Below are 56,784 nucleotides of genomic sequence, written 5' to 3' on the forward strand. Positions count from 1 at the left end.
CGGATGGCTGCAGGCGCCCCGCTTCTCGACCGCCCGCATCCGCGCCTGGACGGCCTCCAGGGCGGCCGAACCGCCGCCCCGTACGGCGCGGTCGAGCTGCTCGGCGAGCGCGGGCAGGCCCAGCACGCAGGGGCCGCACTGGCCGGCCGACTCGGCACCCATCCACTGCGCGACGCGTACCGTCTCGCCCGCGGGGCAGGTGTCGTAGGGCAGCGGCAGCACCGCACCGGCCCCGAGCACCGCCTTGTACTCCGCCAGCGACTCCTTCGAGAGGTTCGCGGTCAGTGCGTCGGTGGGCGACACGAAGGTGCCGTGGTAGCCGCCGATCAGCACGCCCTGCCCCTGGTCCATGCCGCACAGCGCCAGGACGCGGGCCAGCGAGACGCCGTAGGGCACCTCCACCACGCGGCTGCCGGCGACCGTCAGCAGCAGCGTGCCGGGCTCCGTGGGCAGGCCCACCGTGCGGTAGCCGAGCGCGCCGAGCCGGGCGGCCACGGCGAGCTGGGCGTAGGTCTCGGTGTTGGACAGCAGCGTCGGCACACCGTTGAGACCGCGCTCGCTGGAGCGGATCTTGCGGCCCGAGGGGAGGCCGGGGCCGCCGCCCAGCCCGTTCGTCATCGCGGAGCCCTCGCCGGTGACGAACCGTTCGGTGAGCAGGGTGACCCGTAACGTCGGCCGCACCGGTCCGCGCTCGTCGATGGCGCTCTGCACGGACTTCAGCACGTCCATGCGGGTCACCCCGATCGCGACCTCCTGGGCGCCCAGGGCGTCGGCGGCCAGCAGGGCGCCGTCGATCACCAGGTGCGGGGCGTGCAGCAGCATCGCGGTGTCCTTGAGGCAACTGGGCTCGCCCTCGCTGCCGTTGACGACCACCGCGCCCTTGCCGTCCGCCTTGCGCATCCCGTCCATGACGGCGGTGAGCTTGCGGGCGAAGGGGAAGCCCGCACCTCCCCGGCCGCGCAGGTCGATGTCCTCGGCCAGCGCCACCAGCTCCGTGGAGGTGAGCTGGGGCAGGCTGCCGTGCCGGGACAGGTGTGCCACCCGGTCCATGCGCGGCAACTCGTCGAGGCCCGCCAGCAGGCGCGGCGGGCCGAACGATGCCAGCGTCGGTACGGGCTCCGGGTCGGGGACGGCCGGGAGCGGACGGGTGGGAGCGGGGGCGGTCATGGGAGTTCTCCTGTGTTCCTGCGTGAATCGCGCATCCGGAGCGCAAGCCGTACGGCCACCGCGACGAGGCAGACGGCGTAGCCGACGAGGGCATAGCCGGCCGCGGGGCGGCCCGCCCTGAGGCCGTGCACCAGGGCCAGCCCCCAGGCGGCGTAGGCGCTCATGTGCAGGCCCCGCCACCACCGGGAGGCGGTGATGCCGGTGAAGGCGCCGCGCACCGCGCCGGTCACCGCGACGGCGACGAACACGTAGGCGGCGAGGGTGCCGAGGCCGATGAGGCCGGGGCGGGCGCCGTCGGTGAAGGGCACCGCGGCGGCCGTCGCATCGGTGTGGCCCTCGGTCACCTTGACCCAGATGTGCAGGCCCAGGAAGCCGAGGCCGGCGACGCCGGTGCCGCGGTGCACGGCCTGGGCGAGCAGCCGGTGGCCGGACTTCAGCACCATCCGGTCGGTGGCGGCCAGGCCCCACAGCACGGTGACCGACAGGGAGACCAGCGCGAGCACCCCGGCGCCGAAGTCGAGGAAGTTCAGCAGGCCGTCCATCGCGCCGGAGCGCAGCAGGACGGCGAGGAAGAGCAGCAGTGCGGCCGGAAGCGCCGGGCGGAGTACGGCGGTTCCGGCGAAGCCGCCGGCCGGTCGGCGGGCCGGCGGCCCGGGTTCGTTCGGGGGACGCCGGGGGCGGGGCACGAAGGGCGAGGACCGGGCTCGGTGCGTGGCGCGGCGGCTCTGCATACGCGGTGCGGACATCGGACCTCCCGGTGTCGGGGCGCGGGTGCGGGATGCGAATTTCGATGAAATCTCCCGGGGGCGTAATTTGCCCGGGGCTTTTGTTCGGGTGACCCCCGGTAACACTAAACATTCTGTAACCGGTCGGATACGCAGGGCCGTAATCCGGATGTGTAAAAGCATCTCCGAACGCGTTCAAGCTTTCGTAAGGTTTATCGCGCTGTGACAAATTCCTGCACTGGCATCGCGGTCGCGCGGGGTGACTCCGGATGATGCCGACTCAGGCGCCCGGGGGGCGCCAATCCCCAGTAACAGCCGCATCCCCGCCAGGATCGAGGTAGCGATGTGTGATCTCCTGAACCGCATCTGGTCGCGTCCCCGAGGCGAGTGGAACCGGGTAGTCAGAAATGAACTTCCGGATCTCGCCGACAAGTTGGTCGCGGAGTTGCAACGCGGATTTCCCGCATTGTCCGCACTTCTCGGGGATACTCCCGTAGAAGAGGCACAATGGGCGCTTGAACAGGCCTTGCTGACAGTTCTTGGGTACCAAAAAGAGTCGGAGAGTAAACCTAGGGCGGTACCGTCCGTGGTGACTCCGATGCCGGTGGCCCGGGCCCGCCAGGACCTGTTCGACGTGCTCGCCGGGCAGCGGGAGCTGCCGGAGGAGGGACTGAACGAGCTGGCCCGCGCGGCCGGCTGGCCGGTCCCCGAGACCCTCCAGGCCGTGGTCCTCGCCACCCCCGTCGAGGCCGCCCAGCTCGCCGCGGCGCTCGGCCACGCGCTCATCGGCTCCGTCGACGGGTACACCTGCCTGTTCGTCCCCGACCCGGCCACCCAGACCCGGGCCCGCCTGGAGGCGGCGCTCAAGGGCCGGCCGGCCGCGGTGGGACACGTCGTGCCGGCCACCGACACCGCCTCCTCGCTGCGTTGGGCCCGGTACCTGCTGACGCTGGCCCCGGGCCGGGTCGGCCCGGAGTCGCGGCCCGCGTTCGTCGACGACCACCTCTCCGCGCTGCTGCTGCTCCAGGACGAGTCGCTGGCCGACGCGCTGACCTCCCGCTGGCTCGGCCCGCTGGAGGAGCTGACGCCCCGGCAGAGCGAGCGCCTGGAAGTCACCCTGTTGGCGTGGCTGGAGGGCGGCGGTGCCCCCGAGGCGGCGAAACTGCTGCATGTGCACCCCCAGACGGTCCGATACCGCCTGCGTCAGATCGAGAAGCTCTTCGGCCCGGTGCTGCGCGACCCGCGGACCCGCTTCGAGCTGGAGATGGCGCTGCGCAGCCGCCGGCTGATGGCCCATGTGCGCAGCTACCGCGCACGCGCCGGCCGTCGCGCACGGGCCGTCGCCTCGTCCATACGCCCGCTGGGCATGGCCCGCGAGGCCCGCGTCAACGGTCTTTGAGGAACCGACGGTTGACACACCGCGCCCGTTGAGCTGACGGCCGGCCGGTACGGCAAGAGCCCTCCGGTACGGCGCGCGCAGTCCGGCGCAGAGCAGCGGCCCCGACCCCCGGGAATCCGGGTCGGGGCCGCTGCTTTGTCACGTCCCGGGGGCCGTGCGCCCCTTGGGGGAGATCCCCCAAGGGGCTGCGGGCCTCAGGTGCACTTGCGGCCGCTGTTGATGCAGTCGACGGCCTTGCTCATCAGCTGGTCCGGCATCACGTTGATGAAGTCGCCGTGGTCGGTCACCGGCTTGTGCAACTGCTCGGGGAAGCTGTCCACCGCGAAGCTGTCGCCCTGCGGGACGTCGTAGGTGATCCGCTGGGTGAGCTGCGGGATCGCCTTGAAGCCGTTGGGGCAGACGCCGTTCTGGTCCGAGAACGCGACATGGTCGCGGTGGTTGCCGCTGTCGATGTCCCGGCCGTTCCAGCAGTTCTGGAAGGCGAAGGTCCGTACGACCTGCGAGCCCTCCGGGCACAGCGGGTACTTGTCCTTCAGCTGCCGGTCCTCGAACCCGGTGCAGCTCCAGGACGCGTTGGCGTTCTTGGTGCCGTTGGTGAACGCCTTGGCGTCACCGGTGATGATCTTCATGAAGCGGGGCATCGCCTCGACCTGGCCGACCTGGCTGCCGCGGAACGACAGGGTCACCGTGGCGGGGGTCAGCGTCGTGCCGACGTTGGCGTCCTGCGCGGCGCCCGGCTTCTGCTCCGCGTTGCCGTCCAGCTTGCGCAGCACCGGCCAGTAGTGGGTGGACTGGTCGCCGTTGTTGCAGGTGGTGTCGGAGGCGGCGAGCTTGTTGTCGTCGGCGAAGGCGTCGGTGGCCTTGTTGCCGACGTAGTCGTGGGTGTGGTGCGCGCCGTTGCTGACGCCCGGCGTCACGATGACGTTGTCGGAGTTGAAGTGGCCGTCCTCATTGCGGCCGCACTCGGTGGTGAAGGTGCCGGTCGAGGCGTTGCCTCCCTTGGGGGCGGCGAACGGCGGGGCGTCCGCGTTCGGCTGGACGCTGGTGATGTCGACGAAGTCGTCGGGGGAGGGGCCGCCGGCCTGGCCCTGCTGGCCGCCGTTCTGGTTCTGGTCCTGCCCCTGCTGGTTCTGGTCCTGGCCCTGTTGCTGCCCCTGCTGGTCCTGGCCCTGCTGCTGGCCCTGCTGGTCCTGGGTCGGGTTCTGCCCCTGGTACCAGCCGTCCTGCACGGACTTCGTGGAGTCGTTGCCGCCGGCTCCGGCGCCCTCGTTCACGGGCTTGGTGGTACAGCCGCTCATCTTCAGCAGGTAGCCCGGCCGCTTGGTGTTCTTGGCGATCGCGGTGACCATCATCCTGATGGTCTTCTCCCGCTGCGCCTTGAGCGGGGACATGACGGCGGTACCGCTGCCGCCCATCATCTTGTGGTACGCGTCGTGCACCTGCTTGTCCAGGGCGGAGAGCCCCTTGGAGACCGGGAGCTGGGCGCTGCGCGGGACGGTCCGCAGCCGCTCGCCCACATCGGGGCAGGAGATGGTGAAGGCGGACGCGGTGTGCTGATGGCTGCCCATCGTCGTGCCCGGGGTGTTGTTGCCCGCCAGCGCCGTGGTGGCGTAGGCCGCCAGCCCGCCGCCGCCCAGCAGGAGGGCGGTGGCGCCGATGAGCATTCTGTTCGTCAAACGCGAGCGTTTATGGGCCTGTTGCCGTTGCCTCATGAGATCACTTCGCTTCGTCCGATGTGAGGGGTGTCGTCCTGGTCGGTTTCACAGGGGTTGTGGGCGGATCCGCAGAACCGGGAGCTGCGTGCGGTCAGCTGGTGTGCAGGGTGTTGAAGTCGACGTTCCCGGTCTTCTCCAGGACCGTGATGTGGTCCAGCACGACGGCGTTGGCGCGGTCCGCCAGGGCACGCACCATCGTGTTCTTGGTCTGGTCACGGACCAGGGCGATCAGCCCGAAGACCTTGCCGTGGGCCCGGCGCAACAGCTCGGCCATCGTCGCGTCGAACTCCTTTCCCTGGGCGGCCTTGATCTGCCCGAGCCAGCCCTGCTGGGCGGCGTTGGGCTCCGCGGGCAGGTCGATGCCCAGCGCCTGCCCGGCCTCGTTCGACCGCCGGTCCAGCTCGGTGTGCCCGGCCACGAGATGGTTGCCGGCCGTGCGGACCGCGGGGGTCGTCCCGCGCTGCTGGGCCATCCGGCCCGAGGGCAGCTCCCACAGCCCGGCCAGCTTGACCTTGCGCACGAAGTCCCGGTCCATCGCGGTGAGCGGACCGTAGCGGGTCTGGACCGTGCCGCCGCCGTCGTCGTCGTACGAGAGCGTGGTGGTGGCCGCGGCCGCGGACTCGCCGAAGAGCTGGACGGGCAGCAGCAGCGCCGCGAGCGTGGCCACGAGCGCGGCTACCACCAGTCCGGTGGCGATGGTCCGCCCGGATGTTGCGGAATTGCTGAGGATGGACCGCACACGGCCTCCCGGTTCGTCACTACTGGAATCCCACCGGACGCTAAGTGCCGTACCGGCCCTGCGGGCCGGGGTCCTCACCCCTGGACAAATAACGGCCGGGCCCGCCGCGGCACTGCTACGGTGCCGCGTGCGGGCCCGGCCGGGGGAACGGGTGACGTGCGCCGGCTTTCCGTATGCCCGGCCGGGCCCGTCCAGCCCGTGCGCGCCGCGTTCAGCGCGCGTACAGCCCCGCCGCGGCCCATCTGCGACGATCGCGCCGGGTACCGGGCTCCTCGCGCTTGCCCTCCGCGTACAGGGCGTCGATCTCCGCCGCGTACCTCCCCACGATCGCCGCCCGCCGCAGCTTGAGCGACGGCGTCATCAGCCCGGACTCCTGGCTGAACTCCTCGGGCAGCACCCGGAAGGCGCGGATCGACTCGGACCGCGACACCGACGCGTTCGCCCGGGCCACCGCCCGCCGGACCTCCGCCTGCAGCTGCTCCTCCGGCGACGGCGCGGTGCTGTCCGGGCCGGGCTCGTCGCGCAGCCCCCGCCAGTGCGCCAGCGCCTCGGGGTCCAGCGTGATCAGCGCGGTGACGTAGGGCCGGTTGTCGCCGACCACCACGCACTGCGAGATCAGCGGGTGGGCGCACAGCCGCTGCTCCAGGCCCTGCGGGGCCACGCTCTTGCCGTTGCTGGTGATGATGATGTCCTTCTTGCGGCCGGTGATGACGAGATAGCCGTCCTCGTCCAGGTGGCCCAGGTCGCCGGTCGGCAGCCAGCCGTCGTACAGCCCGCTGCCCGGTGCGCCGCCCTCGTCGAGGTATCCGGCGAAGACCACCGGGCCGCGCACCCACACCTCGCCGTCCAGCGCCAGGTGCACCGCGCTGCCCGGCAGCGGGCGGCCCACCGTCCCGAACCGCACCTTGCCGGGCGGCTGGACGGTGATCGCGCCGCTGGTCTCCGTCAGGCCGTAGCCGTCGTAGACGGTGATGCCGATCCCGGCGAAGAGCAGCCCCAGTTCGCGGAAGAGCGGTGAGCCGCCGGAGACCGCGGTCCGCACCCGGCCGCCCAGCGTCTCGCGGATACGGGAGTACACCAGCCGGTCGTAGAGCGCGTGCCGGGCCCGCAGGAACGGGTCGGGGCCGCGCCCGCCCCGCCCCTCCTCGGCGAGCGCCTCCGCATAGCGCACCGCCACCGTCATCGCCGCGTCGAACGTCCGCTGCCGGCCCGCCGCTTCGGCGGCCAGCCGGGCGCGGGTGCAGATCTTCTCGAAGACGTACGGCACCGCGAACAGGAAGGTCGGGCGGAACGACGCGAGGGCCGGCAGCAGCTCCTCCGACGTCACATCGGGCTGATGGGCGAGCTTCACCCCGCCGCGCAGGCAGGCGACTTGCACCATCAGCCCGTAGATGTGCGCGAACGGCAGGAAGGCCAGCAGCGAGGGGCGCTCGCCGGGCGCGGCCAGCAGCCCGCCCCAGCCCGCGTACAGGGTGTCGCACTCGGCGGCGAGATTGGCATGGGTGATCACACAGCCGCGCGGGCGCCCGGTGGTCCCCGAGGTGTACACGATCGCCGCGACGCCGTCCGGGCAGACCGCGTGCCGCAGCCGGTGCACATCGGCCTCCGGCAGCCGGGTGCCCTCCTCCGCCAGCCGCCGGACGCAGTCCAGGTCCAGTTGCCACAGCCGGCGCAGCGCGGCCTCCGCGTTGCAGGCCTCCGCCACGGTCATGGCCTGCGCCTCGTTCTCGACGACGATCGCGGTGACCTTCGCCCCGACCAGGATGCAGCGCAGCTGCTCGGCCGAGGCGGTCGGATAGACCGGCACCAGCTGTCCGCCGATCGCCCACAGCGCATAACTGAACAGCGTCCACTCGTAGCGCGTACGGGACATCAGCGCGACCCGGGTGCCCGGCCGCACCCCGTCCGCCAACAGCCCCCTGGCCAGGGCCATCACTTCGTCCCGGAACTCCGCCGCGGACACCTCCTGCCAGCCGCCGGGTGCTCGGTCGTCGCGGCGTGCGAGCTGAGCGAAATCCGGCTGGTGGGTCGCGGTGTCGAATACGGAGTCGGCGAGACCGCCGGTCCGCAGTGGAGCCGCCACGGCCGGAACGCTGATGTCGCGCACAGCACCTCCTAGGTGTTCCCCCTCGATCCCCCTGGTCCGCCGACGTCCCGACGGCAGGGGGGCAAGTTATCGGCCGGTCTCCCCGCTGCCCAGATCTGTGGCTACTCTTGAGCGGAAGCCGATAAGTCTTGACGACCTGACAACCTGAGGAGGGCGCCGGATGTACCGCATCGTCCACGCATGGCGCCTGTACACCTCGGCGCTCCTGTTCGTCCTGGCCGGGTTCCTGCTCACGCAGACCGGACTCACCACCGCGCTGACCGCCGCCGCGACCACCGGCGCGCTGCTCCTGCTGTGCCGCGCCTTCCTGATCGCGGCCTTCGCGCGGCCCGTACCACCGGGCCGGATCCGTACGGCCCTGCGCGACCGCGAGCGGCGCACGGCCTTCCTGCCGCAACGCGATCCCGACGCCGCCGGCCGCCCGCGCCCCCGAGCACCGGGCCGTCCCCTCCCGACGGCCGCGTAGGCGCACGCTCCGGTCACCGCACCGCATTCCGCGTCCGCGCGGCTCGTCACGCCGAATCCTTCTTCCCGGCACGACGAGACCCGTGGAGGGCTCACCCATGTCCATGTTCGGCTTTCTCGGCGAGGCACTGGCGCACGGCGCCGGGGCGATCGCCCCGCTCTTCGGCACCGCGGCCATGGCCGCCGCCATCGTCCTGTGCACCCTCGGCGTCCGCGCCGCGTTGCACCCGCTCGCCCGCGCCGCGGCCCGCGGCGAGAAGGCCCGCTCGGCGCTCGCACCGCGGATGGCCGAGCTCCAGCGCACGCACAAGGGCAACCCCGAGCGGCTGCAGAAGGCGATGTCCGAGCTGTACGCCGAGACCGGCTCCTCGCCGCTGGCCGGCTGCCTGCCGACCCTGCTGCAACTGCCCGTCTTCTTCGTGATGTACCACCTGTTCTCCACCGGGGGAGGCGGCCTCCAAGGCCACACGCTGCTGGGGGCTCCGCTGGGCGGCCACTGGAGCCAGGCGCTGGCGGACGGCGGGGTGTTCGGGCCGCAGGGGCGGGTCTACCTCGCGCTGTTCGTGCTGATCGCGGCCGTCGCCACCTGGAACGTCCGGCGCGCCAGGGCCGCGGCGGCCGCGGCCCCGCAGCCGGCCGCGGGCGGCGGCGCGGCACTGCCCGGGATGTCCTCGATGGCCAAGCTGATGCCGCTGCTGTCCTTCGGCACGCTGATCACCCTGGCCGTGGTGCCGCTGGCCGCCGGGCTCTACGTGGTCACGACGACGACCTGGACGGCGTGCGAGCGGGCGCTGCTGCAGCGGGACCGGGGGCGCGGCGAGGGGGCGGCGGCCACCGCGAAGGCCCCCGCCGCGGGGAAGCCGTCCCGTGCCGGGGCGCAGGCCGCCGCCCCGTCCGGCGAGCGGACCCCCGCACCGGCTGACGGCGCGTCGGGCGCCCGGGTCCCGCAGCAGCGTCCGGCGCCGCGGCGCGCGGACGGGAAGGGCGGGCCGAAGAGCCGCGCGGCCCGTCAGCGGGCGGCCCGCGCCCGGGCCAACTCCCGGGCGGGCTCCCGCGCCGGGACCCCGTCCGGGACCCGCCCGGCCGACGGGGCGAAGCCGCGGGCGGACGGTGCGGACCACGACCGTACGAACGGTACGGACGGGGCTCCCGCGGCGATCGGCACTACCTCCCGGTAACGGTCCAGTCCGTGAACGGGGTCTTGCGGACTGGACCCCGTTCTCGGAGGATCAACCAAATCGCTCGATGGCCGTCCCCCATCGGCCGGCCCGGGAAATCCCGTTCCGGGGCCGACCCTTCGACCACGGGAGTGGAACCGATGAAGCTGCTGCGTGTCGGCACGGTGGGGGCGGAACGCCCGGCGCTGCTCGACGGAACGGGGGTCCTGCGGGACCTGTCCGGCCTGGTGAGGGACATCGACCCGGCGCTGCTCGCGGACGACGCGGCACTGGCGCGCCTGCGCGCCGCCGCCTCCTCCGGCGAGCTGCCGGAACTCGACGCGGCCGGGCTGCGCACCGGCCCGCCGCTGGCCGGGATCGGCAAGATCGTGTGCATCGGGCTGAACTACCACGACCACGCCAGGGAGACGGGGGCCGCGACCCCCGAGGAGCCGATCCTCTTCATGAAGGCCCCGGACACGGTCGTCGGCCCCGAGGACACCGTGCTGGTCCCGCGGGGCAGTGCGAAGACCGACTGGGAGGTGGAACTGGCGGTCGTCATCGGCCGCCGGGCCCGCTACCTGGAGAGCGACGAGCAGGCGCTGGCGGCGGTGGCCGGCTATGCGGTGGCGCACGACGTCTCCGAGCGCGCCTTCCAGATCGAACGCGGCGGCCAGTGGGACAAGGGCAAGAACTGCGAGACGTTCAACCCCCTGGGCCCGTGGCTGGTGACCGCCGACGAGGTCCCCGACCCGCAGGCCCTCGGCCTGCGGCTGTGGGTCAACGGCGAGCTGAAGCAGGACGGCACCACCGCCGAGCAGATCTTCCCGGTGGCCGAAGTCGTCCGCTACGTCAGCCAGTTCATGACCCTCCACCCCGGCGACCTCATCAACACCGGCACCCCGGCCGGTGTCGCCATGGGCCACCCGGAACCCAAGCCGTACCTGCGCGCCGGCGACGTCGTGGAGCTGGAGATCGACGGCCTGGGCCGGCAGCGCCAGGAACTCAAGGACGCCTGAGGGGGCGGTGGTACGACGCACGGGAGGCGGCCCCGGTCCGCGACCGGGGCCGCCCCCCTCCTTGCGCATCAGGCCCGCCGGGACGCGGGAGTCGTGCTCACCCCGCCGCCATGAACCGCTCCAGCCCCTCCACCACCAGCGCATGGTCGTCGGCCTGGGGCAGGCCCGACACCGCGACGACGCCGACCACGCCGGTGCCGCGCAGCCGGATCGGGAAGGCGCCGCCGTGCGCGGCGTAGCGGTCCGGGTCGAGGCGGGAGGAGTCCTCGAAGGTGCGGCCCTTTGCGCGAAAGCCCGCGCCGACCCGGTACGAGGACGCGCCGTAGCGTTCGACGACGGCGGATTTGCGGGCGATCCAGGCGTCGTTGTCGGCGCAGGTGCCGGGCAGGGCGCAGTGGAACAGCTGCTGGGCGCCGCGCCGGATCCCGACCGTCACCGCGGCGCCGCGCTCCCGCGCCAGTTCCACCAGCAGCGAGCCCAGGCGCCAGGCGTCCTCGTTGCCGAAGGCGTCGAGGACCAACCGGTCCTCCTGTGCCGTCAGTTCGCGGATCTCGTCGTTCGCCGCCCGTGTGCCGGCCGCGCTCACGGACGCGCCCCGCTCCGGGCCCGCCGCGCTCATGCGGGCTCCGCGATCCGGACCGTACGCCCTTCCGCGGCGGAGAGCTTGGCGGCCTCCAGGACGCGCAGGGCGGCCGCGGCCTCGGTGGCGGTCACCGGCGGGCGGCCGCCCTCGCGCAGGGCCCGGGCGATCGCGGCGTAGTAGGCGGGGTAGTCGCCCGGCAGCGTCGGCACCTGCTCGCCGCCGCCGGTCTGCGGGGACGATCCGGCGCCGAGCCGGCCCCAGCGGGACTCCGGTTCCACGCCCCATTCCCCCTGCGCGTCGCCGGGCCGGCGGCCCTCGCGCAGGGCGGCCTCCTGCGGGTCCAGGCCGTGCTTCACATAGCCGGCCCGGTTGCCCAGCACCCGGAAGCGCGGGCCGAGCATGGGGGTGGTGGCGCTCATCCACAGATGGGAGCGGACGCCGCCGGCGTGGGTGAGGGCGAGGAAGGAGTCGTCGTCGGCCTCGGCCCCCGGGCGGCGCACGTCGGACTCGGCGTACACGGAGACGACCGGGCCGAAGAGGACCAGCGCCTGGTCGACGAGGTGGCTGCCGAGGTCGTAGAGCAGGCCGCCGATCTCCGCCGGGTCGCCGGACTCGCGCCAGCCGCCCTTGGGCTGCGGCCGCCAGCGCTCGAAGCGGGACTCGAAGCGGTGGACGTCGCCGAGCGCGCCCTCCTCGATCAGCGTGCGGACGGTGCGGAAGTCGTTGTCCCAGCGGCGGTTCTGGAAGACGGAGAGCAGCAGGCCGCGGTCCTCGGCGAGCGCGGCGAGCTTCTCGGCCTCGGCGGCGGTCGCGGCCAGCGGCTTGTCGACGACCACCGGGAGACCGGCCTCCAGGGCGGCGGTGGCGAGCGGCACATGCGTCTTGTTCGGCGTCGCCAGCACGATCAGGTCGAGGTCCCCGGCGCGGTCGAGCACCGCCTCGGGGGTGTCGACCGTACGGACCCCCGGATGCTCGGCGCGGGCCTGCGCCTGCCGCTCCGGGGCGGCGGTGGAGACGGTGTCGAGCTGCAGGCCCTCGGCGGCCGCGATCAGCGGGGCGTGGAAGACGGAGCCCGCCAGGCCGTAGCCGATGAGGCCGGTGCGGAGCGGGGGGTGGGGGGCGGCGGTGCCGGTGGAGTCGCTCATCTCGCTCATGGCTCCCACTTTGGCAACGGTGTTGCCAAAGTGCAAGCGATGCGGACAATGGGTGGGTGAGCAGCAACGACCTCCCCCACGACGGCACCGCCGGCACCCCGGGCGCGGGCCTCCCCGCCCTGCGCGGTCACAACGCCGCGCTGGTGCTCGGGCTGCTGCGCGCGGCCGGCGGGGCCGGGGTCAGCCGCCGCGAACTCGCCGACCGCACCGGCCTGACCCCGCAGGCCGTCAGCAAGATCACCGCCCGGCTGCGGGCCGACGGCCTGGCCGCCGAGGCGGGCCGCCGCGCCTCCACGGGCGGCAAGCCCGCCACCGTCCTGCGGCTGGTCCCCGAGGCCCGGCACGCCGTCGGACTGCACCTGGACCGCGACGAGCTCACCGCCGTCCTGGCCGACCTCACGGGCGAAGCGGTCGCCGTGCGCCGCGCCCCGCTCGCCTTCGAGGCCGGCGCCGGACAGGTGCTCGCCACCGCCGAACGCGAGGTCGCCGCGCTGCGTGCGCGGGCCGGCGGGCCGCCGGTGCTGGGCGCCGGGGTGGCCTGCCCGGGCCCGCTGGACCACACCACCGGCATCCTGCACCGGGTCACCGGGGCGCCCCGGTGGGACGGCTTCCCGCTGCGGGAGGCGCTCGCCGAACGGCTCGGGCTGCCCGTCGTCGTCGACAAGGACACCAACGCGGCGGCACTGGGCCTCGCCCAGGGGATACCGTCCGGCGCCGGCTCGTTCGGCTACCTCCATCTGGGCACCGGCCTGGGCGCCGGGCTCGTCCTGGACGGCAGCCTCTACCGCGGCCCGCGCACCGGCGCCGGCGAGTTCGGCCACCAGGTCGTGCAGTGGGACGGGCCGCGCTGCGGCTGCGGACGGCGCGGCTGCATCGAGGCGCTGTGCCTGGCCGCGGTGGCCGGCGGGGATCTGCCGGGCGCGGCACGGGCGTTGGGCGTGGGCGCCGCCAACCTCGTCGAGCTGCTGGACATCGACCGGGTGCTGCTCGGCGGACGCACGGTACTGGCCCACCCCGACGGCTTCCGGACCGGTGTGGCCGAGGCCCTGGCGGCCCAGGCCCGTGCCCGCGGCAGGGCCCCGGTGCCGGTGGCGCTCGCCCAGGGCGGCGCGCGGGTGGTCGCCGACGGGGCGGCGGAGCTGGTGCTGGCACCGCTGTTCGGCAGCCGGCCGGGCGGTCTCGCGGCCGGGGCCCCCGCTGCCGGCGGCGCCCACGCCCTCCCCGGGCCGCACCCTTAGGGGCCTGTCCGCCGACCGTGCCGCGCCGTAGTGCGAGGATCGCCGCGTGGACTTCCCGTACGGCCAGGATCCTGGCGCACCCATCCGGTCCGGCGTCCCCGAGCACGGGCGCATCCCCAAGTACTACGCGGCCAAGGTCGAGATCGCCGCGCTGCTGGCGGAGTGGGACGAGGGCGCGGTGCTGCCCACCGAGCGCGAGCTGGCGCTGCGCTTCGAGGTCTCCCGCGAGACGCTGCGCCAGGCCCTGCGCGAACTGATCCTGGAGGGGCGGCTGCGGCGGGCCGGGCGCGGCACGGTCGTCGCGGGCCCCAAGATGGAGCAGCCGCTGTCGCTCGCGAGCTACACGGAGGGCGTCCGCGGCCAGGGCCGCAGGCCCGGCCGGCACCTGGTCGGCCTCGACCGGTTCCCGTGCCCGCCGCGGCTCGCCGGCGACCTGGGCCTCGAAGCGGGCGACCCGGTCTGGCACATGGAGCGGGTGCTGCTCGCCGACGACGAGCGGATCGGGCTGGAGAGCACCTATGCCGCGGTCGCGCGGGTGCCGGACCTGGCCACCGACTTCGCCCCGGACTCCTCCTTCTACGCCTATCTCGACCAGCGGCTGGGCATCGGCTTCGGCGACGCGGACGAGCGGCTGGAGACCGTCCTCGCCACCCCGCGCGAGGCACTGCTGATCGGCACGCCCGGTGCCCTGCCGATGCTGCTGATCCACCGGCTGTCGCGGGACACCCACGGCCGTCCCCTGGAGCGGGTCCGCTCGCTCTACCGGGGGGACCGGTTCTCCTTCACCACCCACTTGGGGAAACCGGCGGCGTCGGACTGAAACGGGCGACGGCAGCCGCGAACCGGAACGAACCCCCGCAGGGCCCCCGCAGGAAAGTCACGAGGAGATAACGGGTCTAGGCCAAGTGTGCGGCCGTGTTCACCGCCGCGTCGCCGGAGGGCCCCCGCCGGGTCATCCACCGCCACGACCGTCTGGGGCATGCGAGTCATAGTTGTCGGAGCGGGCGTGCTGGGAACCATGCACGCCTGGCACGCAGTCGAGCGGGGCCATGACGTCCTGCACATCGAGCGGGAGGACGAGGCCCGCGGCGCCTCGGTCCGTAACTTCGGGCAGATCTGGATCAGCGGCCGGGCCGGCGGCGAGGAGCTGGCGACCGCGCTGCGCGCCCGCGAGCTGTGGGAGGGCATCGGCGCCCGCGTCCCCGCGCTCGGCTTCCGGGCCATCGGCTCGCTGACCGTCGTCAAGAACGCCGCCGAACTCGCCGTCGCCGAGGCCGCCGCCCGCCGCCCCGACGCCGCCGCCCGCGGCTACCGGCTGGTGGACCCCGGCGAGGCGCGGCGGATCAACCCCGCCCTGCGCGGCGGGTTCGCCGGTGCGCTGTGGTGCGAGCGGGACGCCGCCGTCGAACCGCGCACCGCCCAACGCGCCCTGAAGTCGGCGCTGCTGGAATCCGGCCGCTACACCTACCTCGGTGGCCGCGAGGTCCGCGAGGTGACCGGCGAGCGCGGCGTACGCGACGACCACGGCGACCTGCACCGCGGCGACGCCGTCGTCCTGTGCACCGGCGCCTGGCTCGGCGGCCTGGTCCGGGAGCTGGTCCCCGACCTGCCGGTGCGCCGGGTGCGGCTGCAGATGATGCAGACCGATCCGCTCGGCGAACCGCTGACCACCTCCGTCGCCGACGCCGACAGCTTCCGCTACTACCCGGCGTACCGCGGCGACGCCCTGGACGCGCTCGACGCGGGCCAGGCACAGACGCCGACCGCCGCCGCGCACAGGATGCAGCTGCTGATGGTCCAGCGCGCCGACGGCGGACTGACCATCGGCGACACCCACGAATACGCGACGCCGTTCGCCTTCGACACGGTCGAGGAGCCCTACGAGCACCTGACCGGCGTCGTCGAATCGATCCTGGGCCGCCCGCTGCCCCGGATCCGCCACCGCTGGGCCGGGGTCTACGCACAGTGCACCGACACCACCCGCGTGGTGCACCGCCAGCAGGCCCGCGACGGCGTCTGGCTGGTCACCGGGCCCGGCGGCCGCGGCATGACCTGTTCCCCGGCAATCGCCGAGACCACCGCGAACGAACTGGGCTGGTGAGTGAGTTGACCGACCACCGTGCGACGAGCGACCGCACCGAGAACGCCGACAACGCCCGCACCACGGACCTTGACGGCCACCCCGACCCCACCGCCACCGAGCTGATCGTCCTCGACATGGCCGGCACCACCGTCGCCGACGGCGGGCTGGTCGAGCAGGCCTTCGACGTGGCCGCCCGCCACCTGGGCGTCGCACCGGGCAGCGCCGACCACGCCGAGAAGCTCGCCCACGTACGCGCCACCATGGGCGAGTCCAAGATCTCCGTCTTCCGCCACCTCTTCGGCGACGAGGCCGCCGCCCGGCGCGCCAACGCCGCCTTCGAGACGGCCTACGGCGAACTGGTCGACGGCGGACGGATCGCGCCGGTCGCCGGCGCGCGCGAGGCCATCGAGGCGCTGCGGGCGGCCGGCCGCACCGTCGTGCTCTCCACCGGCTTCGCCCGGGTCACCCAGGACGCCATCCTCGGCGCCCTCGGCTGGCAGGACCTGGCCGCGCTCACCCTGTGCCCGGCCGAGGCGGGCGGCCGCGGCCGTCCCTACCCCGACATGGTCCTCACCGCGCTGCTGCGCACCCGCGCCACCGACTCCGTGCGGCGGATCGCGGTGGCCGGCGACACCTCGTACGACATGCTCTCCGGGCGGCGGGCCGGGGCCTCGGTCGTCGCGGGCGTGCTGACCGGTGCGCACGACCGGGCGCAGCTGGCGGCGGCCGGCGCCACCCACATCCTGGGCTCGGTCGCCGAACTTCCCGCGCTGCTGGGAGTGGTGTGAGATGCCGGCCCCCGCCACCGCGACGCCCGGCCGCACCGCAGGACCGCCCGCCGCCCAGTCCCCGCCCCCGTCGGGCATCCGCTTCGACCAGGTCTCCGTCGCCTACGGCAAGCACGGCGAGCACACCGTCCTGGACTCCTTCGACCTGACCGTCGAACCGGGAGAGGTGATGGCCCTGCTCGGCCCGTCCGGCTCCGGCAAGACCACCGCGCTGCGGGCGGTCGCCGGATTCGTGCGGCCCGCCTCGGGGCGGGTGCTGATCGGCGGCCGGGACGTCACCGGACTGCCGCCCCACCGGCGCGGCATCGGCATGGTCGTCCAGCAGTACGCGCTGTTCCCGCACATGAAGGTCGCCGAGAACGTCGCCTTCGGCCTCAAGGCGCACCGGACGCCGCGCGCCGAGATCCCCGGCCGGGTCGCCGAGGCGCTGGAGATGACCGGCATGGCCGCCTACGCCGGCCGGCACCCGCGGGAGCTGTCCGGCGGACAGCAGCAGCGGGTCGCCATCGCGCGGGCGCTCGCCATCCGCCCCGGCGTGCTGCTGCTGGACGAACCGCTGTCCGCGCTCGACGCCCAGCTGCGCTCGGGCATGCTCGCCGAACTCGCCCGCCTGCACCGCGAACTGCCCGAGGTGTCGATCCTCTACGTCACCCACGACCAGGTCGAGGCGCTGACGCTGGCCGACCGGATCGCGGTGCTGGACCGGGCCCGGCTGCAGGACTGCGGCACCCCGCAGCAGCTCTACCGCCGCCCGCGCACCGAGTTCACCGCCGCCTTCGTCGGCACCGCCAACCTGCTGCCGGTGACGGTGCGCGGCGACGGGGTCGACTTCGCCGGCCGGACGCTGCCCGTGCCCCCCGGAGACGGTCTGGCCGAGGGCGCCGCCGCCACCCTCTGCCTGCGCCCGCACCGCGTCGGCCTCGGCGAGAGCCCGCACGGCGGCGGCCGGGACACCACCCTGCGCGGCACGCTCACCGACGTGCAGTGGCGCGGCTCGACGCACCGCCTGTACGCGGCGGTCGGCGGCCACCGCGTCCTGGCCGATGTGCCCGAACTGCGCACGCCACCGGCGCCCGGCGAGGAGATATCCCTGCACTTCGCCTCCGAGGACGCGGTCCTCATCCCGGCGGGACGCGCCGAGGACGGGGCGCCGCATGTCTAGGACCAAAACGGCGGGGGAGACCGGGAGGGCCGGGACGACGGTGACGGCCGGGCCGGTCCCGGCCACGGCCCCTGCCCGCCGCACGGCCCACCCCCGCCGCACCGGTGCCGCCCTCTGGGCCCTGCCCCCCGTCGCCGCCCTCGCCCTGGTCTTCCTCCACCCCCTGGCCCTGGTGGTGTGGCAGTCCTTCAGCCCCGAGGACGGCGGCCACTCCACCGCCCCCTACGCCACGGTCCTCGCCGAGGCCTCCTTCCGCGAGGCGCTGACGAACACCGTGCTGATCGCCGTCGGCGCCACCGCGGGCGCCCTGCTCCTCGGGCCGGCCCTCTCCCTCGTCATCGCCTTCGTGCCGTTGCCCGGCGGCAGGGCGCTCAGCCGCTTCATCGACCTCTTCCTCGCCTTCCCCTCCTTCCTGATCACCCTCGCCCTGCTGTTCCTCTACGGCAGCGTCGGCATGGCCAACGGCCTGTGGACGGACCTGACCGGAGCCGCCCACGGGCCGCTGGACTTCCTGCACACCCCCTGGGGCGTCCTGCTGGCGGAGGTCACCTACTTCACCCCGTTCGTGATGCGCCCGCTGCTCGCCGCCTTCTCGCAGGTGGAGACCGGGCAGGTGGAGGCCGCCGCCTCGCTCGGCGCCCGGCCGTGGCGGATCGTGCGGACGGTGATCCTGCCGGAGGCGCTGCCCTCGCTCGCGGCGGGCGGCGCGCTGGTGCTCGTGCTGTGCCTCAACGAGTTCGGGATCGTCCTGTTCACCGGGGCCAAGGACGTCGTCACCCTGCCGGTGCTCGTCTACACCAAGGCCATCCTCGACGGCGACTACACCGGTGCCTGCGTCGTCGCCGTCGTCAACGTCGTGCTGTCCGTCGCGCTCTACGCCCTCTACCGGACGCTGATGTCCCGTACGGGCGGCGGCGCGCGCCCGCGCACAGGAGGTGCATCCGACCGTGCTGGTGCATAGCAGGGCCGCCCGCCGGGCCGTCCACCTCCTCTTCCTCGTCCTCTTCCTGCCCCTCTTCGCCCTGCCGCTGCTGGTGATCGTCGCCGCGTCCTTCGCGAGCAACTGGAGCGGCGCCCTGCCCTCCGGCGCGACCCTGGCGCACTACCGGGACCTCGCCCGCGGCGATGCGCCGGGCGCCCTGCTCACCAGCGTGCTGACCGCCCTCGCGGCGAGCCTCGCCGCACTCACCGCGGGCACCTGGGCGGCCCTGGCCGCCGAGAAGCTCGGCCGCCGCGCCCGCCGGCTCCTCGACGGGCTGTTCCTGCTCCCCGTCGCCGTCCCCTCCGTGGTCGTCGGCCTGTCCCTCCTCGTGGCCTTCTCCCGGCCGCCGTTCCTGCTCAACGGCACTCCCCAGATCGTGATCATCGCCCACACGGTGCTGGTCACCGCCTTCGCCCACCAGTCCGTGACGGCCGCGCTGGCCCGCCTCGACCCGGCGTACGAACAGAGCGCGGCCGGCCTCGGCGCCCGCCCCGCCCGCGTCCTGTGGCGGGTCAAGCTCCCCCTGCTGCTGCCGTCCCTCACCGCCGCGGCGGGCCTGTGCTTCGCCCTGTCCATGGGCGAGCTGAGCGCCACGATGATGATCTATCCCCCGGACTGGCTGCCGCTGCCCGTCCAGATCTTCGCCGCCACCGACCGCGGCTCCCTCTTCACCGGTGCCGCACTGGCGGTGGCCCTGATGGCCACCACCCTGCTCGTGCTGCTCGGCGTCTCCCGTATCCGCACCAAGGCCTCCTACCGCTGACCTCCCGAATCCCCTTGCGCTCACCAGGAGTTACCCCGCCATGTCCCAGTCCGGCACCCGCCCCTTCCGCAAGCCGCTCGCCGCCTGCTGCGGCGCCCTCGTCCTCGGCGCCCCGCTCACCGCCTGCGGCGCCTCCACCGCCGACCCCCACGCCAAGGAGATCACCGTCTACAGCGCCGACGGCCTCAAGAGCGAGCAGGGCGACGGCTTCTACGACACGGTCTTCAAGGACTTCGAGAAGAAGACCGGCATCAAGGTCGACTACGTCGAGTCCGGCTCCGGCGCGGCCGTCCAGCGCCTCGCCCGCGAACGGGCCAACACCAAGGCGGACGTGGTCGTCACCCTCCCGCCGTTCATCCAGCAGGCCGACGGCAAGGGCCTGTTGGACGCCTACCGCCCCGAGGGCGCGGACCGGGTCGCCGCCGCGGACAAGGACCCGTCCGGCAAGTGGACCTCGATCGTGAACAACTACTTCTGCTTCATCTACAACAACAAGGAGCTGAAGCAGCCCCCCGCCACCTGGCAGGACCTGCTGGACGCCAAGTTCAGGAACAAGCTCCAGTACTCCACGCCCGGCGTCGCCGGCGACGGCACCGCCGTGCTCATCAAGGCCCTGCACGACTTCGGCGGCCGGGGCCCGGCCCTGTCCTTCCTCAAGAAGCTCCAGGCCAACAACGTCGGCCCGTCCTCCTCCACCGGCCAGCTCGCCCCCAAGACCGACAAGGGCGAACTCCTGGTGGCCAACGGCGACGTCCAGATGAACTACGCCAACATGCAGTCGATGCCGCACCAGGGCATCTTCTTCCCCGCCGCCCGCCCCGGCGCCGAGCCCACCACCTTCGCCCTCCCGTACGCGGCCGGCCTGGTCAAGAACGCCCCGCACCCCGCCAACGCCCAGAAGTTCCTGGACTACCTGCTCTCCGCCCCCGTCCAGCGCCAGGTCTCCTCAGTGGGCGGCGGCTTCCCCGCCCGCACCGACATCGACCCCGCCGACCCCCACGCCACCGCCCTCGCCAAGATCATGAAAAACGTCAAGATCTTCCACCCGGACTGGAAGTCCATCGACAAGAACCTGGCCGCTTATGTGGCGGCGTGGAAGGGGGCCACCGGGGGCTGAGGGGGCCGGGTGCGGCGCGGCGGACGATCCCGGGTGAGCGGCGGGGGTCAGGGGTCGGGCCTGCTGACTTAGGGTGGGGGCGTCGGCCGTACGTACGACGTGTGGGGCACCCGCGTGGGCCACGACGCGTGCGGGAGTCGGCCGGCGCCCCTGGTCATCACGTACGGCAGGAGTCCGGCAGTGGCAGAGCGCAAGCCGATCGAGTCATGGCTCACCGACATGGACGGCGTCCTGATGCACGAGGGCATTCCGGTCCCCGGGGCGGACGCCTTCATCAAGCGGCTGCGCGAGTCGGGCAAACCCTTCCTCGTGCTGACCAACAACTCCATCTACACCCCGCGTGACCTGCACGCCCGCCTGAACCGCATCGGGCTGGACGTGCCGTGGGAGTCGATCTGGACGTCCGCGCTGGCCACCGCCCAGTTCCTGGACGACCAGCGGCCCGGCGGCACCGCGTACGTCATCGGGGAGGCGGGCCTGACCACCGCCCTGCACGACATCGGCTACGTCCTGACCGACCACTCCCCGGACTACGTCGTCCTCGGCGAGACCCGCACCTACAGCTTCGAGGCGCTGACGAAGGCGATCCGGCTGATCAACGAAGGGGCCCGGTTCATCGCCACCAACCCCGACGAGACCGGCCCCTCCCCGCAGGGTGCGCTGCCCGCGACCGGCTCGGTGGCCGCGCTGATCACCAAGGCGACGGGCGTCGACCCGTACTTCGTCGGCAAGCCCAACCCGCTGATGATGCGGCACGGGCTCAACGTCATCGGCGCCCATTCCGAGACCTCGGCGATGATCGGCGACCGGATGGACACCGATGTGCTGGCCGGTCTGGAGGCGGGCATGGAGACCTTCCTCGTCCTGACCGGACTGACCCGCCCCGAGGAGGTCGACCGGCACCCGTTCCGGCCGTCCCGTGTCGTGGACTCGATCGCGGACCTGATCGACCTGGTGTGAGCGGGGGAGCGGGGCGAGTGCCGGGAGGGGCGCGGGGGCCGGCGGTGTGAGCGGGGCCGCCGGCGTCGTGGGCCGAGGAGGGGCAGGGCGGGACCCGGGAGCGTCGCGGGCCCGGGCGCCTCATGCTCCCGACGCCCCTGACTGGCCCCGATGCCGCGGGCACCCACTCGAACGGCGCAGCCGCGGACCGCACCGGATGCGGCCGGGCTCGCGCGGGCGGACCTTCGGAGTTATCGGAGGTTCACCATGCGCTCACGGCAACTTGCTCTCTGTGCCGCGGTCGCGGCTTGCGCGGTGACGACGCCGCCCGCGTACGGCGCCGACGCGCGCGTCACCGGGACCCGAACGGTCTCCGTCACCCCCGCCCCGGCCGCCCCCGGCACCCACCCGCGCATCGTCGTCCGGCAGGGCGGTACGTGCCGCACGGTTTTCCTGGCGGGGGCCCCGGCGGGATCGGCGGAGACGGCGGAGAAGGCCGGAACGGCGGGAACGGTGGAAGCGGCGGTGCGGGTCGGCAGGCCCACCGTGGCCGCCGGCCTCTCGCCGGCGCCGGCCATGCGCCCCGCCGCGTCGGCCGTCGGCCCCGCTCCGGCGGTCCGTCCCGCTCCGGCCGTCCGTCCCGACGCGCCCGCCGAGGCCTCGCCGCGTCGCGAGCTGAGCAGTACGTCGGCGGTCGGCCTGGTGCTGGCCGGTGGCGCCATCCTGGTCATCGCGGGCCAACTGCTCCGGCTCCGGCTGCGACTGCGCCGCGAGCGGCACGGGGACGCCGATGAGCACTGAGGAACAGGGGCGGGCCGGAACAGCGGTCGGGGTGCCATCCCTGTCCGGCACCCACGGCACCCACGGCACCCACGGCCCTCCTGCCGTCACACCCGCCCCCCGACCCCGCGCGCACCCCCGGACCCGGCCCCCCAGCCACAGCCACCCCCGCACCCGCGCGCACCTGCGGGCCCGGCCCCCCGCCCCCGCCCCCGGCCGTGGCCCCGGCTCCACCACCGGAAAGCTTCTCGCCGGGGTGGCCTGGGCCGTGCTGTTGCTGGGGCTGTGGTTGTGGGGGCGCGACCTGGCGGACGGGGTGGCCGCGCGGCTCGCCACGACCGGTGATGTCGCCGCCGCGGGGCGCCCGTTGGGCCGCCAGGCGCCTCCGCATGCGCACGCGCCGGTGCCCGCCGCCGCGAACGCGGAGCCCGTGGGCCTCACCATCGACGCACTCGGCATCCGGGAGGGCGGCATCGCCGCACGCGACCTCGACGCACACGGTCTTCCCAGCCCGCCCCCGGACACCTCCCCGGACCTCGTCGGCTGGTACGCCGGAGGGCCGCGGCCGGGCGAGGCGGGCGCGGCGCTGCTGGTGGGCCGGGCCGGCGCCGACCGCGACCCGGGGGCCCGGCGGGACGTCGTCCACCGGCTGACGGCCCTCGCGCCGGGGGAGCGGGTGGACATCCAGCGGTCCGACGGCACCACCGCGCGCTTCGCCGTCGAGGACGTCCAGCTCTACGACCGTGACCGGTTCGACGCCCGTAAGGCCTGCGCCGCACGCGACCGGGGCCGTTCCGAACTCCGGCTGATCGTCGACGCCGGCCGCGGCGCCCGGGCCGGCGAGGCCGCACGCGGCGGCGGGTCCTCGAACGTCGTCGTGGTGTCGGCCTACTTGACGTCCCTTCACAAGGCGGACGCAGCAGGCCGCTGAATCATCACCGACGCCGTTCGTCAAGCGTCTTAGCAGCCTGTGGACAGCCCCTCCACAGGCCGGCCCCGGGCAAAAGGCCGTGTGCCACGATGGGCAGGTCGGCGGTCCCCGCCGGCGGTGCCCGAGTGTGCGAGGGGGAGTGGATGTACGGCGATCTGCGACGGATGGCCGGGGTCGGTCCGCCGGGCGGACCCCGCGACGGCCGGCGGCGCACCGCGCATGCCGGGGCGGCATCGGCAACGGCAGCCGTGGGGGCACTGGCGCTGCTGCTGCTCGCCGGCTGCTCCTCGCCCGGCGACGGCGGCGGCAGCGTTCCGTCCAAGCCGGGCCAACGCCCCAAGTCCGTCGCGCCGTTCTGGGTCAACCCGGACAGCAAGGCGGCCCGCCAGGTGTCCGACTTCGGTGACGAGGGCAAGACCGCCGACGCGCGCCTGGCCAACAAGATCGCGGCGCAGCCGGTCGCGGAGTGGATAGGCGTCGACGACCCGGAGGGCGAGGCACGGGGCTTCACCCAGGCCGCCGCCAAGGCCGACCGCGAGGCGCTGCTCGTTCTCTACAACATCCCGCACCGCGACTGCGGCCGCTACTCCCAGGGCGGCGCCGCCGACGGCAACGCGTACCGGTCCTGGCTGGACGGCGTACTCAAGGGTATCGGTGACCGCGCCACCACCGTCATCCTGGAACCCGACGCCCTCCCGCACATCGCGGACAAGTGCACCCCGCAGCAGTTCCACGAGGAGCGCTACGCCCTGCTGTCGGAGGCGGTCGGCAAGCTCAAGGCGCTGCCGCACACCAAGGTCTATCTGGACGCCGGCAACCCGCACTGGATCAAGGACGCGGGCCGGCTGGTCGAACCCCTCAAGCGGGCGGGCATCGACCGCGCCGACGGCTTCGCGCTGAACATCTCCAACTACCAGACCACCGCGGAGAACACGAAGTACGGCAAGCGGCTGTCGGCCATGGTCGGCGGCAAGCCCTTCGTCATCGACACCAGCCGCAACGGCAACGGTCCGGCCCCCGGCGGCGACGACCCGGAGAACTGGTGCAACCCGCCCGGCCGCGCCCTGGGCACCCCGCCGACCACCAAGACCGACGACCCCCTGATAGCCGCCTACCTGTGGATCAAGCGTCCCGGAGAGTCGGACGGCACCTGCAAGGGCGGCCCCAAGGCGGGCACCTGGTGGCCCGAGTACGCCCTGGGGCTGGCCCGCAGCGCGGAATAGCGCCAGACCGTCCGCCCGGCCCGGCGGCCGCGCTCCCGCGTCGGGGCGCCGGGCCGTCGTCCCCGCGCCGGCCGCGGCCGGCCGCCGTCACGGCCGGCGGGAGGGCGCACCCGAGGCGAGCCCTCCCGCTCCCGGCCCCTCCCGGGCCGCTGGGGCGTACGCGGCCGTCTACGCGCGCCCCGCCGTGACCTTCACCCACACCGCCTTCGACGGGGTGCCGTGTCCGTCGACCGCGTTCAGCATGTACCAGCCGGGCGGTACCAGCGACGGGTCCTTGGGCAGGGTGACCGTCACCCCGTTCCCGTCCTTGGCCACCGTGAAGTCCAGGGCGATCGAGCGCTGTTCGACGTTGGTGACATGGGTGAACGAGCCGGGGCGCATCAGCCGCATCTTCTTGATGCCGGAGGCGTGCGGGGCGGCGTAGGCCGTGCTGCTGCCCAGGGAGAGCGTCTTCGGGCCCTGGTCCGTCAGTTCGGGGCGCGACTTCCGGTAGAGGTACGGCGGGGTGTAGAGGTCGATCTGCTGCTGGAAGACACCCGGCTTGGTGTTGTCCTTGTCGGCGTAGAGCGAGTCGGAGCCGAAGGTCATCACCCGGCCGTCGGGCAGCAGCAGCGCTCCGGAGTGGTAGTTGCGGCCCACCAGCGGGTCGGCCACCTGGCGGGCGGAGTTGGTGGACGGGTCGTACAGCTCCGCCTTGAGGATGTTGGAGTCGCTGCGGCCGCGGTAGTCACCGGAGCCGTTCGTGGTCAGCACGGTGTCGTCCGGCATGATCACGCTGCTCGGGTAGCGGGCCTTCGCATACAGCGGCGGCCCGTCCTTGAAGCGCGGCGACGGGGCGTGCAGGTCCACGATGCGGGTCTTGTCGGTGGACTTCGGGTCCTCGCCGACACCGCCCCCGCCCAGCACCATGTACCGCTGTTCCTGGGCCGGCGGCAGCAGCACCGACATCGATGTCTCCAGGATCTTCGGGTCGCTCATCCCGGGCACGACCTGGAACTTGTTGGACTTCAGGTCCCAGATGCCGGGCGTGCGGCCGATGTTGTCCGGGCCGTAGCCGGCGTTGGAGCCGGTGTAGAAGATCCGGCCCTGGTCGGTGAGGAAGAGCGCCGGGTAGGTCGGGAAGAAGCGCCGCTTGGGCAGGTAGGTCCACTTCTTCGTCTTCGGGTCGTAGATCTCCTGCTTGCCGGGGACGACCTGCCCGATCTCGTCCAGCCCGGAGACGGAGAGGACCTTGCCGTCCTGCAGGCTGGTGAGCGTCGGATACCAGCGGGCCTCGTTCATCGGGTCCACGGGGACGTAGCGCTCGGCCACCGGGTCGAACTCGAAGGAGTCCTTGATCCCCTGGAAGTCCTTCTTGTCGAACGACAGCTTCTGGGCGATGCCGTAGAAGTTGTGGGCGTCCGCGCCGGTCAGGCCGTGGATCCGGTAGTTGTCCTGGGATCCCGTGGAGTGCGAGCGGCCGTCCTTGAGAGCCTCGACGTAGACCCGGGCCTCACTGTGGACCACGGTGACCTTGCCGGTCGCCGGGTCGGTCTTCTTCTTCGCCCGGGGCACCACGACGGGGTCCTTGGAGGTGAAGCTCTTGCCGTTCTTCTTGCCGGTGAACAGCGTGCCGGCCGGGAACGTCTTCGGGCCGTCCGGGTCCTCGTTGTAGACGATCATGAGGCCGCCGGCCTTCTTCACATCGCCGTTGAGCTTCTCGTAGCGCTGGGTGCCGCCGGCCACCAGCAGCTTGCCGTCCGGGAGCTGGGTGTGCCCGGAGCAGAAGAGGTCCTTGGGCGTGGGGATGTTCTTGAAGGTGTTCTTCTCCGGATCCCACAGGACCGTACGGAACGACTTGGCCCGGAAGTTCGCCGCGTTGTTGCCGGAGCCCGCGACCAGCAGCACCTTGCCGGTGTGCAGCAGGGCCGCGTGGATGGTGTTGATGCGGTACTTGTCCGGTACGTCGACGGCGTCCCAGTGGCCGTTCGCCGCCTTGTACTCGGGCTTGTTGATCTCGTACTGGTGGTACTGCGCCGAAGCGAAGCTGTAGAGGGCCGGCCCGTTCATCGCGGCCAGTGCGAGCACCACCGCCGTCGCTATCGTCACTCTGCGGGTGCGACGGCTCGGACGGTACTTCATGTGTGACGTCCCCCAAGGGCGATCTGCAGGGTCTGTTCGGCGGTAAGAGCCGGGTCGGCGGCACGGTCGGCCGCCTGGTCGGTGGCCTGGCCATGGGCCTGGCCGCGGGCCGGGTCAGGGCCCACGGGCGGGTCGGCGGGCGGATCGGCCGGCTGGTCCCCCGCCCGGCCGGCGGCCCGGGCGACGGTGGGCACGGCACCGGCCGCGGCCCCGTCCGCGGCACCGGCCGTGCCACTCGCGTCACCCCCGGCGTCGGCACCACCGGCAGCGGCGCCCGCACCGCCGGCGGCCTCCTTCCGCTTGCGCTCCTCGCCCCGTACGGACATCCGCCAGGCGATGATCGGCGCGGCGGTGATCAGCATCGCGAGGGTGGCCCAGGTGACCATCGCCGGATGGCTGTGCCCCAGCACGAACGAGGCGACCAGCGAGCCGCCGAAGACGAGAAGGAAGAACAGGTGCACCCGGAACGTCCCGAAGAGGGTGTCCGGGCTGGAGGAGTCGCCCTTCGGCGTGACCACGAACTTGCTCTTGCGGCGCAGCACCGTGTCGAACAGCGACCGGGCGTAGATCGGCGCGGACAGCGCGGACATCACCATGCCGGCGACCCCGCCGGAGCCCTCGGGCTCGTGCGGCGAGACGTTGTGCCGGCGGTTCCAGATGTACAGGCCGATCTGCAGTGCCGAGGCATTGCCGTAGAGCATCATCCACACCGCGGGATCGATCTGCACACCCGAGGCCCCCAGGCCCAGGAACAGCGCACAACTGAGCGCCGCCAGGATCCAGTTCAGCGCCGACATCGGGTAGAAGATCACCATCATGGTGTAGTTGAAGAGCCGTCCCGCAGGCAGGCTGAACGGCGCCTTCCAGAACTGCTTGAGGATCGTCTCGTACGTCCCGCGCGACCAGCGCAGCTGCTGGGTGAAGAAGTCGGTCCAGGCCGTGGGCCCCTCGCCGACCGCCAGTACGTCCGGGGTGTAGACCGAGCGCCACTTCTTGCCGGTCCGCGGGTTGCGGTGCCGGTGTATCTCGAAGCCGGTCGCCATGTCCTCGGTGATGGAGTCGTACAGCCCGCCGATCTGCTTCAGGGCGCTGATGCGCACGGCGTTGGAGGTGCCGACGAACATCGGCGCGCCGTAGCGGTTGCCGGCCCGCTGGATCAGGGCGTGGAAGAGGAACTGCTGGGACTCGGCGGCCTTGGTGACGAAGGTGTCGTAGTTGCCGTACACCTGCGGGCCGATGACGAAGCCGACGTCCGGGTCGCGGAAGAAGCCCAGCATCCGCTCCAGGTAGTTGGGCAGCGGGACGTGGTCGGTGTCGACGGAGGCGAAGTAGTCGTAGGCGTCGCCGTGCGCCTGCAGCCAGGCGTTGTAGTTGCCGTGCTTGGTCTTGGCGCGGTGCGGGCCCTTGGGCCGGTTCCACTCCGGGACGCCCTTGCGGCTGAAGTGGTGGACGCCCAGGCGCCGGCAGACCTCCTTGACCTCGGGGTCGTCGCCCTCGTCCAGCAGCCAGACGTGCAGCAGACCGCGGTGCCGGATCTTGACCGCCGCCTCCAGCGTCTTCGTCACCATGGCGAGGGGTTCCTTGCCCGGCACGAACGAGGTCAGGAAGGCGACGCGGGTGCCGCTCTCGGGAATGACCGGCACGGGGTCGCGGGCGACGAGGGTGGCATGGGCGTTGGACAGCACGTTCATGCACCGGAAGAACTCGATCAGCCCGATCGAGACCAGCATGACGACGTCCAGCGCCGGGAGGAAGTCGTAGGCGGGGTAGTCGCGTTCGGTCCAGTGGCTCGGCTGCATCAGCCAGACCAGCAGCCCGAACGAGACCAGCGGCGCGGCGCCGAGCAGCAGGGCCGCCCGTATGCGGTGCGGTTCGTCCGCGAGCATCGAGCGGTAGCGGACCGTGTAGGGCTTGTCCGGGTCGGGCCGGGTGAGCGGCCCGGCCAGCCGGCTGTAGTGCTCGTAGTCATAGCGCGGCAGCGGCTTGCGCTGCATGCGCCGCTGCCAGTGCTGGCGCGGCACGCGCAGGCGCGTCGTGGCCGACGGGTCGTACGGGCGCTGCGGCCGGGAGCCGTCAGGCGGCGACGTCATGAGTCCATCCCCCCGCACGCAGCACTTGCTGCGTGCCGTCTGTGCTGATGGCCCGAGTCCGCGGTCCCCCGCGACCGACTCGGGCGCTTTGCTGTCGGCCGCCTGCACCGTTCGGACGGTTGGCAGCCGTCCTCCGGTTGCGTATGCAACGCTGCCGCGATCCTGCCAAGCGGCGATTTCCCCGTGTTCACATCACGCCATCCGGCGTGCCCGACCGTTCCCACTCGGCTGGATGCGGTCCTCATTTCGCCGAGTTACCAGGTCAGGGTCCCTAACCGCCGTCCTGATGGCAAGAGTTGTCCAGGGAATTGTGTACGAGAGTGCGCAAGACCGGGCCGCAGGTGGCGCTGGGCACATCGCTTTGATACGGAACTGCCGCCAATTTTCCCGCCGTCAGCGGATATCAGGGCAATGGTTGCGGTGTCCTGGCTCTGGGTGTCCGGAGCAATCCAGCGCGTAAAGGGAGTGGTCCCGTACGGGTTTTGCCCGCCTCGGCCGGCCACCAACCGGCAAAGGTGAACGCCCCTTCGCGGGAACGTGGAGTGACGCATGATGGAGGGCGGGGCTGCCGCAACGCACCGAACGAACAAGCAGGTCAAGGTACTTGAGGGGAGTGCGGGTGCGGCGTGGGCCGGTGCCTGCGGGAATGCGCCGGCAGGGCGGGGGAGCGGCGGATCCGTGGTGAGTTCGCCTCGTTTGCCGGCCCCGGTGAAGTTACCTCCGCGTACGCCGATTTGGCCGAAGGTGTGGCTATTCCCCTGGGTAATCCCCCGCGGCTCCGTCTCTATTGGTGGCGGTCGACGGGGAGTACGAGGGGCGCCCCTCCCGTGGGTGGTGCTGCCGGGATTTCGATGCCCTGCGTGACGGCCTCGTCACCGGTTTGGTGAGTGGGGTGGCGGCCGCCGGGCATGGGCGGGTCCGGACCCGGGCCCGGAATGGGGGAGAGGGGGTGGCGCGACGACGCGGATTCGGGACTGGAGGGCTTGCGTGGAAAAGGAGGGGGCAGGCCGCCCCATCGGTGCGCGATCGGGTAATTACCGTTTGTGATCGCAAGGACATCGACGGTCGCCGTCGAGGGGTAGTGAGGGGGGCGCCTGAGTGGCCGAGGGCGGGTGTTGCGGGGGGGGGTGCGCCGGTCATCCATCCGGCCGACCGCGCGACCGGCCGCACGGCCCGACCACACGACTGAGGCCCCTCGCATGGCGAGGGGCCTCAGTCCTACGTGCGCCGCCAGGGACTCGAACCCCGGACCCGCTGATTAAGAGTCAGCTGCTCTAACCAACTGAGCTAGCGGCGCGCGCTGACCTGGAGAACTTTACACGAACTCCAGGGGTGCTCCGCACCGCGGCCGGGCCGCTCCGTGCGCCCGGATCGTGTGACCCAGGCCACCTGCCGCGACGTCCGTTCGGCCCGGCATACCGTACGAGAGGTTCACCCCATATGAGGCAAAAGTCCCTACGTTCGGGGACCTTCGACTGGCGGCCCGCCCGCCGTGATCTGTGAGGATCGATTTCAAGGCCTCCATGGCGGTAGATCACCAGTTGCCCCGTCAACATGCGATATGCCCTGCCGGTTGAGAGGCTGGGGCGAACGTCGGGACGAAAGAACGGAACACGCCCGGGGGTGCCGGGCCATGGCGTCCGTCACTCCTCCTCGCCCTCTTGCAACCCCACCCTCCCCAGCAACGTCTGCCAGGACGCGCGCCCCGGACCGGGTCCCCGGGACTCGCCCCTCCGTCGGAAAGGTTGATCGTCATGGTGTCGACAGCCAAGCGCACCCTTGAGATGCAGCTCCTCCTCGGGCCGGACGAAGCAGTTCCGGTGGCCGGCCGGTTCAGCTATCGCAGTGACCGCCCGTACGAGGTCGAGGTCGCGTTCATCAGTCGTGGCCAGAAGGTGGCCACCTGGCTGTTCGCCCGTGATCTGCTGTTGGCGGGGCTGCACGACGAGGCAGGTGAGGGGGACGTACGGGTGTGGCCCTTCCGCCGACCGGGGGCATCGCGCCGCGTACACATCGAGCTGTCCACCGACGACAGCGTGTGCGAGCTGTCGGTGCGCGCGATCGAGCTGACCGCCTGGCTGGAGCAGACCACGGCGATTGTCCCGCCCGGCCATGAGGACCGCTATCTCGACATGGACACCCACCTGGCCCGGCTGTTCGCCGGGAAGTGCTGATGGGGGACAGGGCGATCATGACCACGACCACAAGCGCAAGCACGACGACGACCGGCACGGCGACCACGCCCACGAGTGCGACCACGCCCACGAGCACGGCGACGGACCCGAGCGCGGCGACGCACACGGCTGCGGCCGTGCCGGCGACCACGTCCGCGACCAGGAGGGCGACCGGGGGCGCGGCCGGACCCGCGGAGGTGCCCGCGGCCAGGTGCGCGACGGCGGGCGGGGCCGGCCCGTCGGCCGAACCGGCGAGTGCGACCGGGCCGACGGGGGACCCGGCGACCGCTCCCGGCACCGGCATATCCGCCGACGCGCCCGGCATACCCTCGGCCACCCCGGCCACCCCCACCACCGAGGCGCCCCCGGCCACCCCGCCGGTCTCGGCCGCCGCACCGGCCCCGACCGGACCCGCCTCCGCCACCCCGCACGACCCCAGCACCCACGGTTTTCTGCCCGAGCGGCCGCCCGTCCGTTCCATGATCGGAACCTGGACCCGGCTGGATGCCATGGCGCGCGCGGCCGCGGTCGCGCCCGACCGGGCGGCCGCCGTCGCGCTCGTCGAACGCGCGCACCGTGCCGAGGAGTTGTCCGCCCTGCGGCAGCGGGTCTCCCGCCTCTCCCTGCGCAACGCGGAGGCCGCCGCCATGCGGATCGCGGTGATCGCGGTCTCCTGCGGCTGGTGCGGTCTCGACCCGCAGGCGCCGGCCGCCCGCGAGGTCGCCGACGAGGCGTTCCTCGACCTGTGGGCGGCGATCGCGCACCGCATCGACCACGATCAGTTCGTCGCCCTGCCCACCCTCGCGCTCCACAACTGGGTCCCCGAACGCAAACCCCGCCGCCACATCCCCATCGACCAACTGGCCCGCACCGAGGTGCTCGTGCCGATCGTCCGCTGGGCCCCGGAGGGGCAGCCGCTCAGCCGTCTGGACCGGCTGATGCTGGCCGCCACCCGCCTGGAGGCGCACGGGATCTGGCTCTTCCGGCTCGCCGAAACCCTGGCGGGCCGGTCGCCCGACGACTCCTCCACCCCGACGGCACTGCGCCGCCTGGTCCGTGTGCAGCATGCGCTGCGCGCCCAGCTCCTCGCCGAGGCGACGGATCTGACGGCCGCGCCCGCCACGCCGCAGCAGCGTGCGGTGCTCGGCGCGCTCGCCGAACAGGGCGCGCTGGAGCCGCCGGTGCTCCAGGCGGCCGAAGCGGTGCTGGGCATCGGCGGACGCCGTATGGGTGAGGGCAGGCGCCAGTTGCTGCGGCGTCATCTCCCGGCGCAGCACCGCGCCTGGCTCAGCGCGATGGACCGCCACTGCGCCCCCGTACGCACCCTCGCCCACCGCGGCGGCCCCGACGCCGCCGTCTACCGCGAGGCCCAGGAGTCCCTGATCGCCCTCCGCCGCACCTACACCGCGCTCGTGCAGGCCGCCGCCCGCCCCGCCGCGCCCCCGCTCACCGCGGCAGCATGACGCGCACCTGACCGGCCCCGGGCCGAGCCGCCGGCCCGCCCGCCCGACGGCCCGTACCGGGGGAAGCTCGGCCTGCGGCGCCCGGGGGAAGCCGGCGTCCATCCGGCCATCGCCCCGCTCGTCGCCCCTCCCCCCGCCGGTCATCGACCTGAGCATTGGTATGGACATGTCCAATACCGCGCCCTTACGCTGCGACTTGGTCTAGACCGCAGGTTCGGCACCGCAGTGCACTGCATTTCTCCCGGCACGGAACTCCCCCACGTTCTTCAGGAGCGAAGCATGCGCAAAAAAATCAGTGCTGCCGTGATCGGTCTGGGCGTCGTCGGCGTCTCCCTGCTCTCGACGGGCAGCGCTTCCAGCCACGGCTACAGCGACGCACCCCCCAGCCGCCAGGCCCTCTGCGCCAAGGGCACCGTCAAGGACTGCGGCGCGATCCAGTACGAACCGCAGAGCGTCGAGGGCCCCAAGGGCTTCCCGGCCGCCGGCCCGGCGGACGGCAGGATCTGCTCCGGCGGGCACGAGAACTTCGCCCAGCTGGACGACCCGCGCGGCGGGAAGTGGCCCGGTACCAAGCTCACCCCGGGGCAGGGCTACACCTTCACCTGGCGGCTGACGGCACGCCACGCGACCACGGACTTCGAGTACTTCATCACCAAGGACGGCTACGACCCGAGCAAGCCGCTCACCCGTGCCGACCTGGAGCCCCAGCCGTTCATGACGGTCCCGATGGGCGGCGCCCGGCCGGGCGAAACCGTTCAGCACCAGGGCACCGTCCCCACCCAGAAGTCCGGCCGCCACCTCATCCTCGGCGTCTGGAACATCGCCGACACGGGCAACGCCTTCTACGCCTGCTCGGACGTCGACCTCTCCTGACGCCCCGGGGCGCCGGCCACGGCACACCCGTACCCACCTCACCGCCAACAACACCACCCACCACCCACCACCCACCACCCCATCGGGCCTCCCCGCTCCCCTCCGGGGAGGCCCTCCCCCGGAAGCCCCGGCCCCGGCGTCCCTTGCCCGCCCCACCCCCCTCCACAACTGACTCCACGTCAGCTACCCTGCGGCGCCATGGCACCCAACGGCACCAGCGCCCGGGGCAGTTCCGGCGCCGCCACCGTCGCGGAGCTCGTCCGGGCGCAGTGGGGCGATCACCGGGTGGGGGTGATGTACGGGGACCTCGTGCTCACCCACCACGAGCTGGCGGGCGGCGCCGCCGCGCGGGCCGCGCTGCTGGGGGACCTGCTGCCGCGGGACGCACCGCCGCACCTCGGGGTGCTGCTCGGCAACGTGCCCGAGTACCCGCTGTGGCTGAGCGCGGCGGCGCTCGCCGGGGCCGCGGTCGCCGGGATCAACCCCACCCGCCGGGGCCCGGAGCTCGCCCGCGACATCCGTCACACCGACTGCGCGCTGCTGATCACCGAACGCGCCCAGCTCCCGCTGCTGGCCGGCCTCGGCCTCCCCCTCCCGCCCGAGCGGATCCTCGTCGTGGACGACCCGGCCCACCGGGAGCTGCTCGGGCCGTACGAGGGCGCGACGCCCGACGAGATCGCGGCCGGCGGCACCGGCACCCCGACACCGGCCTCCCGGATGCTGCTCTACTTCACCTCCGGCTCCACCGGCGCACCCAAGGCCGCCGTCTGCACCCAGGGCCGGCTGGCCGCCGCCGGGCACTCGCTGGCCGGATACCTCGGGGTGCGCCGGGACGACGTCCACTACCTGTGCATGCCGATGTTCCACGGCAATGCCGTGATCGCCGGCTGGGCCCCGGCGCTCGCCGGCGGCGCCGCCGTGGCACTGCGCCGCCGCTTCTCGGCCTCCGCCTTCCTCCCCGACGTGCGCCGCTACGGAGCCACCTACTTCACCTACGTCGGCCGGGCCGTGCAGTACCTGCTCGCCACCCCGCCCGCCCCCGACGACCGGGACCACCCGCTGCGCCGCGGGTTCGGTACCGAGGCGGGCACCGTCGACGCCGCCCGCTTCGCCGAACGGTTCGGCGTCCGCCTGACCGAGGGGTACGGCTCCTCCGAGGGCGGCGCCGCGATCCAGCGCACACCGGACACCCCGCCCGGCGCGATCGGCCGGGACGCACCCGGCGGCGATCTCGCCGTCGTCGACCCGGAGACCGGCGCCGAGCTGCCGCGTGGCCGGCTCGACCCGGCCGGCCGGCTGCTCAACGGGGAACGGGCGATAGGGGAGCTGGTCAACCGGGGCCGCAGCTCCTTCGAGGGCTACTGGCGCAACCCCGGGGCGACCGCCGCCCGCACCCGCGGCCGGGGCGAGGGCCGGGTCGGCGCGGGCTGGTACTGGACCGGTGACCTCTTCTTCCGGGACACCGAGGGCTTCTTCCACTTCGTCGGGCGCACGGACGACCGGCTGCGGGTCGACAGCGAGAACCTGGCCGCCGCGATGATCGAGAACATCCTCGCCCGGTACGCCCCGGCCGCCGGCGTGGCCGTGTACGCGGTGCCCGACCCCGTCGCCGGGGACCAGGTCATGGCGGCCCTGGCGCTGCGGGACGGCGCCGCCTTCGATCCGGACGACTTCGTGGCCTTCCTCGCCGCCCAGCCCGACCTCGGGACGAAGATGGCGCCCCGGTTCGTACGGACCATGGCCGCGCTGCCGGTGACCGCCACCCACAAGGTGCACCGGGTCGCGCTGCGGCGGGCCGGGTTCCGGTGCCCGGACCCGGTCTGGTGGTCCCCGGTGACCGCGGCGGACCCTGCCGCACCGGCCCGCTGCGCAGTCCCCGCCGGCAGTGCCTACCGCCCGTTCACCGCCGCGGACCGGACCGCCCTGCTGGCGCTGTACCGCGCCCACGACCGGACCGCTCTGCTGGACCGGTGATCTCGGCCCGGCGGGACGACCACCGGCCCCGGCGGATCCCCCGGCAGCCCGCCCCGGCAGCACAGCAGGCCGCAACAACGAAGTGGGCGTTCCCGGAGAACCGGAAACGCCCACTCGATACGTGCGCCGCCAGGGACTCGAACCCCGGACCCGCTGATTAAGAGTCAGCTGCTCTAACCAACTGAGCTAGCGGCGCGCGCTGACGAAAGAAATACTACCTGGTCGAGAGGGGTGCTCATGACCACGGCGGTGGAGGTGGGCGACGGACGGCCCCGGCCGCCCCTGCCCGGCCCGCCGGACAGTCCGGCCGCACGATCCCGGACGCGCGGTCCGGTGCACCGTCCGGCAGGGCCCCCGCTCAGATCGCCAGCGACAGCAGTACCGGCGCGGCCTGGCGGTTGAGGGTGTCGGCGGCCTGGCGCAGACGGTGGGCGTGCTCCAGCGGCATGGAGAGGGCGAGGCAGCCGACCGTCGAGCCGGCGGTGATCGGTACGGCCGCGCAGACCGTGCCGACGGCGTACTCCTGCAGGTCGAGGACGGGGACCGTGGGCGGCTGGCTGTCGAGCTTGTGGAACAGGACCTTCTCGTTGGTGATCGTCCGGGAGGTGAGCCGGGCGGTCTTGTGGCGGGAGAGGTGGTCCTTGCGGCCGTCGTGGTCGAGCTGCGCCAGCAGGCACTTGCCGACCGCGCTGGCGTGCGCCGTGCGGTGGAATTCGGCCCACTCGTTGACCTTGGGGGCCAGCGGTCCGTCGGCGTAGTGGAGGATCTTCACCTCGCCGTCGATGTACCGGCTGATGTAGACCGCCGCACCGACCGAGTCGCGCAGGTGGTCGAGGGTGAGCTGGAGCTTGTCGCGCAGGGCCTGGTCGCGGTCGCCGCCGGTGCCCAGCAGCAGGAGCGAGGCGCCGACGACATACGCGCCGTCGGTGACCTGCTCGACATAGCCCTCGCGGCGGAGCATCGACAGCATGTGGGCGAGCTGGCCCGGGGGCAGACCCGTTTCGCGGGCGATCTGCGCGTCGGTCACGCCATCGGCGTGCCTGGAGATCGTTTCGAGCACGCGAAGGGCGTACTGCACCGAATGGAACGGCGCGGTCGGCTCGGGCTTCAGCGCCACGGTGTCCCCCTAGCAGGTTGTTACCGCTTGCGGCATGACGGTCGTCGGCGGCCCCGGCCGGCGCTTGCGCGGACGGTCCCGACAACGGCGTGGGACTCACGATAGCGGTCAACGGGCCTCGGGGGAGGGGGTCTTGACTGAAAAGAGCCGTGCTTGGCGTTTCTGTACTGGGGCTTGAGACTTTGGCATATGCCAAGGTCATAAGGCCCCGGCGCGGCCGGGCACTTCGCGCCCCGCCGCACCGGGATACCCGGTGCGGCGGGGGAGAGAGCCCGGGGAGGGTGTGGAACCGGCCACATCCATGGCCGGTTCCGCGAGATGGCCGCCGCTCAGGACGTCATCATCATCTTCTCGCCGCTGGTGCCCTTCAGCTTGTTGCCCTTCCACTTGTTGACGTACCAGAGGAAGACATGGCCTTCGGCCATCCTGCGGTCGAAGTCGCAGACCTGCCAGCCGCCCTTGTAGTTGCCGTAACAGCGGTATCCGGGCTGGCCGTTGCTGTTGACCGAGCCGCGCACCTCGATGCGCATGCCGTCGCGGGCGGTGTCACGGATCCAGACCCGGTCGCCCTTCTTCTTGAAGCAGGCCTCGCCCGCCAACTTGCGCCCGTTGTTGATGAAGTTGCAGCCGGCGTCGATCTTGGGCGACTTCTTGGTGGCCTTCGCCTTCTGCGTGTACACGGTCTTCTTGGTGTGCGCGGTCTTCTTGGTGTGCACGGTCTGCGCCGAGGCGGAGCCCGCGAGGGACCCGGCCAGGGCGGTGGCGGCGAGAGCGGCCACCGCGCCGCGCGCGATCATGGTGCGCATACGCATCTGCCTTTGCTGGTCGTGGGTGTGCGGCGGCCTCGGCGGACCGGGGCCGGTGGGCCTGCGGTGCGCGGCGGGCTCACCCGTGGAGCGGCTTGCTCCAGACGCTCTTGTGCTTTCCGGAGCCCCAGGCGCCGGTGACCTTGGTGCGCCACTTCTGGACCGGCCTGTCGTCCTTGACTTCCTTGGTGGCGACGAAACAGGCCTTCTTGTGGTTGGCGCATTTGGCCGTCGCCATCTTCTTCCTGCCCTTGTAAAGGGTGACGACGAGCTTGGTGTAGGCGGGCTTGTAGTTGCACTCGATCGCGCCGTTGCCGAACTTGTCGGTCCGCCGGTCGACGTGGTCGGTGTAGGCGGAGACCTTGCAGGTCCTCTTCAGCACGGCGGGACCGTGGTCCGCGGCCGCCGCGGCAGGAAAAGCCGTTCCCGTCGTACCGAGAACGCTCACGGCCGCGGCACTCACCAAAAGTGCGCGGGATGCCTTGTGTACGCGCATGCTGCCTCCCGTTCGGATGTCTTCGTGCAGCGAAAGACGCCGTCCGGCCGCGGGTATCTCCAGGAGTCCGGAAAAGGGCGTCCCCGCCGGTGATGCGCCTCATAGTCTTGAGGAATCCGGCGGGGCGGCCAATGTCAGGTCGATGTCAGTTCGCTGACGCTTGCCCACTCCTGGCGGCGATCCGCAGACCGCACCCGCGGACGGATTCGATCCCGACGTCGACACCGGCCCTTTCCAGCTTCCGGCGCAGCCGTCGCACCGCGCTGTGAATCACCGTGGTGTCCACTCCGCAGGACGCTCCCCAGACGTCCCGGACGAGTTCCCGGTAAGTGGCCACACCGCCGTCGTGCCCGGCGAGGCAGGCCAGCAGGCCGCTCTCCTGTGCGGTCAGCTCCAGCGGCGCGCCGCACCACAGGGCCCGCTGTTCCTGGGGCCGGATCTCCAGCCGGCCGACCCGCAGCGGGCCCGGCCGCGGGGCCCCGGCGGCGGGCCGCTCGCCGTCCATCAGGCGTCTGGCCTGGTCGAGATCGCGGACCAGCAGGACCGGAAGGTTGCTGTGCAGCAGGTCGTTGAGCTGCTCGATGTCGTCGACGGTGTCGGCGACGACGACCGCGTAGGCATCCTGGTGCCGAAGCGGCGGGTCCTGGATGTGCACGCTCACCTCAGCCCCTCCAGAATGCACCGGGAGGGACGACGCGCCGGGCCGGGCGCGCTTTTCTGACGGTGCTCCGGAATGCGCCGACTCGCGCGGCAAAAAACGAGACGTTCACGTCTCCACTGTCCTTCCCATGGAAAAGGGACCCCGTTGTCGTGCTTGCGGACAGAAGGCGTGGCGTGAAACTCGGGCGCGGCACGGTGCCGGCGCCCGGGCAGGACGCCCGGTACGGTCCGGACTCCGCGCCTCCACCATGGTCATGAGGTGGTGTCAGGCGCGTCGGCGAACCGCCCGTAGACGGTAGACCGTAGACCTGAATTCGGCCGCGGGTCCCCGACTTGAGGAACAGTTGAGCATGCGGCGGGCCGTCGTGCGAGCGGTTCTCCATATCCCGTGGAGGGGTTCGGGGCGATATTCCGGAATTCGGCCGCCATGGTGCCTGTGTGCGGAAAGGGGAAAGGGTGGTGCGCCCCCCTCCAGGGGGCGCACCACCCGAATCTTGCGCCTAGCGGCGGCCGTTCACAGTACGGCGCTCAGGAATTCCCGGGTGCGTTCGTGCTCCGGCTCCGAGAAGATCTTTTCCGGAGCGCCGGATTCGATGACCCGGCCCGCGTCGAACATCAGGACGTCGTCGGAGATGTCCCGGGCGAAGTTCATCTCGTGGGTGACGCAGAGCATCGTGATGTCCGTGGTGTGCGCGATGTCCCGCAGGACGTCCAGCACCCCGGCCACCAGCTCCGGGTCCAGCGCCGAGGTCACCTCGTCCAGCAGCAGCACCTGCGGGCGCATCGCCAGCGCCCGGGCGATGGCGACCCGCTGCTGCTGGCCGCCGGAGAGCTGGTTCGGGTACTTGTCCAGGTGCGCGGTCAGGCCCACCAGTTCGAGCAGATCACGGGCCCGCTCCTCGGCGGCGTCCTTCTCCATCCCCAGGACGTGCACCGGTGCCTCGGTGATGTTCCGCAGCACCTTCATGTTGGGGAAGAGGTTGAACTGCTGGAACACCATGCCGATGTTCTTGCGGACCTCGCGGATGTGCTTCTCCCCGGCGGGGACGAGCTTGCCGCCCTTCTCCTCGTGCGTCAGGTACGTCCCGCCGACCTTGATCGTGCCCTCGTCGGGCTTCAGCAGCGTCATCAGCAGTCGCAGGATCGTGGTCTTGCCGGAACCGGAGGGACCGATGAGGGTGACGTGCTTGCCCGAGGAGACGGTGAAGTCCAGGGAGTCCAGGACGGTGTTGGTCCCGAACCGCTTGGTGACCTTGTCGAAGCGGATCAGCTCGGTGCCTCCCCCGGACTCCGTCCGGGAGGTGTCCGCCGGGTCGGTCGTTTCTTTCGAGGGGGTGTGGTCAGCGGACAAGGCGACGCTCCAGGGCTCGCAGGAGGAGGGAGGTGGGGTAGGAGATGACCACGAAGAGGATGCCGACGACGGTGATCGGCTCCAGGTAGTCGAAGGTGGTGGCGCTGATGCTGTTCGCCTGGAAGAGCATGTCGGCGACGGTGATGCCGGCCAGCAGCGGTGTGTCCTTGAACATCGCGATCACGTAGTTGCCCAGCGCGGGCACCACCCGGCGGAAGGCCTGCGGCAGGATCACCGCGGTCCAGGTCCGCCGGCGCGGCAGGCTCAGCGCCGTGGCGGCCTCCCACTGGCCGGGCGGTACCCCGTCGATACCGGCGCGGTAGACCTCGGAGGTGTACGTCGAGTAGTGCAGGCCCAGGCCGATGACACCGGTGGTCAGGGGCGCGAACGCCAGCCCCCACCCCGGCAGCACGAAGAACAGGAAGAACAGCTGCACCAGCAGCGGGGTGTTGCGGATGAACTCCACGAAGATGCTCACCGGCCAGGTCACCCAGCGGCTGCGGGCGCGCAGGGCCAGGGCCCACACCAGCCCGAGCGCGAAGGACACCAGCGAGCCGTAGATCGTCGCCTGGACGGTGATCCAGAGGCCCTTGAGGATCTCGGGCATGATCTCGCCGACGTAGCTCCATGACCAGTTGTTCACGGCTTTCCTCCGGTGGCCAGCGCCTCGGGGCCCTGCTTCTCGACGGGCAGTTTGCGGGAGAACCAGCCCTCGCCCTTGGGCACCGCCCGGCCGACCGAGGCCTTGGCGCGGCGTTCCAGCACCCGCATGATCCGGGTCATCACGAACGCGACCGCGAAGTACAGGACGAGGATGATTCCGTAGATCTGGGCGCTCTGGCCCGTCGACAGCCGGGCGAGCTTGGCCTGGAAGGTGAGCTCGCCGATGGACAGCAGCGACGCCAGCGCGGTGCCCTTGAGCAGCTCGATCAGCAGGTTGTTGAAGGGCGGCATCATCTCCGGGACGGCCTGCGGCAGTATCACCTTCCGCAGCCGCTGCCAGGGCGTGAAGCTCAGCGCGATGGCGGCCTCGCGCTGGGCGGGTGCCACCGCCTGGACGGCGCCGCGGACGATCTCGGAGCCGTACGCGCCGTACGACAGGCCCAGGGCCAGGGTGCCCGCCCAGATGCCGACCAGCTGCCAGCCCAGCAGCGGCAGCGCGAAGAACAGCCAGAACATCAGCACCAGCGCCGAGGTGCCGCGGAAGAACTCCACGTAGACGCCGGACAGGAAGCGGACGATCCAGAACCGGGAGGTACGGGACAGGCCGATGCCGAAGGCCACGACCGCGGCCAGGGCGGCGCTGTAGACCATCAGCTGGATGGTGATCCACAGCCCCTCGAAGAAGAGTCCCCACAGAGCGCCGGTCATTTCTTGCAGAGCTCCTTCGCCGTGAGGTCGGTCTGGAACTCCTTGGTGAAGCCGTACGGCCGGGCGATGCGCAGGAGTTCGCCGCTCTTCTTCATCTTGTGCAGCTCGCGGTTGAAGGCGTCGCGCAGCTTGGTCTCGCCGATCCGGAAGCCGTAGCCGCCGCCGTCGCGCTGGGGCTTGCCGTCGACCTCCGGCGTGAACGGCGCGGTCATCTCGACCTTGGGGTGGGCGCCGGTCTTCAGTGCCTCGATCATGGTCAGCGCGGTGCCGGCGAAGACGTCGATCCGGCCGGCCTCCAGGGCCTCCATGCCGGCGATCTGGTCGCCGTAGGTCTGGATCGAATCCTTCTTGACGCCGTTGCCGACCGCGTAGTCGATCTCCGCGTAGCCGATACCGGAACCCATCCGGTAATGCCCCTTGGCGATATCCGCATAGGAGTGGATATTTTTCGGGTTGCCCTTGAGGACGAGGAATGCGTCCTTGCTCTCGTAATCCGGGTCGGAGAAGAGAACGGCCGCGCACCGGGCTTTGTTGATGAACATGCCCGCGACGATCACGTCGTACTGGAAGGAATGCAGACCCGGCACCAGTGCGCCGAATTCGACCGGTACCGGCTCGAAGTTCTTGATGCCCAGCCGGCGGAAGATGGTCTTGGCGACCGCGGGGGCCTCACCCGTGAGTTCGCCCTTGCTGTTGATCGAGGCGTAGGGCGGTTCGCTGGCAATGCCCATCCGGACGGTGCCCTTTTTCCGCAGATCCTCCAGCTGGTGTCCGCCCCCGGTCGCCCCGGAGACATCGACCCGGGAGCAGCCGGTGCCCGCTCCCATCGCACCCGCCGTGCCGAGCGCCGCCACCCCCGCGAGCAGCGTTCGCCGCCGGATGCCGCCGGCCAATTTTCTCTTGATCATTTGTGTGTTCTCCTGTGGTGGAGCCATGGGCGCGCGGCTACCCGAACGCCTGGCATATATGCCGATCGTTTCCGGCCCTTGATGCAACCGCCTCAGACTTGTTCCGTACGCCGGTATTGCCCACCTACGATCGGCACATGACCGATCGCTTCATCGAAGTCTCCCTGGACAAGCGCGGCGTGAGCTGCACGGCCAAGTTGCTCGACGACCGCGCGCCGATCACCTGCAATGCCGTATGGGACGCGCTCCCACTCGGCGGCGACGTCTATCACGCCAAATACGCCCGCAACGAGATCTACGCCCTGCTTGCGCCGTTCGCTCCCGAGGAGCCGCCGCTGGAGAATCCGACGATCACTCCGATCCCCGGCGATCTGTGCTACTTCACCTTCACCGACACCCAACTGGGGACGAAGTCCTACGGTTACGAGGCACAGGCCCAGCACCAGGGCCGCACCACCGTCGTCGACCTCGCGCTGTTCTACGAGCGCAACAACCTGCTGATCAACGGTGACGCGGGCTGGGTGCCGGGCATCGTGTGGGGCAGCGTCGTCGACGGCCTGGACCGGATGGCCGACGCCTGCCAGGACCTGTGGCGGGCCGGAGCCCTGGGGGAGACCCTCAGCTTCCGCCGGGCCTAGGGACCGGCGCCGCAGGGGTGCCGGCCGCGTCCCGCCGCCCGTGGAACGGGCGGCGGGACGTCGCGGTCATCCCCTGAGGGCGGCGGGCGCGGGGATCTCCGCGGTTCCCGCCTCGTAGAGGGCGTGCGCGGCGCGCAGCACCAGTGCGTCCGCGTGCCGGGCGCCGACCAGCTGGACGCCGATCGGCATCCCGTCGCCGTCCACCCCGCACGGCAGCGTCGCGGCCGGCTGCTGGGTGAGGTTGAACGGATAGGTGAACGGCGTCCAGCCCGTCCAGCGGGTGTGGCCGGACCCGGACGGCACCTCGGCGCCCGCCTCGAAGGCGGTGATCGGTTCGGTCGGGGTCACCAGCAGGTCGTACGCGCTGTGGAAGCGGCCCATGGCCTGACCGAGCGCCATGCGGGTGTCGACCGCGGCCAGATAGTCCAGCGCGCTGTACCGGGCGCCCTGCGCGCAGATCTCCGCCAGCCCCGGGTCGAGCAGCGCCCGCTGCGCGTCGTCCAGGTGCTGCACCACCCGGGCCGCGCCGCTGAACCACAGGGTGTGGAAAGCCTCCACCGGGTCCGTGATGCCCGGGTCGATCTCCTCGACGGACGCGCCGAGCCGGGCGAGCGTGTCGACGGCCCCGCGCACCGCCGCCGCCACCTCCGGGGCCACCGGCACGTCCCAGCCGAGCGACGGACTGTAGGCCACCCGCAGCCCGGAGACCGGTCCGGCCAGCGCCTCCCGGAACGAGCCGCCGGCCGGACCGAGCTGCGACCAGTCGCGCCAGTCCGCGCCGCAGATCACCTCCATCATCAGCGCCGCGTCCGCCGCGTCCCGGGTCATCGGCCCGACGTGCGCCAGCGTCCCGAACGGGCTCGCCGGATACAGCGGCACCCGCCCGTAGGTCGCCTTGAGGGCGAAGATCCCGCAGAACGACGCGGGGATACGGACCGACCCGCCGCCGTCCGTGCCCAGGCTCAGCGGCCCGGCGCCCAGCGCCACCGCCGCCCCGCTGCCGCCGCTGGAGCCGCCCGCGGTGCGCCCCGGGTCGTACGGGTTGCCCGTCACCCCGTGCCGCGGACTGTCGGTGACGCCCTTCCAGCCGAACTCCGGGGTGGTCGTCTTGCCGAGGAAGACCGCCCCGGACTCCCGCAGCCGGGCGACCGACGGGGCGTCCTCCTCCCACGGCCCCTCGGCCCGCACCGTGCGCGAACCGCGCAGCGTGGGCACGCCCCGGGTGAGGATCAGGTCCTTGACGGTGACGGGCACCCCGTCCACCGGCCCGGCAGGCGTACCGGCCCGCCAGCGTTCCTCCGATTCGCCGGCGGCCGACAGCGCCTCGTCCGCGTCGATCCGGGTGAAGCAGTTCGTCGCGGCCTGGGCGGCCTCGGCGCGCTCCAGCACCGCCCGGGCCGCCTCGACGGGGGAGAACTCGCCGGCCGCGTACCCGGCCGCGAGCCGGGTGGCGGTGAGGTCGGCGAGGTGGGTCGGTTCGGTGGTCATGCGTCCTCCGAGCATCGGCCGCCCCGGGCGGGACGGCGGTGGGGGGAGCACGGCTGCCGCGCCGGGGCCGGCAGCCGGCCCCGTCACTGCACCGGCACGTACCCGAGCCGTTTGTCGACGAGGTTGTCCAGCGGCTCGCCCGCCGACCACCGCTCGAAGTTGTCCTGGAACTGCTCGGCGAGGGCGTCCCGCCAGCCCAGGGTGTCGCCGCTCATATGGGGCGAGACGATCAGGTGCGGGACGTCCCACAGCGGGTTGTCCGTGGCGAGCGGCTCCTGCTCGAAGACGTCCAGCGCCGCCGCCGCGATCCGCCACTCGCGCAGCGCCGCGATCAGGGCGTCCTCGACGACCAGCGGCCCGCGCCCGACGTTGATGAACCGGGCCCGTGACGGCATCCGGGAGAACGCCGCCTTGTCGAACAGGCCGCGGGTGGCCTCGGTCAGGGGCGCCGCGCAGATCACCCAATCCGCGTGGGGCAGCAGGCCGTTCAGCGCGTCGCTCGCGTGCACGCGGCCGAATTGGGGGTCGTCCGAGCGCTCCCGGCGGCCGACCAGATCGACCTTGACACCCAGTGCCAGGAGAGTGGTGCCGATGGCCCGGCCGATCGGTCCGGAGCCCACCACCACGGCCCGGCTGCCGGCCAGCCGCAGGGTCTCGCGGTGCTGCCAGCGCCGCTGCCGCTGGAGCTCCCAACTTCCGTAGAAGTCCTTGGCCATGGCGATCACCAGCCCGGCCACATACTCTGCGATCGGCTGCTCGAAGACGCCCCGGGCGTTGGTCACCAGGGTGTCGTCGGCGACCAGCGCCGGGCACAGCAGCTGATCGACGCCCGCGCTCGCGGTGTGCACCCAGCGGGGCCTGGGACCCTTCTCCGGCCAGGCTCTGCGGATCGCATCGGAGGTGAAATCCCAGGCCAACAACACGTCGGCGGTGGGGAGTCGGTCGGCGAGCGAGTCCTCGTCGGTGAAGATCACCCGAGCCCTGCCGGTGAGCCGGTCGAGCTTCGGCGGGGGGTCGGAACCGAGGACGAGGACGGTGCTTTCGGACATAGCCAGAAACCGTTCTGAAACGTGAGCCCCCTTCAATGGAAAGGGGCGCCGACAGATGCCTGAGATGCGAGGATTGACCACGCTAAGAAGTCGTATCTACCGTGTCAACAACGGCTCTGTCCCGACGTCCCGGCTTGATCCGGCTGCACCTCATCCCCGGCCACTGGCCTGGCCATTCCAGCCCTTCGCTTTGTTCTAGGGGCCTTCATGGACGTCTCTTTTCTGGGTGGCCCACAGCCGCAGCTCGGCGTGGGTGTCGTCGCTCCCTTCGACTTCGCTCTCGACAGAGAGCTGTGGCGCTGGGTCCCCGACGACGTGTCCCTCCACCTCACCCGCACCCCTTTTGTGCCCGTCGAGGTCAGCCTCGACCTGGCCCGTCTGGTCAGTGAGCACGAAACGCTGCAGGCTGCCGTACAGGCGCTGTGCGCGGTATCACCGCAGGTCATCTCCTATGCCTGCACCTCCGGCAGCTTTGTCGCCGGGGTGGCGGGCGAGCGGGCCATGTGCGCCGCCATGGCCCAGGCGGGGGAGGTCGTCTCCCTCACGACATCGGGCGCACTGATCGAAGCGCTGCGCGAGATCGGCGCACGGCGCATCGCCGTGGTCACGCCCTACACGAAATCGGTCACCGACTCCCTGGAGGACTACCTCGGTGAAGCGGGCATCACGGTCACCGGCCGGGCCTACCTCGGTCTGACCCGGCACATCTGGAAGGTGCCGTACCGCGACGTCGTCGACATGGCCCGTGCGGCCGTGGTCGGCGCCGCCGACGCCCTCTTCATCAGCTGCACGAACCTGCCGACCTACGACGTCATCCCGCAGCTGGAGGCCGAGCTGCGGATGCCGGTGCTGTCCGCCAACCAGGTCACGATGTGGTCCGCGCTGCGTGCCATCGGCGTCCAGGCGGTGGGCCCGTACCAGGCACTGCTCGATCCGGTGGCGCGCCGCGGCCCGGCCGCGATGACCGGATCGCAGCAGGAGGAACCGGGCGCAGAACTGCCGCGGGCCACCCCCGAGGCCGCCTTCGCCGGCTCCGCGCCACCGGACGGGGAGGCCCTCGACGGCCTGGAACCCCCGCCCTACCCGCCCGAGGACACCGGGGGCCTGCCCCCGGTGTGAGGCCGGCCGGTCCGCACCGGCCCCCGCTCCGGACGCTGCCGGCGTCGTCCCGTTCGCCGGCAGCGCCCCTTCCGCACCCACCGCACCACCCGCCAACCCCCCCCCGCACCCACGAACGCCCCTGCACCCGCAGCCGTACACGCAAGGGAGAACTGCATGGCATCGGTCGGCTTCCTCTACCCCGGCTACTCCGCGGAGGACGACTACCCGCGGCTCGAAACGCTCCTGGGCGGCACGGTCCGCCTGCCGCTCGTCCACACCGACATCGGCGAGGACGCCCACCGGGTCGACGCGCTGCTGGAGATGGGCTCCGCCGCGCGGCTGGCGGCCGGTGTCGACGATCTCAAGGAGCGCGGCGCCGAGGCGGTCGTGTGGGCCTGTACGAGCGCCAGCTTCGTCTTCGGCTGGGAGGGTGCGCGCGTTCAGGTCAGGGAGCTGTCCGCCACCGCCGGCCTGCCCGCCTCCAGCACCTCCTTCGCCTTCGCGCACGCCGTGCAGGCGCTCGGCGCCCGGCGGGTGGCGATCGCGGCCACCTACCCCGACGACGTGGCCGAGCGCTTCCACGCGTTCTTGAAGTCCGCCGGTACGGAGGTCGTCTCGACCCGCGGCAGCGGCATCATCACCGCCGCCGAGGTCGGCACCTGGGGCCTCGAGGAGGTGCTGGCGCTCGCCCGGGCCGGTGACCACCCCGACGCCGAGGTGGTGCTGCTGCCCGACACCGCGCTGCACACCGCGGAGCACCTGCCGGCCCTCGAGGCGGAGCTGCGCAAGCCGGTCCTCACCGCCAATCAGGTGACGGTCTGGGAGGGGCTGCGGCTGCTCGACCGCACCCTGTCCTGCCCGGTGCTCGGCACCCTCTTCTCGCGGACGGCGCAGATCTAGGAGGTGTCGCCGGAGCGGCCGGGGCCGCGACGGCCCCGGCCGCCGGGAGGCGGGCTCGCGGACGGCGCACGCCCCGAGCCCGCCGGTCCCGGTCCGGAGCCGCCCCGGGAATAAGTGGAGAACCTCTCCGGTTGTCCTGCGCGCAGACCACCGACGCGAGGAGGACCGCACCGTGAGCGGCGCACGTGACCACACCCGGGGCAGCGACGAGACGCCCGACGGGAGCGGCGACGGGATCCGGGGCGCGGCCCTGGGCACCGCCCCGGTACCGCTGTCGGTGCTGGACCTGGTGACGGTCGGCGCCGGGCACACCGCCTCCGACGCGGTCCGCACGGCCGTCGGCATCGCCCGGACGGCCGAACGCCGCGGGTTCCACCGCTACTGGGTCGCCGAGCACCACTCCATGCCCGGCGTCGCCTCCTCCTCGCCCGCGGTGCTGCTCGCCCACCTCGCCGCCCACACCGAGCGCATCCGCCTCGGCTCCGGCGGCGTGATGCTCCCCAACCACGCCCCGCTGGTGATCGCCGAGCAGTTCGGCACCCTGGAGGCGATGGCCCCCGGCCGGGTCGACCTGGGCCTGGGCCGCGCACCGGGCACCGACGGCGCCACCGCCGCCGCGCTGCGGCGCACCGAGCGTCTGCACGAAGGTGCGGACGAATTCCCGCAGCAGCTGGCCGAGTTGACGCGCTTCCTCGACGACTCCTTCCCCGACGGCCACCCCTACGCCAAGATCCACGCGGTCCCCGGCCCGGTCCAGGCCACCTCGCCCGGCGGCGTCCAGTCCCGGCACCGGCCGCCCCTGTGGCTGCTGGGTTCCTCCGGCTTCAGCGCCCGGCTCGCCGGCTCCCTGGGCCTGCCGTTCGCGTTCGCGCACCACTTCTCCGCGGCCAACACCGTTCCCGCGCTGGACCTCTACCGCGCGTCCTTCCGCCCCTCCCCGGTGCTGTCCGAGCCGTACGCCCTGATCGGGGTCGCGGCGCTGGCCGCCGACGACGAGCGGGAGGCCCGCCGCCAGGTCATGACCGGCGCGCTCTCCATGGTCCGGCTGCGCACCGGCCGCCCCGGCCTGGTCCCGAGCCCCGAGGAGGCCGAGGCGTACCGCTTCGGCGAGTTGGAGCGCGACTTCGTCGACAGCTGGCTGGGCAACGTCGTCCACGGCACCCCGGACGCCGTCCGCCAGGGACTGGACGACCTCGCCAAGCGCACCGGCGCCGACGAGCTGATGATCACCGCCAACGCCCACGGCGGCGCGGCCCGGCTGCGCTCGTACGAGCTGATCGCGGACGTGTACGGGATGTAGGGCGCCGGGCGCCAGGGCCGGGGCCGCTGGTGATGCCGCCGGCCCCTCGCCGGGGCGCCGTCGCGGCGGGATTGTCTTTCCGGTGCGGGCGGGACGCGGTTCGCCCGCACCGGCCGAGTCCGGTTCCGCGGAAGCGGAGCTTCCTCAGGCGCCCGTGTGACGGCCCGCGTCGAGGAGGGCCTCGACGCGGTCGGGGGCGACGGGGCGGGAGTAGAGCCAGCCCTGGCCGGTGTCGCAGCCGATCCGGCGGAGCCGCTCGGCCTGCTCGGCGCTCTCCACGCACTCGGCGGTGACCGTGAGGCCGAGGCGGTGCGCCAGCGCCACCAGCGCCTCCACGATCGTCTCGTCCGCCGGGTTCGGATGCTCCTGCGAGCGGAAGCCGCGGACGAAGGAACCGTCCAGCTTCAGGACGGACACCGGGAGGCGGCTGAGGTAGGCGAGGTTGGAGTAGCCGGTGCCGAAGTCGTCGATGGCGATCCGTACGCCCATGTCGCTGAGTGCCTGCAGGGCCTGCAGCGGCCGGCCGGCCGAGCCCATCACCGCCGACTCGGTCAGCTCCAGCTGCAGCAGCCGCGGCGGCAGCCCGGTCTCCTCGAGGATCCCGGCGACATCCGCGACCAGGTCGGAGTCCCACACCTGACGTACGGCCACATTGACGCTGACGAAGAGCGGCTGGCCGGGGTGCCCCAGCTGCCAGGCCCGCGCCTGGTGGCAGGCCCGCTCCAGGACCCAGCGGCCCAGCTCGACGATCGCGCCGTTCTCCTCCGCCAGGGCGATGAACCGATTCGGCGAGAGCGTCCCGAACTGCGGATGGCGCCAGCGCACCAGCGCCTCCACGCCCTGGGCCCGGCCGTCGCCCAGACCGACCAGCGGCTGGTACTCGAGGGTGAACTCGCCGCGGTCCACCGCCGGGCGCAGGGTGCTGGAGAGCGCCTGCCGGGTCATGCGGTGGGCGTTGCGCTCCGGGTCGAAGAGGGTCCAGCGGGCCTTGCCGTCCTCCTTCGCCCAGTACAGCGTGGTGTCCGCGGCCTGCATCAGGCCGGTCGCCGTGGTGCCGTTGGCGGTCCGCTCCACGACGCCGATGCTCGCCGACACCGACAGCCGCTGCCCGGCCAGGTCGAACGGCCGCTGCAGCGCGTCCAGGACGCACTGGGCCAGCTCGGCCAGCTGGTCGGTGCCGGTGGAGTCCTCCACCAGAAGAGCGAACTCGTCACCGCCCAGTCGCGCGACGAGGTGCCCCGTGCGGCCCGGGCCCCGCTCCGCCGCGCTCTCCGCGCAGCGCGTCAGGCGCTGGGCGACCGCGCTCAGCAGCCGGTCGCCGACGCGGTGCCCCAGGGTGTCGTTGACGGCCTTGAAGCCGTCCAGGTCGAGGTAGCACAGCCCGATCCGGCCGGTGCCGGACGGCTCGAAGGAGGCGGTCTCCAGCGCGGCGGAGAGCCGCTCGAAGAACAGTGCCCGGTTGGGCAGCCGGGTCACCGGGTCGTGCATCTGCAGATGCCGCAGCCGGGCCAGCAGGTCGTGCCGGTCGCTGATGTCCGCCACCGACAGCAGCATCCGCTCCTCCCCGCTGAGCGGCTCCGGCGTCAGCGGCTCGACGGTCACCTCCACCCAGACGGAGTGCCCCTCGGTGTGTTTGAGGCGGCGGGTGCAGCGCAGCCGGTCGCTGCGGCCGCACAGCACCTCGCGGTAGGCGGTCCACACCCGCGGGTCGGCCCCGAGGTCGGTGAGGTCCGCCGCGGTGGCGGCGACCAGCTCGGCCGGGTCGGCGCCGACCAGTTCGCCGAAGGCGGGGTTGGCGGCGAGGACCAGGCCGTCGCGGTTGAGGACGGCCATCGCCAGGCGCGCGGCGTAGAAGGTGGCGCGGTAGTCGCCGAGCGAGGCCGCGGTGTCGTCGCAGCGGCCCGCGGGGGCGGGCCGGGCGTCGGCCGATTCTTTGGTCGTACCGTTACGCTCCGTCACTGAGGGAAGCGTCGCTCCCGGCGTGCGGCCCGGACTGTCGGGGTGTCCGCTCACTGCTCGCTCCCGCATGGCGCTTGTCTCGTGAGGAAGGGGGGATCTCGCGCTGGAAAGTGTGGCGATCATAGAGGCTGGCGCAACGGCCGAGCCAGCGACGCAGCCGTGATCGTCCGCCCGCATGACGGAACTTCAGCCATTTCTGCTCGGGTCTGTTCGTACGGAATGCCCCATTGGCTGTTTGTGACTTTCCGTTACGAGAGGGCTAAGGCGCGCCGATCACTCTTCCGGGTCCGCAAAACAGGACGAATAGCATTAAATCGCCACAGGGTAGATGAGGTCTCCGAATCCGTCCCTGGAGGTATATGTGCCGCGCGCCCGGACACCCGACGGGGTGGATCGCCGCCGTCTGCGGCGCGTCGCGGCCGTCGCCACCTCCCTGAGTGCGCTCATCGCCACATCGATCGTCGCCGGGCCCGCCACCGCCTCCGAGGCGGCCCTCTCCTGCGCCCTGGGGCGCACCGACGCGCACCACTCCGAGGGGCTCGACAGCTGGAACGGCGCCTACCCGCGCCCGGACCGCCCGCTGAACGCCATCATGATCTTCCTGTCCTTCCCGGACGCCCGGCCGACCGCCGTCCCGCGGGAGCTCTCCCGCGACTACTTCCCCGCCACCTCGGGCTTCTTCGACCGCGCGTCGTACGGACAGTTCCGGCTGCGTCCGCACATCCACCAGCGCTGGGTCCGGATGCCGCGCTCCTCCGTCTCCTACGGGATACGGCGCGACTGGGACGCCGGCCGGCGCTCGGACTACCTGCGCGACGCGGTCGCCGCCGCCGACCCCGCCATCGACTTCGGCCGCTACGACGTCGTCTACTTCGTCGCCGACCCGGACGCCCCCGGCGTCGACTCGGACGCGACCAAGGTCGTCAACCTCGAACAGCCGATGCACGCCGACGACCGCGATCTGCGCCGGTTCGTCACCGTCTTCGAGCAGAGCCCGCCGGACCGCAACGTCCTCGCCCACGAGACCGGGCACGTCTTCGACCTGCCGGACCTGTACCACCGGCCGCAGAGCGGCAAGGGCGACTGGGACACCTACGTCGGCGACTGGGACCTCATGGGCAGCCAGTTCGGCCTGGCGCCGGACCCCTTCGCCTGGCACAAGTGGAAGCTCGGCTGGATCGCCGACAGCCAGGTCGACTGCGTCGACCTCACCAGCCCCGCCCTGCACTCGCTGCGCACGCTCTCCGCCCCCAAGGAGCCCCGGGCCCAGCGCCGGCCGCGCCTTCTGGTGGTCCGTACGGGGACCGACAGCGCACTGGCCATCGAGGCACGCGGTGCCATGGGCAACGACCGTGCCCTGTGCACCGAAGGCGTCCTGGTCTACCGCGTGCGCAGCACGGCGCCCTCCGGGTCGGGCCCGGTACAGGTCCTCGACGGGCACCCGGGCAGCTCGGCCTGCGGGGGCACCTCCGTCTACCCGCCGCTGGCGGACGCGCCGCTGGGCGTGGGGGAGAGCATGGACGACACCGCGGACGGCGTGCGCATCCAGGTCGAGGGCCGGACGGCCGACGGGGACTGGGCGGTCAAGGTCGTGCGCGGCTGACTCCGGCGGCGGCCCGGGCGTACGGGCGGAGGGCGCGGGGGAGCCGGCATACGTCGAAGGCCCCCACCGAGGTGGAGGCCTTCGACTGTCTGTGCGCCGCCAGGGACTCGAACCCCGGACCCGCTGATTAAGAGTCAGCTGCTCTAACCAACTGAGCTAGCGGCGCCTGCTGACGGGGAAAACATTAGCATCCTGCTCGGGGAGGACAAAAATCGGTTTGTCTCAGCCCGGGGTCAGCGCCGAAACCGGGTGCTGAGCTGCGGATTCCCGCCCGGGGCCGGCCAACGAGCGGGCGGCGCGCACACAGGCCCACAGCAGTACGTCCGGACCGGGCAGCCAGGGGTCGCGGACGTCCGGCGCCACCAGCCAGCGGGAAGCGGACACGGCGGACGGGTCCTCGGCGGGCGGGAACGGGGCGGCGTCGCGGGGCGCGTCCCCGGCGCCGCGGTGGCGGGGGTGCAGCGGCGGGACGGTCACCGCGTCGCCGCTGCCGTGGCACAGCAGCGGGGGGACGGCGGCGGCCCACTCCTCCCAGATCAGCAGCGCGGGCAGCCGCTGGGCCGTGCCCGGGGCGGCGAACAGCAGGATCCGTCCGCGGTGCGCCGCCACCGGCCCCGAGCCGGGGCCGGCGGACCATAAGCGGTCGACCATGCGCCGTCCGAAGAGCGCCGGGGCGTTGATCACGTCGAAGGCGGTGCCGCACGGCAGCACGCTGGGGGCGGACGGGCGGGTGGCCCACAGGGTGTGCATCTCGTCCGGGTGGGGGCTGGCGGAGGCGAGCCAGTCGGCGCCCGCGAGGGTGACATACGCCGCGGTGGGAAAGGCCAGGGTGCGGGGGGTCTCAGGCAGCCAGTCGCTCATGGGGACAGGTCTACCCAGGTGGCGCACGGTCACTGAGCCGATTGACGGAAAACGGGACGGGGCGGCGCGGGAGCCGGTATCTTGCGCCTCTCGCATATGCCAGCGGCTCATGATCATGGACCATGAGCCGCTGTGTGGCGTGTGGTGCGGAGGAGGCCCCCGGGACGGCCGGCGGGCCCGGGGCGCGTCAGTCCGTATCGCCCGGCAGCGCGCTGCTGCTGCGCATCAGGCTGCGGCCGAACTCGATCATTTTCTGTGCGTAGTCCTCGGTCCACTCGGCCTGCTCCGCGAGCGCGGCCGGCGGCGTCCGGTCGAACCGGCTGGGGTCGGCGAGCTGGGCCGCGGCCAGCGCCTGGAACTCCGTGGCGCGGTCCGCCGCGGCGCGGAAGGCGAGGGCCAGTTCCGTGGCGCGGCCGAGCAGCTCGCGCGGGTCCTCCATCGACTCCAGGCCGAAGAAGTGCTCGGGGTCGGCGACGGCCTCGGGCGGCTCGAAGAGCAGCTGCGCGGGCTTCATCCGCCGTGGTCCCGGCGCCGTACCGCGCGGGTCGGGGGCCGGTCGCGGCTCGGACATGTACTACCTCCAGATCGTGTGCCGCATTCCATTGTCCCGCCCCGCGCAAGGGGGCCGTGGCGCGGTCCGCCGCCGCCCCCTTCCGCCGGGGCCGTTCCGCGGTCGCATCCGGCGGCGGCGGGCGGCCCGGCGCGCTACGGGCGCCACGCCACCCGGTGTTCCGCCAGATGGGCGAGGACGGCGTGGTTGGCCTCCCAGCCGTCCGGGAACTTGACCGTGACGCCGAGGCGCACCGGCTCGGTGGAGGGGTGCTCGTCCAGCAGGTCGGCGACGCCCGCCCGGCAGACCACGATGCAGGCGTGCCGGTGGCGGGAGGCGAGCACGCACAGCCGGCCGGTCTCCAGATGGAAGGCGGTGGCGTCGGGGCGGCCGGAGAGCGGGTGCAGGACGACCGTGACGTCGAACTCGCGGCCCTGGAGGCGGTTGGCGGTGTCCACCGCGACCCCCGACACCCCCAGCTCGGCGAGCGCGGCGCGGACGGCCGCCGCCTGGTCGCGATGGGCCGTGCCGACCGCGATCCGGGCCGCGGTGAGCGGCGCGGGGACGGCGGGCCCGCCGTCCGGGTCCCGCTGCGCCTCACTGGTCGCGGCGCCCCCGCGGTCCAGGAGCCGGCGCACGACCTGCGCGACCGCGCGGACCGCCTCCGGGTCCGTGCGCGGCGTACGGCGGGCGGGGAGTTCCAGCAGGCCCCAGCCGGACTCGGCGGCCTCGTCCAGGACCCGGTCCACCCCCGAGCCGTCGCCCGGCACCCCGAAGGCCAGCCGGCGGTCGCCGTGGCCGGTGCCGCTGCGGAACGGGGTGTACGGATAGAACGCGGCGGAGACCAGCGGCGCGGCCGAGGCGGGCAGCCGCCAGGAGACCGGCAGCCGGTGCTGCGGCAGATCCGGGTTGTGGGCCAGGAGGGTGGACACCGCGCTCGCGGACGGGTCGTACGCCAGGCCCGCCCACTGCTCGGCGCCGACCACGCTGAACGGGTCCAGCTGGCCGGGGTCGCCGACGAACAGCGCCCGTTCGAAGAGCCCGGCCACGCTCAGCAGCGCGTCGGACCGCATCTGGTAGGCCTCGTCCACGATGGCGTGCCGCCACGGCTCGTCGACCTTGGTGTACGCCCATTTCGCGGCCGTCGACACGACGATGTCCATCCCCGCCAGGTCGGCCGCCTTCGCGGACGTGCGGACCGCGGGCAGCTCGGCCAGCGCCGGGTCGAACGCGCCGGGCTCGCTGCTGTGCAGCCGTCCCACCGGCAGCTGCGGGTCCTTCTCGGCGAGCCGCAGCACGAGGTCGTCGACCTGGGCGTTGGTCTGCGCGACCACCATCAGCGGGCGCCCGGCGGCGGCGAGTTCGCGGGCCGCCCGCACCACGAGGGTGGACTTGCCGGCGCCGGGCGGGGAGTCGACGACCACCCCGCGCCGGGAGCCGTGCAGGGTGTCGTGCAGGATCGCGTCGGTCGCCGCGGCGGCCGCGGCGGCCGGGTCGAAGTCCTTCGCCGCGGGGGCGGGCTGCTCCTGAGGGTCCGTCATACGGCCATGCTCTCCGGGACGGCCGGGTGCCGGGTGCGGATCACAGGAAGTCCTCCGTGGTCACGGGGTCGGGGGAGTCGTGCGGCGTCTCCCCGGGGGCGGGCGGGGGGCCGCCGTGGGTCCACGGGGTGTCCTCGGGGTCGGGGAGCTCCGGGCCGCCGCGCGGGGCGTGCTCGAACAGCGTCCAGCACACCGTCTCGCCCGGCTCCGGCACCGAACCGGGCTCGGGCGTCTTCCCGCGCCCCATCCCGCCGGTCAGCCGCACCACCAGCACATCCGGCTCCCCGGCCGCGGGCGCCACGCACTCCCCGGTCTGGGTCCTGCCGTCGGCCAGGGCGCGGTAGAGCTTGCCGCCCCCGGACAGCTGCGGCCGGTCGGCGGTGTGCAGGGTGACCAGCGGCCGCGGCATCGGCCGCTTGCCCTCCGAGAAGGCCTCCTCGACGGCGGTGACCGTGCCCTGGAACGCCTCACCGGCCAGCCGGCGCCCCGCCATCACCAGCGGATCGTCCAGGGCCTCCTGCGCGTCGAGTTGGGCCTGGGCGCTCTCCCGGGCGGCGAGTTTCTGCGCGGCGGTGACCGCGTCGTCCTGCTTGGGCTGCGGGGGCTCGCCGGCGCGCACCCGGTCGCGGTGCGCCGTGTACGACCAGCGGTCGCGCTTCCAGCGGTCGGGGACCCGGGCGCCCTCGGGCAGTGCCCGCAGCAGGTCGAGGCCGTGCCACACGGCGTCCCAGGTCGGCCGCAACTGCCCCTCCACCAGGGCGCGCAGCGCGTCCTCGGCGCCCGGCAGCCCGGCGTCGTAGCGGGCCATCGCGGGGGCCAGCAGCCGGTTGTCGAACGCCGGGTCGGTGGCCGGGCCGGCCGGCGGGCACAGCAGCTGCCCGTCCGCGTCCCGCGCCGACTCCGCGCGCTCGGCCGCCTCCCGGCCCGACAGCCCCGCCGGCGGGTCGATCCAGGCGAGCAGCGCGCCCAGGTGCTGGTCCTCCAGCGCGCTCTGCCCGCTCGCCCAGTGGCGGGTCAGCAGGTCCGTCATGGACAGCAGCAGGCTCGCGCCCGGCACGCGCGCCCGCTCCCCGAAGTGGGTCAGCCAGCGGCCCAGCAGCGGGACGTGCGGCGGCGCGGGGTGGGGCGCCGCCGGCTCCTGCTCGGCCGTGCGCCGAAACCGCATCGAGCGGCCCAGCAGCCGAACGAAGTCGACGCCCGCGGCGCTCGGCACGATCAACTGGGGTGCGTCCGAACACAGTTCGACCTGCACCGGGACCTTCTTGCCGGTCTCCGGGTCGGTCTCCTTGCGCTCCTCCCACCCGATGGCGTCCGCGAAGCCGTCCACGTACGGCAGCACGCTCTCCGCCAGCTCGGCGAGGAACGCGAACCGCAGATCGCGGTCGCGCGGCTGCGGGACGGCCAGCAGCACCGGCTTCTCGCGGTCCGTGCCGACCAGCGCGCCCAGCGGGGCGCCGGCCTCGCCCGCGGTCGTCAACGGGACGAGGACCAGCGGTTGTCCGGACAGATGGCGGTGCCGGACCGTGCACCGCGGCCGCGCCCGGCCCTCGGCGACCGCCTCCATCCGGGCCAGCGTCTCGATCAGCGACATCCCGGCTCCTCCGCTCGCGGGGCCGGCACGGCGGCACCGGCCAGCGCCTCGGCGCGCAGCGCGGCCGCCCGGCGCAGCGCCGCCACCGCCGGGTCCCGCTCCGCCTCCGGATCCGCCGGGTCCTCGCCGGCGCCGGCCGCCGCCAGCACCTCCTCGATGGTGCGCAGGCCGCCCAACTCGCCCCGGACACCGCGCCCCAGCGCCTCCACCGCCCCGTCCTGACGGGACCGCCCACGGCAGTGGAAGGCCAGCTCGCAGGCGGCCAGGCACTCGGGGACGTAGGCCGCGCCGACCGCCTCGACGGCCTGCGCCAGCTCCTCGGGCGGGCGGGTCGCGGTCCTGCCGTCGTCGGCGAGCCGGAGGTCGAAGGTGGTCTCCGGGGGGAGCGCGTCGGCGATCTCCTCGACCCGGGTGAGGCGGGCCAGCTGCCGCCGGGTCGTGGCCAGTTGCTTGCGGACGTCGACGGCGGCGGCCGTGGGGAGGTTGGAGAAGTCCTTCGGGCACACCAGCAGCGCCCGGTCGCGGACCCGGACCGGGCGGCCGGTGTGCGCGGCGGCGTGCCG

Annotated in this window: 50 protein-coding genes and 3 tRNA genes (2 of these 53 only partly in view); 25 read left to right on the forward strand and 28 right to left on the reverse strand. The window is 72.8% G+C overall.

The window, feature by feature from the left end; translation table 11 throughout:
• Nucleotides 1-1,167, reverse strand: the 5' portion of a protein-coding gene (locus AB0411_RS14020; RefSeq protein WP_366417536.1) for an NADH-ubiquinone oxidoreductase-F iron-sulfur binding region domain-containing protein. The gene continues 384 nt to the left of window position 1, outside the view; 1,167 of the gene's 1,551 nt are visible here — the first part of the coding sequence; the start codon lies at nt 1,165-1,167; its stop codon lies beyond the left edge, outside the window.
• Nucleotides 1,164-1,913, reverse strand: a complete 750-nt coding sequence (locus AB0411_RS14025) for a hypothetical protein (RefSeq protein WP_366417537.1) — start codon at nt 1,911-1,913, stop codon at nt 1,164-1,166. Before AB0411_RS14025 ends, AB0411_RS14020 begins: the two co-directional genes overlap by 4 nt.
• Nucleotides 1,914-2,478: 565 nt before the next feature.
• Here AB0411_RS14025 and AB0411_RS14030 point away from each other — a divergent pair.
• On the forward strand, nt 2,479-3,291 hold the full coding sequence (locus tag AB0411_RS14030; protein ID WP_223660172.1) for a PucR family transcriptional regulator: 813 nt from the start codon (nt 2,479-2,481) through the stop codon (nt 3,289-3,291).
• Nucleotides 3,292-3,485: 194 nt separating this feature from the next.
• Here the strand turns inward: AB0411_RS14030 and AB0411_RS14035 are convergent, their stop codons facing one another.
• The 3 genes from AB0411_RS14035 to AB0411_RS14045 all read right to left on the reverse strand — a co-directional run bounded on the left by AB0411_RS14035 (nt 3,486) and on the right by AB0411_RS14045 (nt 7,852).
• Entirely contained in the window at nt 3,486-4,955 is a 1,470-nt protein-coding gene (locus AB0411_RS14035) for a DUF1996 domain-containing protein (RefSeq protein WP_366417805.1), read from the reverse strand.
• 142 nt (nt 4,956-5,097) lie between these two features.
• Nucleotides 5,098-5,745 carry a DUF4142 domain-containing protein gene (locus tag AB0411_RS14040; RefSeq protein ID WP_366417538.1) on the reverse strand — a complete coding sequence of 216 codons (648 nt, stop codon included), beginning with the start codon at nt 5,743-5,745 and terminating at the stop codon, nt 5,098-5,100.
• A gap of 211 nt (nt 5,746-5,956) precedes the next feature.
• Nucleotides 5,957-7,852, reverse strand: a complete 1,896-nt coding sequence (locus tag AB0411_RS14045) for an AMP-dependent synthetase/ligase (RefSeq protein WP_366417539.1) — start codon at nt 7,850-7,852, stop codon at nt 5,957-5,959.
• Nucleotides 7,853-8,012: 160 nt separating this feature from the next.
• Between AB0411_RS14045 and AB0411_RS14050 the strand changes: the two genes are divergently transcribed.
• The 3 genes from AB0411_RS14050 (at nt 8,013) to AB0411_RS14060 (ending at nt 10,493) form a co-directional block, all read left to right on the forward strand.
• Nucleotides 8,013-8,318, forward strand: coding sequence for a DUF6412 domain-containing protein (locus tag AB0411_RS14050; protein ID WP_366417540.1), 306 nt, complete (start codon nt 8,013-8,015; stop codon nt 8,316-8,318).
• A 97-nt stretch (nt 8,319-8,415) separates the two neighbouring features.
• A complete protein-coding gene (gene yidC, locus AB0411_RS14055) occupies nt 8,416-9,495 on the forward strand; it encodes a YidC/Oxa1 family membrane protein insertase (RefSeq protein WP_366417541.1) in 1,080 nt (359 codons plus the stop codon).
• 140 nt (nt 9,496-9,635) lie between these two features.
• A complete protein-coding gene (locus AB0411_RS14060) occupies nt 9,636-10,493 on the forward strand; it encodes a fumarylacetoacetate hydrolase family protein (RefSeq protein ID WP_366417542.1) in 858 nt (285 codons plus the stop codon).
• A 97-nt stretch (nt 10,494-10,590) separates the two neighbouring features.
• Here the strand turns inward: AB0411_RS14060 and AB0411_RS14065 are convergent, their stop codons facing one another.
• Together AB0411_RS14065 and AB0411_RS14070 are read right to left on the reverse strand one after the other, a co-directional pair.
• The gene (locus AB0411_RS14065; protein ID WP_366417543.1) at nt 10,591-11,112 is read right to left on the reverse strand and encodes a heme-degrading domain-containing protein; all 522 of its coding nucleotides are present in this window, start codon (nt 11,110-11,112) and stop codon (nt 10,591-10,593) included.
• Complete coding sequence (locus AB0411_RS14070; RefSeq protein WP_403147589.1) at nt 11,109-12,230, reverse strand: Gfo/Idh/MocA family oxidoreductase; 1,122 nt, start codon at nt 12,228-12,230, stop codon at nt 11,109-11,111. The genes AB0411_RS14065 and AB0411_RS14070 overlap by 4 nt, the downstream gene beginning before the upstream one ends.
• Before the next feature lie 56 nt (nt 12,231-12,286).
• Between AB0411_RS14070 and AB0411_RS14075 the strand changes: the two genes are divergently transcribed.
• From AB0411_RS14075 to AB0411_RS14130, 12 genes are all read left to right on the forward strand, one after another.
• A complete protein-coding gene (locus AB0411_RS14075; RefSeq protein WP_366417544.1) occupies nt 12,287-13,468 on the forward strand; it encodes an ROK family transcriptional regulator in 1,182 nt (393 codons plus the stop codon).
• Nucleotides 13,469-13,514: 46 nt separating this feature from the next.
• Nucleotides 13,515-14,288: a GntR family transcriptional regulator gene (locus tag AB0411_RS14080; protein ID WP_366417545.1), complete on the forward strand. Its 774-nt coding sequence runs from the start codon at nt 13,515-13,517 to the stop codon at nt 14,286-14,288.
• A gap of 159 nt (nt 14,289-14,447) precedes the next feature.
• Entirely contained in the window at nt 14,448-15,569 is a 1,122-nt protein-coding gene (locus tag AB0411_RS14085; RefSeq protein WP_366417546.1) for a TIGR03364 family FAD-dependent oxidoreductase, read from the forward strand.
• A 116-nt stretch (nt 15,570-15,685) separates the two neighbouring features.
• Entirely contained in the window at nt 15,686-16,339 is a 654-nt protein-coding gene (locus AB0411_RS14090) for an HAD family hydrolase (protein ID WP_366417807.1), read from the forward strand.
• A gap of 1 nt (nt 16,340) precedes the next feature.
• A complete protein-coding gene (locus tag AB0411_RS14095; RefSeq protein ID WP_366417547.1) occupies nt 16,341-17,501 on the forward strand; it encodes an ABC transporter ATP-binding protein in 1,161 nt (386 codons plus the stop codon).
• Nucleotides 17,494-18,462 carry a 2-aminoethylphosphonate ABC transporter permease subunit gene (locus AB0411_RS14100; protein ID WP_366417548.1) on the forward strand — a complete coding sequence of 323 codons (969 nt, stop codon included), beginning with the start codon at nt 17,494-17,496 and terminating at the stop codon, nt 18,460-18,462. Before AB0411_RS14095 ends, AB0411_RS14100 begins: the two co-directional genes overlap by 8 nt.
• Entirely contained in the window at nt 18,449-19,246 is a 798-nt protein-coding gene (locus AB0411_RS14105; protein WP_366417549.1) for an ABC transporter permease, read from the forward strand. The genes AB0411_RS14100 and AB0411_RS14105 overlap by 14 nt, the downstream gene beginning before the upstream one ends.
• A 40-nt stretch (nt 19,247-19,286) precedes the next feature.
• On the forward strand, nt 19,287-20,363 hold the full coding sequence (locus AB0411_RS14110) for a 2-aminoethylphosphonate ABC transporter substrate-binding protein (RefSeq protein ID WP_366417550.1): 1,077 nt from the start codon (nt 19,287-19,289) through the stop codon (nt 20,361-20,363).
• Nucleotides 20,364-20,543: 180 nt separating this feature from the next.
• Entirely contained in the window at nt 20,544-21,323 is a 780-nt protein-coding gene (locus tag AB0411_RS14115) for an HAD-IIA family hydrolase (RefSeq protein WP_159481033.1), read from the forward strand.
• 294 nt (nt 21,324-21,617) lie between these two features.
• Nucleotides 21,618-22,103 (forward strand): hypothetical protein, encoded by a 486-nt coding sequence (locus AB0411_RS14120; protein ID WP_366417551.1) that lies wholly within the window; start codon nt 21,618-21,620, stop codon nt 22,101-22,103.
• Nucleotides 22,093-23,013: a class F sortase gene (locus AB0411_RS14125; RefSeq protein WP_366417552.1), complete on the forward strand. Its 921-nt coding sequence runs from the start codon at nt 22,093-22,095 to the stop codon at nt 23,011-23,013. Before AB0411_RS14120 ends, AB0411_RS14125 begins: the two co-directional genes overlap by 11 nt.
• 143 nt (nt 23,014-23,156) lie before the next feature.
• A complete protein-coding gene (locus tag AB0411_RS14130) occupies nt 23,157-24,236 on the forward strand; it encodes a glycoside hydrolase family 6 protein (protein WP_366417553.1) in 1,080 nt (359 codons plus the stop codon).
• Nucleotides 24,237-24,404: 168 nt separating this feature from the next.
• On the opposite strand, the gene AB0411_RS14135 is transcribed toward AB0411_RS14130, so the two are convergent.
• From AB0411_RS14135 to AB0411_RS14145, 3 genes are all read right to left on the reverse strand, one after another.
• Nucleotides 24,405-26,357, reverse strand: a complete 1,953-nt coding sequence (locus tag AB0411_RS14135) for a kelch motif-containing protein (protein WP_366417554.1) — start codon at nt 26,355-26,357, stop codon at nt 24,405-24,407.
• Nucleotides 26,354-28,447, reverse strand: coding sequence for a glycosyltransferase family 2 protein (locus tag AB0411_RS14140; protein ID WP_366417555.1), 2,094 nt, complete (start codon nt 28,445-28,447; stop codon nt 26,354-26,356). The genes AB0411_RS14135 and AB0411_RS14140 overlap by 4 nt, the downstream gene beginning before the upstream one ends.
• 1,223 nt (nt 28,448-29,670) lie before the next feature.
• Nucleotides 29,671-29,744 (reverse strand) — tRNA-Lys (locus tag AB0411_RS14145).
• Nucleotides 29,745-30,201: 457 nt separating this feature from the next.
• On the opposite strand from AB0411_RS14145, the gene AB0411_RS14150 reads away from it, so the two are divergent.
• From AB0411_RS14150 to AB0411_RS14165, 4 genes are all read left to right on the forward strand, one after another.
• A complete protein-coding gene (locus AB0411_RS14150) occupies nt 30,202-30,621 on the forward strand; it encodes an SsgA family sporulation/cell division regulator (protein ID WP_223660173.1) in 420 nt (139 codons plus the stop codon).
• 17 nt (nt 30,622-30,638) lie between these two features.
• Nucleotides 30,639-32,084, forward strand: coding sequence for a hypothetical protein (locus AB0411_RS14155; protein WP_366417556.1), 1,446 nt, complete (start codon nt 30,639-30,641; stop codon nt 32,082-32,084).
• Nucleotides 32,085-32,363: 279 nt separating this feature from the next.
• A complete protein-coding gene (locus AB0411_RS14160; RefSeq protein WP_366417557.1) occupies nt 32,364-32,957 on the forward strand; it encodes a lytic polysaccharide monooxygenase auxiliary activity family 9 protein in 594 nt (197 codons plus the stop codon).
• 198 nt (nt 32,958-33,155) lie between these two features.
• A complete protein-coding gene (locus tag AB0411_RS14165; protein ID WP_366417558.1) occupies nt 33,156-34,931 on the forward strand; it encodes an AMP-binding protein in 1,776 nt (591 codons plus the stop codon).
• A gap of 122 nt (nt 34,932-35,053) precedes the next feature.
• Here AB0411_RS14165 and AB0411_RS14170 read toward each other — a convergent pair.
• The 9 genes from AB0411_RS14170 to ehuB all read right to left on the reverse strand — a co-directional run bounded on the left by AB0411_RS14170 (nt 35,054) and on the right by ehuB (nt 41,640).
• Nucleotides 35,054-35,127: transfer RNA gene (locus AB0411_RS14170), tRNA-Lys, on the reverse strand.
• A 162-nt stretch (nt 35,128-35,289) separates the two neighbouring features.
• A complete protein-coding gene (locus AB0411_RS14175; protein ID WP_086721293.1) occupies nt 35,290-36,048 on the reverse strand; it encodes an IclR family transcriptional regulator in 759 nt (252 codons plus the stop codon).
• 329 nt (nt 36,049-36,377) lie between these two features.
• Nucleotides 36,378-36,854 carry a hypothetical protein gene (locus tag AB0411_RS14180; RefSeq protein WP_366417559.1) on the reverse strand — a complete coding sequence of 159 codons (477 nt, stop codon included), beginning with the start codon at nt 36,852-36,854 and terminating at the stop codon, nt 36,378-36,380.
• A 79-nt stretch (nt 36,855-36,933) separates the two neighbouring features.
• Nucleotides 36,934-37,236 (reverse strand): hypothetical protein, encoded by a 303-nt coding sequence (locus AB0411_RS14185; protein WP_366417560.1) that lies wholly within the window; start codon nt 37,234-37,236, stop codon nt 36,934-36,936.
• A 259-nt stretch (nt 37,237-37,495) separates the two neighbouring features.
• Nucleotides 37,496-38,011, reverse strand: a complete 516-nt coding sequence (locus AB0411_RS14190) for a winged helix-turn-helix domain-containing protein (protein ID WP_366417561.1) — start codon at nt 38,009-38,011, stop codon at nt 37,496-37,498.
• Between the two features lie 513 nt (nt 38,012-38,524).
• On the reverse strand, nt 38,525-39,361 hold the full coding sequence (gene ehuA / locus AB0411_RS14195; protein ID WP_403147566.1) for an ectoine/hydroxyectoine ABC transporter ATP-binding protein EhuA: 837 nt from the start codon (nt 39,359-39,361) through the stop codon (nt 38,525-38,527).
• Complete coding sequence (gene ehuD, locus AB0411_RS14200) at nt 39,351-39,968, reverse strand: ectoine/hydroxyectoine ABC transporter permease subunit EhuD (RefSeq protein ID WP_366417809.1); 618 nt, start codon at nt 39,966-39,968, stop codon at nt 39,351-39,353. Before ehuD ends, ehuA begins: the two co-directional genes overlap by 11 nt.
• A gap of 32 nt (nt 39,969-40,000) precedes the next feature.
• A complete protein-coding gene (gene ehuC / locus AB0411_RS14205; RefSeq protein ID WP_366417562.1) occupies nt 40,001-40,732 on the reverse strand; it encodes an ectoine/hydroxyectoine ABC transporter permease subunit EhuC in 732 nt (243 codons plus the stop codon).
• Nucleotides 40,729-41,640 (reverse strand): ectoine/hydroxyectoine ABC transporter substrate-binding protein EhuB, encoded by a 912-nt coding sequence (ehuB, locus tag AB0411_RS14210; protein ID WP_366417563.1) that lies wholly within the window; start codon nt 41,638-41,640, stop codon nt 40,729-40,731. Before ehuB ends, ehuC begins: the two co-directional genes overlap by 4 nt.
• 137 nt (nt 41,641-41,777) lie before the next feature.
• On the opposite strand from ehuB, the gene AB0411_RS14215 reads away from it, so the two are divergent.
• Nucleotides 41,778-42,278: a DUF3830 family protein gene (locus AB0411_RS14215; protein ID WP_366417564.1), complete on the forward strand. Its 501-nt coding sequence runs from the start codon at nt 41,778-41,780 to the stop codon at nt 42,276-42,278.
• A gap of 66 nt (nt 42,279-42,344) precedes the next feature.
• On the opposite strand, the gene AB0411_RS14220 is transcribed toward AB0411_RS14215, so the two are convergent.
• Entirely contained in the window at nt 42,345-43,766 is a 1,422-nt protein-coding gene (locus AB0411_RS14220; protein WP_366417565.1) for an amidase, read from the reverse strand.
• A gap of 83 nt (nt 43,767-43,849) precedes the next feature.
• Complete coding sequence (locus AB0411_RS14225; RefSeq protein ID WP_366417566.1) at nt 43,850-44,815, reverse strand: D-2-hydroxyacid dehydrogenase; 966 nt, start codon at nt 44,813-44,815, stop codon at nt 43,850-43,852.
• 207 nt (nt 44,816-45,022) lie between these two features.
• Here AB0411_RS14225 and AB0411_RS14230 point away from each other — a divergent pair, with 207 nt between their 5' ends.
• The 3 genes from AB0411_RS14230 to AB0411_RS14240 all read left to right on the forward strand — a co-directional run bounded on the left by AB0411_RS14230 (nt 45,023) and on the right by AB0411_RS14240 (nt 48,116).
• Complete coding sequence (locus AB0411_RS14230) at nt 45,023-45,934, forward strand: maleate cis-trans isomerase family protein (RefSeq protein ID WP_366417567.1); 912 nt, start codon at nt 45,023-45,025, stop codon at nt 45,932-45,934.
• 156 nt (nt 45,935-46,090) lie between these two features.
• Nucleotides 46,091-46,816: a maleate cis-trans isomerase family protein gene (locus AB0411_RS14235; protein ID WP_366417568.1), complete on the forward strand. Its 726-nt coding sequence runs from the start codon at nt 46,091-46,093 to the stop codon at nt 46,814-46,816.
• 172 nt (nt 46,817-46,988) lie between these two features.
• Nucleotides 46,989-48,116, forward strand: a complete 1,128-nt coding sequence (locus tag AB0411_RS14240) for an LLM class flavin-dependent oxidoreductase (RefSeq protein WP_366417569.1) — start codon at nt 46,989-46,991, stop codon at nt 48,114-48,116.
• A gap of 144 nt (nt 48,117-48,260) precedes the next feature.
• Here AB0411_RS14240 and AB0411_RS14245 read toward each other — a convergent pair whose 3' ends face one another.
• A complete protein-coding gene (locus tag AB0411_RS14245; protein WP_366417570.1) occupies nt 48,261-50,075 on the reverse strand; it encodes a putative bifunctional diguanylate cyclase/phosphodiesterase in 1,815 nt (604 codons plus the stop codon).
• A gap of 361 nt (nt 50,076-50,436) precedes the next feature.
• Here AB0411_RS14245 and AB0411_RS14250 point away from each other — a divergent pair, with 361 nt between their 5' ends.
• The gene (locus AB0411_RS14250; RefSeq protein WP_366417571.1) at nt 50,437-51,678 is read left to right on the forward strand and encodes a M6 family metalloprotease domain-containing protein; all 1,242 of its coding nucleotides are present in this window, start codon (nt 50,437-50,439) and stop codon (nt 51,676-51,678) included.
• A 92-nt stretch (nt 51,679-51,770) separates the two neighbouring features.
• Here AB0411_RS14250 and AB0411_RS14255 read toward each other — a convergent pair.
• The 6 genes from AB0411_RS14255 to AB0411_RS14280 all read right to left on the reverse strand — a co-directional run.
• Nucleotides 51,771-51,844: transfer RNA gene (locus AB0411_RS14255), tRNA-Lys, on the reverse strand.
• 56 nt (nt 51,845-51,900) lie between these two features.
• Complete coding sequence (locus tag AB0411_RS14260) at nt 51,901-52,539, reverse strand: bifunctional DNA primase/polymerase (protein ID WP_366417572.1); 639 nt, start codon at nt 52,537-52,539, stop codon at nt 51,901-51,903.
• A gap of 187 nt (nt 52,540-52,726) precedes the next feature.
• Nucleotides 52,727-53,110, reverse strand: a complete 384-nt coding sequence (locus AB0411_RS14265) for a hypothetical protein (RefSeq protein WP_366417573.1) — start codon at nt 53,108-53,110, stop codon at nt 52,727-52,729.
• Between the two features lie 134 nt (nt 53,111-53,244).
• The gene (locus AB0411_RS14270) at nt 53,245-54,630 is read right to left on the reverse strand and encodes an AAA domain-containing protein (protein ID WP_366417574.1); all 1,386 of its coding nucleotides are present in this window, start codon (nt 54,628-54,630) and stop codon (nt 53,245-53,247) included.
• Between the two features lie 40 nt (nt 54,631-54,670).
• Nucleotides 54,671-56,221 (reverse strand): hypothetical protein, encoded by a 1,551-nt coding sequence (locus AB0411_RS14275; protein WP_366417575.1) that lies wholly within the window; start codon nt 56,219-56,221, stop codon nt 54,671-54,673.
• Nucleotides 56,212-56,784, reverse strand: partial view of a hypothetical protein gene (locus AB0411_RS14280; protein ID WP_403147554.1) — the final stretch only. It continues 705 nt past the right edge of the window; only the last 573 of its 1,278 coding nucleotides appear in the window; its start codon lies beyond the right edge, outside the window — the gene reads right to left on this strand; its stop codon occupies nt 56,212-56,214. Before AB0411_RS14280 ends, AB0411_RS14275 begins: the two co-directional genes overlap by 10 nt.

This window comes from Streptomyces angustmyceticus (assembly GCF_040701845.1).
GTDB classification, from domain to species: domain Bacteria; phylum Actinomycetota; class Actinomycetes; order Streptomycetales; family Streptomycetaceae; genus Streptomyces; species Streptomyces angustmyceticus_A.

Excerpts from the sequence above, each read along its gene's own strand:
- AB0411_RS14025 (WP_366417537.1), bottom strand. The coding sequence starts at position 1,913 with ATGTCCGCACCGCGTATGCAGAGCCGCCGCGCCACGCACCGAGCCCGG.
- AB0411_RS14035 (WP_366417805.1), bottom strand. The coding sequence starts at position 4,955 with ATGCTCATCGGCGCCACCGCCCTCCTGCTGGGCGGCGGCGGGCTGGCG.
- AB0411_RS14050 (WP_366417540.1), top strand. The coding sequence starts at position 8,013 with ATGTACCGCATCGTCCACGCATGGCGCCTGTACACCTCGGCGCTCCTG.
- yidC (WP_366417541.1), top strand. The coding sequence starts at position 8,416 with ATGTCCATGTTCGGCTTTCTCGGCGAGGCACTGGCGCACGGCGCCGGG.
- AB0411_RS14060 (WP_366417542.1), top strand. The coding sequence starts at position 9,636 with ATGAAGCTGCTGCGTGTCGGCACGGTGGGGGCGGAACGCCCGGCGCTG.
- AB0411_RS14065 (WP_366417543.1), bottom strand. The coding sequence starts at position 11,112 with ATGAGCGCGGCGGGCCCGGAGCGGGGCGCGTCCGTGAGCGCGGCCGGC.
- AB0411_RS14070 (WP_403147589.1), bottom strand. The coding sequence starts at position 12,230 with ATGAGCGAGATGAGCGACTCCACCGGCACCGCCGCCCCCCACCCCCCG.
- AB0411_RS14085 (WP_366417546.1), top strand. The coding sequence starts at position 14,448 with ATGCGAGTCATAGTTGTCGGAGCGGGCGTGCTGGGAACCATGCACGCC.
- AB0411_RS14090 (WP_366417807.1), top strand. The coding sequence starts at position 15,686 with ATGGCCGGCACCACCGTCGCCGACGGCGGGCTGGTCGAGCAGGCCTTC.
- AB0411_RS14095 (WP_366417547.1), top strand. The coding sequence starts at position 16,341 with ATGCCGGCCCCCGCCACCGCGACGCCCGGCCGCACCGCAGGACCGCCC.
- AB0411_RS14100 (WP_366417548.1), top strand. The coding sequence starts at position 17,494 with ATGTCTAGGACCAAAACGGCGGGGGAGACCGGGAGGGCCGGGACGACG.
- AB0411_RS14110 (WP_366417550.1), top strand. The coding sequence starts at position 19,287 with ATGTCCCAGTCCGGCACCCGCCCCTTCCGCAAGCCGCTCGCCGCCTGC.
- AB0411_RS14125 (WP_366417552.1), top strand. The coding sequence starts at position 22,093 with ATGAGCACTGAGGAACAGGGGCGGGCCGGAACAGCGGTCGGGGTGCCA.
- AB0411_RS14130 (WP_366417553.1), top strand. The coding sequence starts at position 23,157 with ATGTACGGCGATCTGCGACGGATGGCCGGGGTCGGTCCGCCGGGCGGA.
- AB0411_RS14135 (WP_366417554.1), bottom strand. The coding sequence starts at position 26,357 with ATGAAGTACCGTCCGAGCCGTCGCACCCGCAGAGTGACGATAGCGACG.
- AB0411_RS14140 (WP_366417555.1), bottom strand. The coding sequence starts at position 28,447 with ATGACGTCGCCGCCTGACGGCTCCCGGCCGCAGCGCCCGTACGACCCG.
- AB0411_RS14150 (WP_223660173.1), top strand. The coding sequence starts at position 30,202 with ATGGTGTCGACAGCCAAGCGCACCCTTGAGATGCAGCTCCTCCTCGGG.
- AB0411_RS14155 (WP_366417556.1), top strand. The coding sequence starts at position 30,639 with ATGACCACGACCACAAGCGCAAGCACGACGACGACCGGCACGGCGACC.
- AB0411_RS14160 (WP_366417557.1), top strand. The coding sequence starts at position 32,364 with ATGCGCAAAAAAATCAGTGCTGCCGTGATCGGTCTGGGCGTCGTCGGC.
- AB0411_RS14165 (WP_366417558.1), top strand. The coding sequence starts at position 33,156 with ATGGCACCCAACGGCACCAGCGCCCGGGGCAGTTCCGGCGCCGCCACC.
- AB0411_RS14180 (WP_366417559.1), bottom strand. The coding sequence starts at position 36,854 with ATGCGCACCATGATCGCGCGCGGCGCGGTGGCCGCTCTCGCCGCCACC.
- ehuD (WP_366417809.1), bottom strand. The coding sequence starts at position 39,968 with ATGCCCGAGATCCTCAAGGGCCTCTGGATCACCGTCCAGGCGACGATC.
- ehuC (WP_366417562.1), bottom strand. The coding sequence starts at position 40,732 with ATGACCGGCGCTCTGTGGGGACTCTTCTTCGAGGGGCTGTGGATCACC.
- ehuB (WP_366417563.1), bottom strand. The coding sequence starts at position 41,640 with ATGATCAAGAGAAAATTGGCCGGCGGCATCCGGCGGCGAACGCTGCTC.
- AB0411_RS14215 (WP_366417564.1), top strand. The coding sequence starts at position 41,778 with ATGACCGATCGCTTCATCGAAGTCTCCCTGGACAAGCGCGGCGTGAGC.
- AB0411_RS14220 (WP_366417565.1), bottom strand. The coding sequence starts at position 43,766 with ATGACCACCGAACCGACCCACCTCGCCGACCTCACCGCCACCCGGCTC.
- AB0411_RS14225 (WP_366417566.1), bottom strand. The coding sequence starts at position 44,815 with ATGTCCGAAAGCACCGTCCTCGTCCTCGGTTCCGACCCCCCGCCGAAG.
- AB0411_RS14230 (WP_366417567.1), top strand. The coding sequence starts at position 45,023 with ATGGACGTCTCTTTTCTGGGTGGCCCACAGCCGCAGCTCGGCGTGGGT.
- AB0411_RS14235 (WP_366417568.1), top strand. The coding sequence starts at position 46,091 with ATGGCATCGGTCGGCTTCCTCTACCCCGGCTACTCCGCGGAGGACGAC.
- AB0411_RS14260 (WP_366417572.1), bottom strand. The coding sequence starts at position 52,539 with ATGAGCGACTGGCTGCCTGAGACCCCCCGCACCCTGGCCTTTCCCACC.
- AB0411_RS14265 (WP_366417573.1), bottom strand. The coding sequence starts at position 53,110 with ATGTCCGAGCCGCGACCGGCCCCCGACCCGCGCGGTACGGCGCCGGGA.
- AB0411_RS14270 (WP_366417574.1), bottom strand. The coding sequence starts at position 54,630 with ATGACGGACCCTCAGGAGCAGCCCGCCCCCGCGGCGAAGGACTTCGAC.
- AB0411_RS14275 (WP_366417575.1), bottom strand. The coding sequence starts at position 56,221 with ATGTCGCTGATCGAGACGCTGGCCCGGATGGAGGCGGTCGCCGAGGGC.